Genomic DNA, 57,671 nt, shown 5'->3' on the forward strand with positions numbered 1-57,671 from the left:
AGAGATTAAAAACAAGCTCTTTCACGTGTTTATTGAGCCGCTATTCCATAAGTGATGAACATGGTATTGCATTAAAAACGCAAAAAAACAGCCAGCTACGCAAAGTAGGTGGCTGTTCTATGTCTGAAACATTGGTTGCTGCCTACTCATGAGTTGCTTCAGCATTAAGAATGAGTAAAAGTAGTAAAGAGATTAATTGCAGCTAAGATAATTATTTTAAAGAAAAAACTTTACTTTCCCTCTCTCGAAGTTTTTGTATTATCTTTACTTTAATGAAAACAGGGAGCAGATTGCCGCGGCAATCTGCTCCCTGTTTATTCTGCTATATAGTTCCCAGTTGAAATACACCCCTTTTTTATTCCACAATGCTGCCCGTTAGTGCAGCGAAGATGTGCCGTTCGGCATCCCTTTCGATGTTTTAACTATCGTGCCCGTCAATAGCTTTTGTTATCTTTCAAAACTAGTGATTGATTTGAATATTCACCATCAATTTATTTAATCCATCCATTGAGACATATAAGTACGGAACAGTTAAGTTGAAGAAAAAACATTGTATGCTTTCCATAATAGTACAAGATGTGATTCGCATAATGTTTTATAACAGATAATTTTATAATGGTGACGCCATTTTATTGCTTGTTTTTTTATTCCTAACTGTATGAGTAATTTACTATAAAAGGGGCTGGTTGTTTTGCGTAAAAATAAGAACATGCCTCTAATCATTTTATTGTGTATCTCCTTATTAATAGTTCTTATTGTGAACGCTATCCTTAATATAAAAATATACATTGTGTATATCACAGGTCTCGGTCCTTTATTAATTATAGGACTAATAATTTTAACTATTATGATTCTTTACCTCAAAGGTAATAAATAACGAAGATTTTATCTATCCTCCCCGTTAGTTGAGAAATGACACTCTCTCCACTGGCCAATTAATAAATCTCCGACCTGGAGCCGTCGGGAATGAGATCAAATTCTTGTCAAAATCTAGAATGAGATCAAGTTCTTGTCAAAATCAGGAATGGTATCAAGTTCTTGTCATTGGGTTTTGACAAGAACTTGATACCATAAAATAAAAAAGCCGCGATTTACGCGGCAATTAATGAGATAATGTTTTTGTCACCCGACACCACTGCATGTTGTTTAATAAAATCAGGGAACAGCTGCCGCGTGCGGCAAACTGCTCCCCGTTAGTTTTATGTTTGCTGACCTAATCACTGTTACTCCAAGTCAATATTCCTTCATCTTCATCAAATCTATTAATAAAAGCTTTATCAATCGTTTCAATATCAATAATTACATTGAGCCACGCTTCCATTGAGTCATCCAGTTTTTCTCTATCTATTGACAGAAATTTCCCTACTTTGTTAGTTCGAAAAAAATCGTCTAAAAAATTTGCATCTTCTATCGTTAACTTTGTTTTATTTAAGCAAAAATTAGACAGGTCTTTCAAAAGTTGCTTTGTGTCATCATCAAGTATTGTAAGTATTCCTTCTACTGAAGGTTGCAAACAAGAATAGCCGCCGACCTGGTTATAGTAAAAAACTCCAGACTTAGTTTTTATAATAAGTGCAAGCTGTTCCAAACCATATAAACAGACTTTACGATTTTTCTGCATGAGAGTAACCTCGTTTCATATCTTCATCTAGTTACCATTATACTACCATAATTAGCATACACTTTGATGCAAGCCTATCCGTTGTTTTAATGAAAACAGGTAGTAGTTGCGACGGCAATCTACTCCCTGTTTATTGTGCTAACGTTCTTCGTTAGTTCAAAGATCCAAGAAGTGCTTACATTTTATTGAATTTATCAATACTATTAAGAATTGATTTATCTAAGGAAGTAAAATGATTGCCCTCCATTAAAAATTCTTCTTGATCTGGTGCTGCACCGTAAAAGGAATTCTCCAGCCGAAATAACATCGTTAACTTCACCAAAAAAAAATTCAAAGTTTCCCGAATTTCCGTTCTCCATTCTTAACATTGGGGCTAAAACTATATATCCTGCGTCTTGAAATTTTTTTGCATCGATCCAATCATCTATTCCGAAAGCAAATCCTCCTGAACATATACAACAGCTGGGTGTTGCTTGCTATCCCCAGGCACATTAGATAACCAAGCTTTAAGGGTTAAATTTCCTGAATTATATTTAATTTCCGAAACCCCTTTAGGAGGTGGATCATTGGTACATCCTGAGGTGACGGCCCCTTCTTAATAAGTTTTGTCTGGAAATTTGACCTGCTTTTCTCTAAACCATTTAAATTATCATTGTTACCTTTATGTTCTGATGAGCATGAATCTACTTCACTATGCTGCCCGTTAGTTTAACGCTGCCGTGTGAGTCTAATACTTTTTTTCTCAGTCTACATCTTTATTTTCTTAGTCTATAACTTTATTTTCTTAGTCTATAACTTTATTTCTCAGTCTAAAACTTTATTTTCTTTCGACAGCTGACAGGATTCAACTGCTTTCTACAAGCGATAGATTCTATAATTACACTTGGGATGAGTCGAGTCCTACTACTATTATTGGGGTGACTAAATATGACCGACACCGCAACTTGGGGCAGACTACAGAACTTACTAAAAGATGAAGGTTATCTCCATCCAGAAGATGTACGTGTTATTCGAAATGAACAGGATATATCTCCATCATTAAAGACTGCGATCGATGCTGCCGGCATCCATTTGGAAACGGACACTTCTGGCAACCCAATCTTACTTGTACTTGAAGTGGAACAATTAGAGAACAACGTTCGACTCGCTAGAAAACCGTTTTGCAACTCTGTACAACATACAAGCGGGATGCACGTTTTAGTTTTTGGTCCTTCTAAAGGCCGCTGGAAGAAAAGCAACTTAATTGTCACGATTAACACAATAGGCTGCCAGTGGGTTGGTCCTATTTCAAAAACGCCGTATGATCTCATTAAAAAAGCTTTTGATGATTGGCAAAGCATCTCCTCCAATATTACGTTTACTCACGTTGCCCTTACTGCTGCAGCAGCTCAAATCGCTGACATTAAGGTGTACTTCACAAACAACGATGGAACTATTAATAATAAATTTGGCACTGTTGGAGGAACTGTTGCCAGTGGAGGATTTCCTGATTCGAGTGATGAGCGTGGCCTCCTTCGGTTTGATTCCACCGATTTGTGGTCTGATGTTTATCGACCATTGCTAAATCATAACAATCTATATAATGTAGCCCTTCATGAACTCGGTCATGTATTAGGACTTTCTCATTCTAAATCCCAATCATCGATTATGTATCCAACTATAGACACTACAGCTATCGGGATCGACCCCTTTTCAATTGAGTCTCTTCGTATGATGTATGGGTGGAAAAGGCAGCCTCCTTTGACCGATCGCGGTACAAGTGATGCCCCCGCCCTGGTTTCGTATTTCGAAAGCCGCATAGACGGCACTGGTTCGGAGTTCGTAAAAATGGTATGGAAAGGTATTGGAGATGACCACACCATTTACGAATCAGATTTGGTTGGTGGATGGTCTCCGCAGCGTGTTATTCCTGGTATAGGATCTTCACATAGTCCAGCAATCACAGAACATCTACCACTTGGAGATACAGCGAGTATCCCGGTGATGGCCTGGAGAGGAATTGGAAGTGATAATAGCATCTTTTGGTCTGTATTTTGGAATAATCAATGGACACCTCAGACTAGGTACGCTGTTGGAACGAGTACACGCCCTACTCTCGCTTCTGTGAACGGGAAGGTCTATATTGCTTGGAAAGGTTTAGGTACCGACTATCGAATTTTCTGGGCGAAATTAAACGCGTGGACTAATTTTGGTGAACAGCAAGAGATTGGGGGTAGAGGTACAACAGATTCACCTGCCCTTGTTGGAATGGACACAAAACTGTATATGTTCTGGAAGGGTCTCCCCGGTGATTCTCATATTTACTGGGCTATGAATGACTTAAATGGAAGCGGCTTGTGGAGTGAGCAAAAAGCGATCAAGTACTATACTCCCACAACCACTGGAGGTAGAAATGAATTCATAGGTACATCAGGAGGGATATCTGCGGTACGTTATGGAAAAAACATTCTCCTAGCTTGGAAAGGAATCGAAGATGATTTAGCTATTTATGTGTCAATCATGGATACATCATCAAATGAATTCGGTGGACAAATCCAGCTAGAGTTCGGTTTTGGAACCTCTACTTCCCCTTCGATTATAAATTCGCTAATCGCTTGGAGAGGCACTGGTGACGATAACAACATTTGGTGGGCTAGATTACAAAAATAATAAGAAAGATTTCTTTTCGTATAGGCATAAGAAAACTGCTCTTCTGAGATATGTGCGAAAATCCAACAATTTTGTTTTCCCTGTTTTCTTAGTAACGTACATTGCTTTGTCTGCTTTCTTAATTAATGTATCCGTTGTATCCCCTTCTTCAATTGACGCATATCCCATACTTGCCGTAACAATTGTTTCGGCCTTTATATCTTGCTTCCGTCAGCTTGAAGGGATTACCCTAACATAACCGAGAAACCGTCGTTAAACGACTTGTAAGTGCCGTTAACCAGATTCACCGCTGGGTAGACAATGTCTTCCTGAACTGAGACAAGTCTTTAAGATCTTAACTTGTAAGGGTTCATTGTTAACCCTAAGGCTTTTTCCGCTCCCGACTGACCCTTGTAAACTAAGTCCTGACGATGTCATTAAAGGATGGCAGAAATCAATGAAGCGGCATTCTGGTGTGGGTAGAGCTCATCTGCTCATCGATCTTGCCAAGCAACACATGCTTACAATTCCGATAAATGACAAGAATCTGTTCCGATTTCCCCCCACACAAAAAAAATGCGCGCGCCCCCAGCGGCACACGCATCATCGTCGACTACAATCTTCTTGAACTCCTTTGTATAATGCTTCAATAGTTATTAATTCTCCCTCATTAAAAGTTACATATTTGGAACTCTATCCTCTCCCATTATTTCAAAGATAACAGCTTGTTTTCTGAGAAAGGCAGCCGTCGTCACATGGCCGGCTGCCGCGATATTACCTCCCCCCTCTCTCAAATACCATTTAACTCGTCCACCTTCCACTCAAGTTTTCGCATGTATTCAATCATTTCTTGCAGTGTAGAATTTGTAAAAAATCCAGGTACCGCTAGTGCTGCTGTACATAAAAATAGCAAAATTCAGAAACTAGGCGATTCTACTGTTATAACAGCGTTTTCGTGGTTCTCTGGCGGTGTTATGAGGATGTCTTTCGAATTCGAGATAAAACGAAAAACCGCAATTATAAGACTTTTTAGCATGAACGCCATCTCCGTTAGTTTCCAGCGTAATACTAATAGTTCCGACATTTATAGTCACTACTGGAGGCGTGTTAAGTTCCGTAGATGCTCTACCCAGTTATCCTTGAACAATCTGGCAGCCTACTCACCCATCCTGACCATTGTCGTTAATATATGATCCTATTGTTCTACGAGCGGCTTAAACGGCTTAAATAGCGCGTTCAGGAAGCTTATAGGACCGGGAGTATTAGGTAAATCGAACATGGACAGCAGCAAGACAGCCAACAAAATTGCCGCAAAAGCGACTTTATCTTTCACCGGCTTTTGCTTCAACTTGGGCCATTCCAGCAATACGATGCAGAACGAAGCCGAGGCAACAGGAATGAAAACGGACCACTTCATTGTTTTTGGACCTCTTCCTTTGTAAGTCCCCCAGGCCAATTGACTAGTCCCGGTCTGTTAATATGTGCGTCAACCACCGCATTTACCTCGATATGAGCAAACATCTCATCCCATTCTTCCTTTACTTCTTCCCATTGTTTCGGGTATTTTCGATAAAAAACATTGGCGAAATCGAATATGTCCGTTTTGAATCTCTTCTGAACATCCTGCACCGAGGATTCTATCCGGTCTTTTACTTCCTCCTCGAAACGATGGTTTAACTCTTCCAAAATAGCCGGCTCCAGCGGATTCAGCTTTGACCCGTTTTGAACGATATCCCCGCTTGTTTTTACTTTCATTGTCATTTTCCATTTTCCGTTTTTTAATGAGGGGAGAAGTTTCACCTGCGCTTTTACAGGTGTAAGTGAGATCAGTGCGTCGGTATTTTGAAGTTTGAACGTAATCGTATATTTTTCAATTAGATTTTTTATCCACAGAAGTCCGCGGGTTTCTATTTCCGATATTTCACCGATCATCTTACTGTTCTTAAAGATAGCTGTTCCCTTGATGTAGGGGATCGTTTGCGTAGGCTCCTTTGGATCGACTGGAGGTAAAATATAGACAAGCGGAAGCGCTACCGCTTTGGACCTCGACTTTAACATGATGCTAAGCTGCTCGACAGTAACCGCATAGCTTATAGGCATTTTTGCCAGTTCACGAATAACCTCTGACGAACTTCTTTCCAACGGCGGAATCATCCGAAGGGCTTCGGAAGCTTTCCCTTTCGCTACAAATACATAAGCGCGTTCCCTGATTTGCGGTTGTCTCACTAGATAATCGGAATGTTCCTTAAGGCCCGCTTTTGCAAGCGAATCACTGAAAATAATGACTTTACATTGCCCCCAAAATAGCTTTCGCGGGAGAATCTGTTGAAGGTTGGCTAGTGTATTCGCGATATCGATTCCTTTCGCCATGCGTATAGTTGTGCGTCTGCCTCCTCCACCGCTTGTTAATATACCACCGGCTAGATTTTGCGGAATAATAAACTGGATCGTTATTCTAACCTGCTTATCCTCTTCTGAATCGATGGCCATAGCCGTGATAATGGCTAAGTCGTTAAGTTCTGTTCGATCCCAACATCCGGTAATCGGAAGTATAAGGATGAGGAGGAGAAGGCTGTTCATCAGTCGCTTACTCATTTGACAAGCCTCTCCTCTTGCCTTTACGAATGAGGGCAATGCTCAGCAGGAAAAGCGGTATCGCCAGAAACACTAAAAAAAGCTCGAAAGGTGCCACGAGTTTATTATGATTCGCTAATACAGGGAAATTCGGTATGTCCCAGTAACAGAACAAAAAAACTAAGATAGCTAAAGGTAAAACGGTAGGACGATAATCCGACGACTTACACATATGTGCATAGGAGATCACACCGACATAAAAAAAGACTGAAATTTTTACAAAATTGCCCAATACCCACATCGCAAGCAGTACTGACTCTAAATTTTCAAAAAAATCGGCTAGGCTAATATATCGCATTGCGATTAATATGGGGTAAATTTTATTAGGAAGATCAGGACCAAGCAAAAATAAGGTTATCAGGTTGACGTAAGTCATACTGATCACAACCACAATAAGTGAGATGATACTCCATTTCTTTACTTTCTCCACCTGGCTTGCACTAGGCAGAAAATAAGAAATAATAAAAAATTCGGCAAGCCAACCTTGTGGAGTTAATGAACCTTTTAATACAGGAACTGCCCCGTTGCTGAAAATCGGGTATATGTTTTTGATATCCAAATCGGGTGCAAGGAAAGCTAGAAAGAACAAAGGCAAAATAAATAGATACGTGCATATTACGGCGCATCTTGCGATCACTTCCACTCCACCCCTTACGGCAAATGTAGAAAGCAGCAAGATGGTCCCTATAATGATGGCTAATGGTGTGCTAAATAGAAAGTTGCCAGATACAAATTCAGCATATTGCCGCAGAATCATGCCTGTAGAGGACATGAAATAAAGAAAATAGCATAAGCCGATCAGTTTGCCAAGCCAAATACCAACAATTTGTTCGCTATATTGAGAAATCGTCATCTTTGGATAAAGCTTATGAAGCCCAACTGCCAAAAAGATCGAAACCATTCCAGGAATAATGGCGATGAAGCTGGTCATCCACAAATCATTCTTGGCATACTGTGCGGTTATCGTCGGTAAAGCCAGAAAGCCTGTAGCCAGAATAACTGGATGCATGATGAGCGCTATTTGGAAAGGGGAAATTTTTTCTGTCTTTAACATAAATAGCCTCCTCATCTATGGATTGATACTGCCATCATGCTCGGGACCCGGCTTTTGATCACTTGCACTGCGGAACTTGTTATACTCACCTGTAAATTGAGGTCGGCTATCCATTTTCCACCACGGTGCGCGTATTAAAACATCTTTAAGTTCCTTGGAATTGGATGACGAAATGACAGATAAATACGAAGCTCCGAAGGAACGAAGGCTGCTCAAATGAATCAACATGGCTATAAAGCCTAGCATTACACCAAGCAGGCCTAAAGTCCCTGCCAGAAAGATCATTGGAAATCGCAACAGCCGAATGGTAATGCCCAATACATACCTTGGAATAATAAAAGACGCAATACCGGTTACCGCTACGACGATGACCATGGGTGCTGAGACAAGCCCTGCCTGAACCGCGGCTTGACCGATGACAAGAGCACCGACAATGCTGACTGCTGAGCCCACTTGCTTGGGAAGCCGGGTACCTGCCTCACGCAGCGCTTCGAAAGTGACCTCCATGATAAGCGCCTCAACGAATGCTGGGAAAGGAACAGACTCCCTTGAGCTCGACATACTGTAGATCAAATTGCCGGGGATCATCTCCTGATGAAAGGTAAGCACAGCCACATATAAGGATGGAAGAAATAAAGAAATAAAAAAAAATGTATATCGCAGCCAGCGGATTGCCGTCCCGCTCCAAAACCGTTGATAGTAATCCTCCGCGGATTGCAGTAAGGATGGAAACGTTGTAGGTGCAATCAAAGCATTTGGCGTTCCCTCCGTTAAAATCGCAACACGCCCTTCGAGCAAGCCTGCACAGGTAACGTCCGGTCGTTCTGTTGAAAGCAGCTGTGGAAAAGGAGAATACGGATTGTCTTCAATCAATTCCTCGATATACCCGCTCTCCAAGATTCCGTCTATCTGAATGCGAGACAGCCGATTGGTGACTTCCTGAATAAGCGTTTCGTCAGTGAGGCTTTCAATATAGACGATCGCTACCTTTGTCTTGGTGTACTCTCCGATTTTTAGCATTTGAATCTTGAGCAGCGGACTTTTAATGATACGACGGATTTGCGATAAATTCGTTAACAGCGTTTCGGTAAAGCCTTCTCGTGAGCCGCGGATCATGATCTCAGAATTCGGTTCCTCGATACCACGCTGCTCCCATTTATTTAACCCTAGTGAAATTCCGACTGTTTCGTTATGGCAAAGCAAAATTGGAAGCCCGGTCGAAATAGCTTCTATGCACTGCTCGAACGTTTCGACGGAACTGGTCTGGGCTACGAAAATTTTTCTCTCCTTTATCTGCTTTACAGTAACAGTTTCCGTTTCACCGAGCTGCATGAGAGGGGCTATTACCATTTCTTCGATACCGCTTGAATTCGCCAATCCTTCGATGTAGATAAGTGCCATCTTTGAGTCGGCGCTAATGACAAAAGTTCGGAATACAACATCGGCACATTTCGAATAAATCGACTGAAATACTTGCAGGTTGTCGCTCAGATCTGGAAACAACGAGTGCTGCTGAGTCGGGAGAGATTCTCCCAGATGTTCCTCTCCAGCCCTTTTCTGCATGAGTCTCTTGAAATTTCTAATCATGGACTACTTTCCTTCCGAGGAAATCTCTCCCAATGTTGTCTAACCTCTAGGTTTCTTAATTTGATGCGTTTTTATGCAAAAATGAGGCTATCGCTTGAATATTTTTGTGACTTTACGATAACCTCTAAACGTGATCAATTTTTGAAGTAATCGAAATGAAAGACCAAAAAGCACAAGGCAATGGCCATCAAAGATATTACTTGGATGGCTCTTTCATTATTCTTGATCCCAATACGTGATTAATCGGTAGATCATGATTGCGGTTTCCTCACGGCTCAACGTTTTGGACGGGCGGAAAGTACCGTCCTCATAGCCGTCCAGGAAGCCGACGCCGACCTGACGAATCTGCTCGACGTAATCCCGAGCATCGGCGATGTGGGCAACCGCCTTGGGATTGCAAGACGTAAATTTCGGCTGCGGCCAGGTCGCAAAAGCTGACACTGAAATAAATCAAATCTCAAACTCATTTGAGGAAGCTCAATCGTTATTTAGTATGAATTTAACTCGGAACCCAGGTACGATCATCTATTACGATGAAAATTCTAATGAATGAACAAAACAAAAACGGGATTCCGCGAGACAAGCTCCTTCACTATCGTTATCCATCTGCGTAATAGCCAACTACATAACTTTATTGAATCTAACCTCATTAATTTGTTCTTTAGCTTTTGTCGCTGCTGTTATATATCTGAACATGTCAGTTTCTGTTGTTTTTCTCCAATCTTCATTTTGATTCATGTACGAGTAAATAATGCCTCTTGAGGAGGATATAACTGCACCAATACCATTATAATCAAAAAAATACACCTAAATCCTCAGCTTTCTCACCTTGTACCCCAAAGCCAGGAACTAGGAAAATTGAATGTGGTAGTATTTCGTATCTTCCTTGCCTCTTCCGGATAAGTAGCCCCAACAACTGCGCCAATAAATGAATAATTATTAATCCCTACTGTCTTACTCGCCAATTCTTCAATTTGTTCCGCCATTTTGAAGTAAAGCAATTTTCCATTCTCCAATTTTAAATCTTGTATTTCATATGACGAGGGGTTAGCACTAGTGTTCTACCGATCACGCTCTTATCGAGATCATACCAGGAAAACAGCTTCTTCATTTCTTTGATCGATAGTCCTTTTCTCCACGTCGATGAAAGAACAATCTTGGGGCCTGTCCGTTTGATCACTTCGCGTAAACTAGGAACAGCAACCGGGCAAAATTTCTTGAATCATGTGTAATCTACTGCGGACCATGAAATTTCGATGATTCATTACTCCGTCAATATCTAGAAATATTAGCTTCATAGCCTTCTCTCCCTCTAGCGCAATAAAAAAAGCCGCTTAGTTGAGCGACTTCTTGTTATCGATAACAGTTATATTCTTACTCCCGCATTTGGGGCAAAAGGACACTTCGCTTTGTGCAATGTTTTCTATGTAGCCTTCAACATCGCAATCGTGGCATGATACTGAGACTACACTATTTGAATTTTCCATCAACTTTTTTATTCCTCCATTTCTTTCTTAGTTGCATTATCTCACTAATTATTCAAAACCACCATCCACCCGGGCACGAAGGATCATTTCACTTTTTAAAAACAAGTAATAAAAAAGCACCACAGTGGGCGCATGATGTTTTAAACTTAAATGTATGCACTTATCTTTTATCTTAGGCTTATACAGCAGCTATATTCCGACACTTAGGAAATGAGCTACAACCATAAAATTCGCATTTTGCACTTTTCCGTAAAACCATCTTTCTTCCGCACCTAGAACAAATCTTTTCTGAAATTGGAATGGCTTGTTTTACTTCATTTTACTGAAGGTGCTGCACCCGGATTGAGCTTAAGAATCATCTCAATCAACTGATCACGATTAATCAGACGAATGCGATTTGATTTATCCAGTGCATATGCTCACCTGTATATTAGGAGAGTCTGGAGATCTTAGAGGCTACGCTCACGGGAATGCTTTACTCCGCCATGCTGGTCTTAAGCAAGCTTTGGTAAATGGAAAGGGCAATTCACGCTTAGTAAACTCTATCATGAAGTTATGTGGGAAGCTAGCTAGACTGTTAGTCGGAGTCGTTCGTAGTACCGAAGCCTACAACCCGATTAAAATCTTTGAACTAGTAGCCTAAAAATCAAACCTCACGCAAGTTGGCGTATTCGCAGGAGAACAAAGAAAGCGCAGAGTATCGGGATACGTTAAACAAAAGGGCTCAGACCCATTCCGTTAGAAAGACCGACCTCCACCCCTTGGATAGATATGACGAAGGAATGAAAGGGCTATTGACCTGTCGAGACATGGGAGTGAAAATCGCTAAGGGTACTGTGGAGAATACGTGCAGCATTTGGAATGTATTGGATGAATAAACCTCACCTCTGTTCCCGCATGCCTTTTTAACGAAACATTCTTATGTATCTCGGTTATCTTTCATTCACCGCCGATATCTAATCCATGAAATCCTGCGAATAGACGAGCTTGCGTGAGGAATTTAAATCATACCGAGGGAGTTTAATCAGTACGGCCAGATTACGAAGTTTTCGTTCATACACCAATCCGATTCAAGCCGTCTGTCGGGAATGGGATAAAGTTCTTGTCATTTGGTTTTGACAAGAACTTTGTCCATAAAACAAAAAAGCCGCGATTTACGCGACCTTAATGAGATAATGTTCTTGTCACCCGACATCTTGTCGGTTGACAAACTTCCAGGCTCGACATCTATGATTTCACCTGTATTTGTAATATAGCTCGGTGCTGAGAATTAATATACGGAATATTGGCACATGGGGGCCATGACTACCCGATTTTTCAATTGTAAACCACCTTAATTAATTTCATAAGGAGAAAATACAAAATAAGTGATTGGTCAAGTCAGAACCTCCATTTATTGATTGTTTACATAGGTCATATCATCAACTCTTCGCCTATCGGATATTCCCATAGTCCCAGTTTTCCCTTCACGGGAATATAGGGCTTCAGCAGACGGAAACCCGCTATTTCCCACGCAAAATAACCTGTACTGTAATCGCCTAACAGGAAGTCGTCCCCCGTCACGACCTTCCCGCAATCCAGAATGGCTGACGTATGATTAGCGTCGATGACTTGATAACAATTCGTAAGCTCGCAAGTTGCAAGGATAACCCCCGTAGGGAGGTTTTGTTCCTTATAGCCATTCTTGGCGAGTAAAGAACGAATGGGTTCATATTTGCAGGCCTGCTTATCGACTTTCTGGCTTGCATGAATGGCCAACGGTCCGCGATACCGGGTCTTCCAGGATCTTGTTTCATAGAGAGTCTCGCCTTGGACAAGCAGAGTCGCCCACGGTTGAATCATGGATAATACTTTCATTCCTATACGCTCCATTACTGTTCATAATGAAGTACTATTCCCCAAACATTCTCTAGACTTTCCAAATACGTTGCAAAACCGCACACCGTCCATGAAATTAACGTTTGCTCACTCGGGAATGTGTATGGGAATTGTTGATCAACGGAAGGCCCCACCGATGAAATAAGGCTCGCAATCCTTCATCCAGCGCTTCACCCCCGACAATAACAAAAGCAAAGCACATTAATTCTAATAGGCGTTCTTTGCCCTTCCAAATAATCAGGATCGTTGTTAACCCAATCAAAGGGAAGAATACATAATACGAACCTAAGAGCGCAAAACAATTCATCCAAGCACTCCAATTGGGATCGAACATTTCGTGAATGATAAAGTTAACGATCTCATCAAATAGAGTAAACTCATTTTCTAAAAATTCTTGAATCATACCAATCACGAGAGATAGACACACGGCAAAGACGGTAAAAGCACCTAGAACGACAAACTTTACTTTCCCCATGGAATGATAATGAAATATTACCTTCTGGAGATTTTTTGTGAGCAGATTAGTGAATTTAACCTTATTCTTCCGAAACCAATAAACCATCATTATTACGAAAGCAACGATTACCCCAATGTAAATCAAATTCCGGTTAATCGTATGATGATATTGCTCCCATTTTGGGCCTAAGACCTTACCAAGAGAGATAAAAACAACTACCCAAATGAACGCGCCGAAATAGGAGTATCCAGCATAAATCCGAAAGGGAAGACGAGTTACTCCAGCGAAGTACCCTATTTATATAGCAAAAATGGAATCAATCTTCCCCGTTCGTCAAAGCAGCAGTCACAAACAGGAACATACGTTGCTAGAAATCAGCTTCAACCGGGTGATCTTGTCTTTTTCTACTCAACAATTCATCATGTTGGTATCTACATGGGGAATGAAAAGGTTTTGCACACCTATGGCACCCCTGGTGTTACGATTTCAGATATGAACTCTGGCTGGTGGAGTAAGAATTACAAAACAGCCCGTCGTGTAATCCACATGGTCTGACTCGCTTAGTTAACTATACTGCTAAGTTCAGAAGACCTCTTTCAGTTCTCCAACTGAAGGAGGTCTTCTTCCTATGGCAGAACATCCCATGTTCTTGGTACATAAGATAGCTTCTACCTAATCCTCTATCAGCCTCTAATTGAAGTTGCATGGTTTTAGGTCCCATATATTCTTGTGCAACCCCAAGAAATGTTTTGTCGTTACCCAGTGATTCCAATACTGTAACTGAAAAAACGTTAATTAAGTGATTATCTTTACAACTAGATACTTCTTCGAAATAATCAAAAATACTCTCTAACAGTTTGATGTTTCTATTCTCGCTTAATACCATTAAAACTGCCGATTGCTCAAAGTCTCCACCTCATTAAGCGGACATAGGCACCAAATCGAATAAATTCCGATACATACTAGATATATTTGCGATGTAACTAGCTGTAATTCTATTTGTATTAACGCAAGCGTAATAGCCCTCATCTGACAATCAGATGGGGGCTATTTAAACTTGCGACTAAGGCAGTGTGACCAGTCAGTTGTAGGAGTCCAAAGTACTCCTATTTATTACCGAAGGAGATTGGTTTTCGCCAGTTCGATGACTTCGTTGCCTTGTCCGTTCAAAACGGCTTTCAGCATCCACATCGTAAATCCGCGAGCCTGCTCGAGGTTGATTTTCGGCGGCATCGCCAGCTCCTGACGATTGACGACAACGTCTAATACTACAGAACCGCTGTGTTCGATCATTCGGCGAACGGCGCTTTCCAAGTCATTCGGATCCTCGACGCGAATTCCTTCGATTCCCATGGCTTGAGCAAGTGCCGCAAAGTTAGGATTGTCGAGTTCCGTTCCGAATTCTAAAAAGCCAGCAGCTTTCATTTCCAATTCCACGAATCCAAGCGCACCATTATTAAAAACAACGATCTTTATCGGGAGCTTATGCTGACGAAGGGTCAATAGATCTCCGAGCAGCATAGTGAGTCCCCCGTCCCCAGACAGCGATATGACCTGGCGTCCCGGTTGCGCAACCTGCGCCCCAATCGCCTGGGGCATGGCGTTCGCCATTGTCCCGTGGTTAAACGAGCCAAGTAGCCTTCTTTTTCCATTCATGCTCAAGTATCGGGCAGCCCACACAGTCGGCGTCCCAACATCGCAAGTAAAAACGGCATCCTCATCTGCGAGATCGCTGATTACCTTCATGAGGAATTGTGGATGAATAGGAGCTCGTCCGGGAGCTGCAAGGTTGTCCAGTTCCTCGCGAACTTTGGCATAATGTGCTGCAAAGTGCTGCAGGTGATCGGGGGAGTGCGGTTCCATTAAAAAGGGTAACAGCGTGTCGACCGTCGTCTTTATGTCTCCGCATACCCCGTATGCGAGCGGCGTTCGCCGGCCTAGTCGGGAGGAATCCAAATCAACCTGAAGGATGGTCGCTTCTTGCGGATAAAATTGCCGGTATGGAAAATCGGTACCCAGCATGAGTAAGACATCGCATTCCATCATGGCGTGGTATCCTGATGAATATCCGATGAGGCCGGTTAATCCGACGGAATACGGGTTGTCATATTCCAGATATTCTTTTCCTCGCAGCGCTATGACCATCGGGGATTGCAGTTTCTCGCACAGCTTCATTAGCGAAGCATGAGCTCCCGAGCAGCCAGCACCGCACAGCAAGGTGATCCTCTTGCCTTTGTCTAAGTAATCGGCAAGCGTCTTCAATTCGTCTGTAGAAGGGCAGACAATTGGCCGGGTGGAATGGATGACGCGTTCTGGAACCGGGCTTTCGTCGTATTCGAAAGCGGCTACATCACCAGGAAGTACTAAGACAGACACTCCCGCCCTTGCCGTCGCGGTTTGCATCGCCATCGTAACAGCTCGAGGTATTTGCCTCGGTCCGGTTACGACTTCACAAAAGAAGCTGCATTCCTGAAACAACATGTCAGGACGTGTCTCTTGAAAAAAGCCGCTGCCAATTTCACTGCTCGGAATATGAGCGGCAATCGCAAGTACTGGCACCCGGTTTCGATGGCAATCATACAAACCGTTAATGAGATGTAAATTACCAGGTCCGCTGCTACCCGCACATACGGCGATTCCTCCGCTTAGGGTGGCATCCGCGCCAGCCGCGAACGCTGCAACCTCTTCGTGGCGGACATGGATCCATTCTATTTTTCCGGAACGACGGATCGCATCAAGCAAGGCATTAAGCGAATCGCCGATAATGCCGTAAATTCGCTTTACGCCGGCGTTTAGAAGGGATTCCACGATGGAATCAGCTATCGTTCTTTTCAAGGGAATCACTCCTTATTGTTTTTATTATTTTGCCATAATATGAGCAGTATATTCTTGATTTCACTACGATCGGGTTTGTTGGGCTTTAATCTTAAAACTGGTTCAGCCTTGCCATAAACGATAAAAAAGATGCATTGGTTATTGCCATCATGGTGAAAAACGGCTACTATTCCCCTATTCTAGTTATTGGGATGAGCAAGGACACAAACATATGGTTTGGTTTGAGGACGCACGTGCGAGGGCAGCGAAATGCCAACTGGTTATTGACCATCGACTACGCGGTATAGGGGCTTGGCAACTTGGTCTTAACTTTCCGCGATCGTCGTTTTTAATTATGCATTTCTTCATGCAAAGAAGAGTTATTTAGATGTCCAACTCCTTGCATTCAATGTAACATCGTAAAATTTCGAATTATATAGGTTTCTTACTACGTGTTCTGATCATAGTAAAAACAGCTAATAAAATCGGAAAGATGATACATGGGAACAGCGATGAAATAGTGAATATTTTTGCTCCATATGTGAAGTGATCAGCCGTTCGGATATAACTTCTACAAGTATGGGCAAAAAATAGCAGTCCAACTACAAATACAAGAGGTTTCTTTTTCTTTATATTTAAAATGTTTGCTAACACTAGTGTAAACACATATTGCGTAACAATGACAGAGAGTAATGTAAGAACCGTCCATAATCCGATATTCATGACTTCGATTCTCTCCAAGTATTCTCCGAATTTCACCAATTGTATGGTTGAAAAAAATGGAAACATTGACGTACTTATGTAGTTGAACCCTAATGAGCCAAGACATAAATAAGTAATAATTAGCATGTAAAGCCCTGACATAATAATAGCAATCATAGAACTTAAAAATATTTTTCGCGGCCGTTCGACTCTTGACATTAAAAAACCAAATGTAATGACTTGAGAGAAGTTAAATGTAAATATGGACATGCTCTGCGCGATGACTTCAGATAAATTACTTTGAAACGGAGGAAGGAATGGATTGGTTTGAATCTCTGGAAAAACAAATGGGCAAGTGAAAAGGAAACCGATTAAAAAAAATGGCAAGATAACCATGTTCATTCGTACTAAAGTGCCAAGTCCTATATAAACGCCATATGTAGAACAAATAACACAAGTAAAGATCAGTACATTTGCATTTGTATTTGGCAACATGATTGTTCTGTAGGACATAGTCATCGCCCTAAGCCCTCCAGAAGTGGATTCAAGATTATATAAAAGATAGATACAAAGTATAGATTTCCCGACCCATTTCCCCAATACTTTATTACAAATTTCCACTAAACTAATTTGCGGATACTGACGATGAACATAATAAATGAGGGATAGTACACCAATACCAATACAAATATTCAAAACATTAGCCATCCAGACGTCCTGCTTTAATACTTTTGCTTCGGACAGAAATAATCCTTCAAATCCTGAAATAAATCCGAATAATAGAAAGCTAAACTGAATATGAGATATCTTTTCTAAACCTGCCATTTACATCCCACCTGTTTGTTTATTCAATAGATCATGATAGATATAGTCGGATAGTGGTGTATACAAAATAGTGTACATACTTTCAACTGTTGGCCATTTTTCCCCAAAATATGGGGTAAAATAGCCCCCAATAAAACAACATAATACAAACATCCAAATAGCATCAGATACTGATGACTTTTTGAGTAAATGGATTAATAAAACAATTCCATAAATAAGAGAACCAATCATAAAAAAACTATTTACCATTAATGCGCCCCTCCAATGGACGTGGTCATACCCGCTTTGTCAATTATAACTGAGGCATGAATTTCAATAGGTACATTAGGATATATATTTTCCCACTCCTTTTGGATGGTTTTCCATCCAGTTGGCTGATGTTGGATCAAAATATCTGAAAATCCAAGTATATCTACTTTCAAATCCCTTTGAAAATGATCCAGGCTATTCTTTAATGCTTGTTCCATATGCTCAGTAGCAGCTTCCTCCATCTGTTTAATGACTTCCGAATTTGTAACGTCTATATTCTGATTCACACTTTCGACCGTTACATTAAATTTCATAATAACTTTCATAACTGGCATACCATTTCTAAATTCACTCTGAATCTCAGAATTGATAACATGAAATATAGAAGTAAAATCGAAGTCAGATTTCGACTTAATATTTTCAGGAAATTCTAGGTTTCTCCATATTTTCTTATTAGATAAGATGTTAACCACTACAATATCTTTTCCATCCAACCATCCAACCAACCTCTCCTTATAAATCACTGCTCCACCACTCAATACAAGTACATCTTTGATTTTAGTTTGAGATGGGTTTACAACTAAACTGGCTGTCACAAATCCCCGATGAGGATTAGCGTATAAGTTAACAAAGTCTTTTAAAATGATTGGAGAACTCTGGCCGAGAAGTTTATTATTTCGGATTTGACCCAGTAGATCATCTGAAATGATATCTCCGGACTCGGTTTTAAATTTTAATTTAGACGAGGCTTGACCTTTGGATATGATCAGGTAGGATGTAATTCGGAACTCACGTTTTCGTGTTAAGTAATCTACTACCTCGTATAAAGAGTACCGTGCCGCATCCTCACCAATGATGAAAAATTTATTATGCTGAAAAATAACATTTTTACCAGCATGAGCACGCATTTTTTTACCTGCTTCTAATAGCGTACTTCCTGTTTCACTTGTAATCCATTTGGTAAATGCTCCTGTTTTTTCTTGACTCGAGTTTGAAGGCAAAACGCAAAATGTTGTAAATGTATATTGTTTTGATTTTTGGTCATAATCGATAGCTACTGCCGTATCTAGTGCAATATCACTGATTTCTGAAGCATCACTCGAGCATCCTTCAGTTAGAATCACAATTATACATAATATTACATACCCAACAACACGTCTCATATTAATCCCACTCTTTTCCGGTCATATAATTGGTTGGACGTTTAGAAACCTCCCCTATTCGCACCTCTTGGCGAGATGATGCTTTTCTAAATTTAACCGGGAATAGTATAATTTCTTTAAAAACATTCTTCCATTTATCCGATCCAAGCGGATCTAGAAAAAGAACGCCACAAGATCTTAAGGAACATAAGTGGTAGATAATCAGAAACAAACCCACAGATACTCCAAACATACCTTGATTGGCCGCAAGAATCATTAACGGAAACCGTAATATGCGAAATGAAATACCTGTACTGAAGTAAGGAACTGTAAAGGAAGCTATACCCGTCATCGCAACAACAATGACCATCGGACGTGAAACAATCCCTGATTGTACAGCAGCTTCACCAATAATAAGAGCACCTACGATACTGACTGATTGCCCCACAACGCGTGGTAAACGTAAACTCGCTTCCCTTAGCACCTCAAAAGATACTTCCATAATGATCGCTTCAATGAATGTAGGAAATGGTATCCCTGCTTTTGAAGAGAGAAACGTCATCATGAGCGGCGTTGGAATCATTTCTAAATGAAACGTGGTTAAGGCTATATAGAGTGAAGGACCCATCAAAGAAATGAACAAAGTGATTAAGCGTATGACACGCATTAAATTAGCGAAGTAAAATCGTTCGTATAGGTCTTCTGAAGGATGAAGCATTTCAAAAAATGTACTAGGTGCAATTAATGCGTTTGGTGACCCATCCATCATGATTACGATTTTCCCTCGATTTACTGCTGTGACGACACGATCGGGTCTCTCCGTATCCAATATCTGAGGAAATGGTGAAAACGTACTATCTTGAATCAATTCTTCAATTTGTGTACTATCCACAAGCGTATTAATTTCTATTGCTTCAACTCGACGCATCAGCTCATTCAAAACTTCGCTATTAACAACATTCGCAAGATAGAGGATCATCACTTTCGTTTGGCTCTCTTGTCCTAGATGAACCAATTTGGCTTTCAGATTTGATGATTTCATCCGTCGAAAAACCATACCTAAATTTATTTGCAAATCATCAGAAAAGCCTTCTCGCGGACCGCGTACGTTAAGTTCAAGCTGTGGCTCACCTATTGCTCTAGTTTCGTATCCTGGCAAACTCATGGCATAACCTTCAGAATGTCCATCCATAAAAATAACGAAGTTGGCATCAGCAACATGACTGACGATTTCATTCATATCCGTAAGCACTTGTACATCGCCTAGCGAATATAGGGTATCAAGGATCGTTTTTTGTACTTGTCCTTGATCTTTATTCGCTGATAAATCCAAGTTAATTTTACGGATGATTTGTTCATTTAATCTTTTTTCATCCACGAGGATCGTTAAATATACGATGAATGCTCCACAGTTCACATCCGAATGGATAAGGTTTCTAACGATTAGTAATTCATTCTCGGAGTAAAATTGCTGAAGTTTCTCTAAGTTCATAGCCGCAGATGATGTTACCGGTACTTGGTTCAATTCTATTGTCCCTCCTCCCTTAGATCACATGAACATTGGATAATTATCCAAATATTAGTGTTTCCTGTAGTATTAGCAATAGTACTCCGAAGTATGTTCCATGTTCATTCATAACTCAAAGTTTATTTTTTAAAATGCCAATTAAAATAGGCGACCTCCTCTCGATTGTATTTCGAGAAGCGATCGCCTGTGCTACTGCTTGTATGTCAATTAGGAAAAGTGTTTACCTGCTGTAAGGGTTGTTCCCCAATCACCAATGATGTCGTTTCAACAAGGCACTAGTTCTTTAACCTCTTTACTTTGCATACTCATACAATTCTTCGTCCTTTAGATTTGGTGTAGGACCCAAAATATTTTCTAAAGCTGATTCCATCGGAAGACCCTTCTCTGCTTTGAACACCCAGTCATGATTAGCTAATGCGGCTTTTCCTAGTGAAATCAAATCTGAACCTGCCTCCAGCGCCCTTTCGGCATCCTCTGGCTGATCCAGTTGCCCATTAGCAATAACAGTCGTATTTCCATATTTTTTCGCTAATTCAGCTAATGTTGAACCGCTATCCCCGAAGGCCGGTGCATGGGCATTATATTCAGTGACGTGGATATAATCGGGCTTTTCTGCGCCAATGGCTTCGAAAATGATTCGGGCGTCTTCTTCACCGTTCGCCCACTTGTGCACATAGTAATTGGCTTTAGCCTGCGAAATTCGAACGCCGACAACAATACGTTGACCCACTTTTTCCTTGACGGCTCTAATAATATCGGTGACAAAACGCACACGGTTCTCAGTAGATCCGCCATATTCATCTTGACGTAGATTTGTGAAATCCGTCAAAAATTCGTCCAATAAATATCCGGCTGCCGCGTGAATCTCTACCCCGTCGAACCCTGCTTGTTCGGCTCTTAAAGCTGCTTCCGCAAAACTGGCTATGATAGCTTTGATTTCTGCTAGTGTAAGTTCCTTCGGCGTTAGATACTCGCCTTTACCTCCAAATGCTGGTGGTTGCTCACCTAAAGGCTTCACAGCCGAAGGAGCCACTGTCCCATCTTTATAAATGTTACCTATAGCGAGAGCACCAGCATGAGCAATTTGCAAAACAATTTTACCACCCTTAGCATGAACAGCTTCAGTTACTTGTTTCCAAGCTTCGAGATGCTCAACATTTGCGATTCCAGGTTGAAAACTATATCCTTGACTGTATTCTTCATCTGGGTATGTTGCTTCGGTAATCACAAGACCAAATCCACCCGCAGCATAGCTTTGATAATATCGCGCCATTCTATCGGTTGCATTTCCATTCTCTTCGGCAGAAATGCGAGTCATCGGGGCAACTACTGCTCGGTTTTTCAGGGTAAGATTTCGCAGTTTATATGTGGAAAGAAGTTTTTTAAGTGTTGTCATGATAAATATCTCCTTTTATGTTAAAAAGTTATTTTTCCTAAAAAATCACTAAGTCTCTAAGGTCTACGACTCGACAATGTTTTCGATTATGATAATCTGTTCCAAAGTTCAAAGATTTATACAAGAATAAATGAATGGACGACCGCTACTTTACCATTAAAACGATTCGTAATGGTTAATTTGCTGCCCTTTCACCAACAGGTTCAAACCAGCGAAGCATCTTACTTTTTATTTGCGTTTCTCACGTTATTTGCGTTTCTCACGAAACTCATTATGGAGCGTATGTTCCAAATTGAAATTACTTTTTAGTTTTATAGTAACCAAAAGTTATAATTTTGTCGTTTAAGGGAGATGGCTACTAATCTACATGTAAATTACCTGCAATTATGGTTCTTTCCAGAGGAACAAGGTCAAGAACCTTCATATCAAACCACTCAATAATCTGATGGAACATTCTAATCATAAGACTTCATCCCTTCTCACTATTTTTCTTAACTCATACATATAGTAGCTTATGTCTATTTATTGTTCTGTAAGATAGATTACTTTGGATTGGTTAAATAGAAGACAATAAAATCAGCTTAACTACAGAAAATTTTAGTGAACTTCTTATAATGTATATAATTCACTTTTGTAATATTAATACTACACCATTGCTTCCTTAGAATACATTTCAGGACATCATAGTATGCTGAAGTCTCTTCGACTCAATAGTTCATTTTAATATTTCTTGATTTCAATGATATGAGCATCACACTCATTATTTCTTTACTTGGACTTTTTGATTCATACGAAAGCTTATGAAATCTCTAGCTGTTGGAAAATTCTTTTCTGCTAGTTCAACAAAATAAATTTGACTTGTCGATCCATGGACAAAAACAACCAAAGACATTAACAATATACTAATCATTGCGGCAAAAACAGAAGAAGCTATTCTAATGGAATAGATAATACTTCATCTATAATCGATGTTAGATACTTATAATACGTATACACAATAAATGTTGCAGCAATACTCAAGGCAGGAACAATGTAACCTTTTCCGCTAGTACTGCGCGGCACAAAAATTAGCTGATTATTTGTTCCATCATCAATCACTCCTTAATTGGAAGACATCTTTAACTGCTATTTTGAGCCTCCGTTATCTGCTTACCATTAGTCCCAAGTGATATATGTTCGTTCTGAAATCGAACCGACTGACTTAAAGAAATTACTTTCTACTTGTAATCTACCTTACTGAACGATTGTTAAGAGAGAGTTACTATATAGAAGTGCGAAAGAAACAGAAGAAATTAATGGGGAAATATTAAAATCAGCGAAAAGTGAACTGATTAACATTTTTCATTCATTAATGAGGGAATGAAACTTACTAAGTTTTAAATTTTACATTTCCATTATAATCAGGTTGATTCTCCATTCACAAACATCATCTATAATATAGTTATTATAAGCTCAAGGAGGTGTTTATATCATGTATTACGAAGAAGATCGCGAACCGTATGACAATGATAAGGATGAAAAATAACCCGGTATCCACAAATAGTAAAATTTCGACTACAAATGACCTCGGTTCACTCTCAAAATCACGGACAAACAGCAAACCTTTACAACCCAAAAATCAGTTCTTAACCGCATACCACAATGCGTGTCAAGAACTGATTTTAATCTATACAGGACCTCCGCAGGAAAGTTTCAACGGAGGATTTCTGCTACTTGCAGGTCTGAGTCACTAAGTTTCATTCCTCGCTTCCCCCTGGGCGCCAATTTAAAATCTTGCCATATGATTATATCGTCTTCCCTCTGGATATAAACAGAAATGAATCTACACTCCTCATCTCCGCATCAGTACACCTTCAATCTAGATCGTAACACGATCATGCTGGAGAGGATACGCCATAAACCTATCATTTCCTTCAAAAATCCATTCACTTTGATAAACGCAACTTCCCCTTTCAACGAAACCAGACTGGTTTTCTTGCATGTTAAAAAACGGCGCTGCTGCACCCCGGGGTGCAGCAGCGCCGCAAGAGCAGCTATTCGAATTTCAAAACGACGTTGCCTTTTTTCCCAGGCGCAGCAACAGCTTCCACGGCATGCTTGATTTCGGATAGATCGAATTCCTTATAGCTTGAGAGCATGGGCTTCGAATTGCTTCCCACCTCGATGGCGGCTTTCACGTCTTGCATTCGCTCATCTGCCGTCGTATCTTCTTGCCAAGTCATGATCGTTGCCCCGACCAGTGTAAGCGACTTTACCGTTAAAGCGGTCATGTCTGACGGTCCACCCGCCAAGGAGCCATAGGAAACGATGCGGCCTTTGACAGCCAACAGGTCGAATAGTCCGGTTAGCATGTCGCCGCCGACCCCGTCAACCGCCAGCATGATGTCTTCTCCGGCTGCTTTGCGGACCTCAGCCTGCCAGCCATCCACGTCGGTTGCGATTATGTTTCCGCCAGGCAGCTCCCTTTCCAAATGTTCGCCAGAATGGGTGGAGCGTACAAGGCGAATGGGGTCGATTCCCTGCTGAAGCGCAAAGTAAGTGATCATTTTGGCCACAGAAGATGATGCGCTGGTCTGAATCAGCCGCCTCGGGCGCGGCTCTAGTTCACGCAAGCCCGCTCGAAGCACATGCCGGGCTGTGATGGTATTGATGAGCAGTTGGGTCGCGATTTCGTCTGACATCTCATCGGGCAATGCCACCAGAGCCTGGGCGGGCACAGCTACATAGCTCTGCCATGCTCCCGGGTAGAAGAACGCCACGCGCATGCCCATCGTCAAACCGGTTCCATCCAGTGCACCCGGCGCGGCATCCTCGATGACTCCTGCCGCCTCGAGGCCAGGCAACCGACCTTCGGGCAACTTTTCAGAAGAATCGGAGTACTTTGTGGCAATCAGCTGGAGATCACCTGGATGAATCACGCTCCTTGTGATCCTGACCAGCACCTCACTTTCGGCAAGTTGTTGGTCAAAAGTCGCGGACTCCACCTCAAGAACCTCTTGAGGATCGCCGAAGCGATACTGGATGATGCGTTTTCCTATGCGTGCCATTTCTCATTCTCCTTGACTACAGGGATAGGAAAGCAACGAATCATCTATTTCCATCCCTATATTTTCATTTTTTATCTTTAGTTAATCTCGAGTCAGATATCAATCTTCAACTTTAGAAAGTGGATACTTGATTTCTAAAAATTCCTTATATGTCATTGGTTTTCGGCCAACCAGACGTTCAAGTTCTCCCGATATCTCCGAAAATTCTCCGCTTTAGCGATGAGAAGTAGAGATTGCAGATGTTATAGCGTATCAACCCTTAGATGTTGCTTCAAACGATGAATTTCTCCAAGAGATTCAAATTCAACCCAGCAAGAGGACCGCCTATTTGCTGAAGACTACCGCCATGGCTTAAGGAGCCGAGATCAATGCATGCAAAACCAATTCCCTCCCAGATTTCTAGGAAAACTTGTTTTGTCGGGCTGTCGTCTCCTGATACGAAAAGGACCGTCTTCGGCTTCTTTTCCGTATAATCCTGAATCCATTGCATCGGAACCGTGTTGAAAGCTTTAATTACACGAGCGCCAGGAGCATATTGCGCTACGATTTCACTGGAATTCACTTCTGACAAGTCACCAAGGGAATCCATATTGTCAAAACGGTTGGTAGCATCAATAATAACGCGGCCTGTCCAATCAGGAACCATCGACAAAGCTGCAGGAACTTGCGACCACCCTACGCTCAAAATGACGTAGTCCTGCTCAGCTGCTTCTGACGGCGTTCCAGATTTCGCGCCAGCACCGAGCGAACTTACCAGCTCCCACAACGTTTCGGGACCACGGCTATTACTCAGCATGACTTCGTGGCCGTGCAGCAACAGATGCTTCGCCAGCGTTTGAGCAACGACTCCTGCTCCTATAAAGCCAAATTTCATTACGCACCCCCAGGTATTATCTAATTTATTTTTATCTAGTCGTAACTGAAACAAGTGCCCCTCATTCACTAAAGAACATGAAGCTAGTTCAAAAACACGACCCGTTGGCCGTGTTTTTGTTATTGGGGTAACCCAGCGGTCATCACTTGAACAGTGTGAAGGTCCGTGGCTTTGCGTCACTGCCTTTATCCTTATTTATATTAGTCTCGTTATTATTCTTCAATAAAGATATTCTTTACTTCGCATACCCATACAATTCTTGGTCCTTTAGATTAGGTGTAGGGCCCAAAATATTTTCTAAAGCTGATTCCATCGGAAGACCTTTCTCTGCTTTGAACACCCAGTCATGATTAGCTAGTGCGGCTTTTCCTAGTGAAATCAAATCCGAACCTGCCTCCAGCGCCCTTTCGGCATCCTCTGGCTGATCCAGTTGCCCATTAGCAATAACAGTCGTATTTCCATATTTTTTTGCTAATTCAGCTAGTGTTGAACCGCTATCCCCGAAGGCCGGTGCATGGGCATTATATTCAACAGTGTGGATATAATCGGGCTTTTCTTCGCCAATGGCTCCGAAAATGATTCGGGCGTCTTCTTCACCGTTCGCCCACTTGTGCGTAAAGTGATTGGATTTAGCCTGCGATATTCGAACGCCGACAACAAAACGTTGACTAACTTTCTCCTTGACGGCTCTAATAACTTCGGTTACAAAACGCACACGGTTCTCAGTTGATCCGCCATATTCATCTTGACGTAGATTTGTGAAATCCGTCAAAAATTCGTCCAATAAATAACCGCTTGCCGCGTGAATCTCTACCCCGTCGAACCCTGCTTGTTCGGCTCTTAAAGCTGCTTCCGCCATACTAGCTATGATAGCTTTGATTTCTTCTAGTGTAAGTTCCTTCGGCGTTGCATACTCGCCTTCAGCTCCAAATGCTGGTGATAGCTCACCTATTGGCTTCACAGCCGAAGGAGCCACTGTCCCTTTTGGATAATGAGAGAGAGCACCAGTATGGGCAATTTGCATTATAATTTTACCACCCTTAGCATGAACAGCTTCAGTTACTTGTTTCCATGCTTCGACATGCCCAACATTTGCGATTCCTGGTTGAAAACTAAATCCTTGACTGTATTCTTCATCTGTGTATGTTCCTTCGGTAATCACGAGACCAAATCCACCCGCAGCATAACTTTCATAATATCGCGCCATTCTATCGGTTGCATTTCCATTCATTTCGGCAGAAATGCGAGTCATCGGGGCAACTACTGCTCGGTTTTTCAAGGTAAGATTTCCTAGATTATATGTGGAAAGAAGTTTTTTAAGTGTTGTCATGATAAGTATCTCCTTTAATGTCAAAAAATTATTTTTCCAAAAAATCACTAAATCTCTAAGGTCTACGGCTCGACAATGTTTTCGATTATGAATAATCTGTTCCTAAGTTCAAGGATTTCTACAAGAATAAATGAATTGACGACCACTACTTTACTATTAAAACTATTCGTATTTGTTAATTTGCTGCCCCATTCACCAACAGGTTCAAGCCAGCAACAATTCTGTCCTCAATTAAACTTGTAAGCTTTTCCTCTTATTCATACGATAAGATTAGGAACACCTCCTTTATTTTTAGAAGCATCTTACTTTTTATTTTCGCTTCTCACAAAACTCATTATGGAGCATAAGTTCCAAATTGAACAGTACTTACTTTGAAGTTATATAGTAACCTAAAAGTTATAATTATGTCTTTCAAGGGGCATAGCTGCTATTCTACATGTAAATCACTTGCAATTATGGTTCGATCCAGAGGAACAAGACCTAGAACCTTCATATCAAACCAACTAGTAATCGGATGGAAACTCAATAATCGCGGCAAAAACAGAAGAAGTTCTTAAATACAATGAAGCAAGAATTACAGTTTGGAAAAAAATGTATCGCAGCTTGCTGATTCCATTTCTTGACGCTATTTTTCCGTTATCTGGTTACCATGTGTCCCTAGCGAATATGTTGTTCTGCACGTGTCATGGATGTTTGTTCCCAATATGTCTGCCCGTTAACGTAACGAGGCTGCCTATTTGCGGCAGCCTCTACTTTTTGTTTATTAAGCTCTCGTTCTTTGTTAGGTGAGCGAAAGACTGCCGATCGTGCTGGCAGCCTCCAAATGCTGTGTTTTAAACAAACGTTTCTCGTTAGCTGAATGATGTGATGCTTTTTTCTCTGCGCGCATCTTTTTACTTTATAGCTTAATAGGCAAATCTGAATTATCTCTCATAAACAGGTGTACATCCAACGGAGCACTAATCTCTTGAATCTATATTTTTACATTGAATAATTACATGGGATATATTCAATTCTTGATTCAGCAATTATCGTTAGCAATCGGTTTTGCTCATTATACTGTACGATTTTGTTCTTAGTGTATAACCAAATTTTTATTGTTTGATCATTAAGTCCCTGAAACAATGATAGATTCAGTTCTCTGTTCCATTTCAAAATCTTTTGGATATCAACTTCTGGTGACAAGTGGATTGCAATCTCCCAATAATCACCATTTGTTGTAACCGTATAAGCCAATTTATCTTTTCCTGTATGTATAAACGTTCCACCAACCATATGCTTCAATACAAGTTCTTCTCGCATACCAATCCCCGCTTTATCTGTTAGAATAGGTCAATTAGCATCAGAACTTTATATTCATCTGCACTAATGCTTAATTCTGACATCACTTCTATTCGCACAGAAAAGAAGATTATCATTCTCTAACTTTCTGGTAGATCGAAAGATATTAAGGAGCTTCCTCAATTTTATCTACACCTTCTAACGTTCAGTATGATATCTTTCATATTTTCGATATCATACCTACAAATTTCATATAAAAACGCATCGTGCTGCAGTGAGAACCTAATCGATATCAAGTCGATATAACGAGGAAATTCTATCAGGATAATCATATTGAATTGGCAATTCCTCTTTGTTAATTAGAATAAATCCATTTTTCTCGTAAAAGCGATGAGATCTTTTTGCAATGAATGGTGTATCAAGTACAATTATTTTAATTTTCTGCTTTTTAGCGTACTCAACAAGTACATTAAACAACCCTTGCCCAATAGAAAACTCTTTACCACGATATTCCTCATATACAAAAAACTTTTTTAAAACTGCAATCTCATCTGATAAATTCATCAATCCAATTGAACCAATGACCTTGCCCTCTTTTTTATCTAAAGCAACCCAAAAGTTTCCCCTATTATGTAGGTAGTACGTTTCAATATCCAGCAAATCGGGTTGTTCCTCGATTTTAATATTTAAATTATTTTCATAATTTTGAACATGTAATACTAAATTGATAATTTCTTCTTTATAACTCCTATCATATAAAGTAATCAATACGATCCCTCCTGCCATAAATCTAATCAAACAGTTAAATGGTTGTTTTCTTCTCGTTGTTAACCTACTATTAGTTTGAATACTTTAAGCTTGCATTATATTATGAATCAAAAGAAACAATATAAAAAGTAGACACTTTTTTGTTACATAGTAACCAAATAGTTACAATTAAACTCGGGAGATGTTAAATCATACATGAAGACATATTATTGCGACTTAGAGATTACCTTGGAGGTAATCGGGGGCAAATGGAAGGGGCTCGTTTTATACCATTTGATAAAAGGTCCCAAGCGAACTAGCGAGTTAAAAAGACTTATTCAAAACATTTCTCAAAAAATGCTCATTCAAACACTTAGAGAATTAGAGATTGACGGACTCATTCGTAGGAACATGTATAAACAAGTACCTCCTAAAGTTGAATATTCAACTACTGAACTTGGTCAATCGCTTGAGCCTATGTTGAGAGCGCTTTGTTCCTGGGGTGGAGAATATGCAGAAAAAGCACTCACTAAAGATGAGTATCAAATTCTAGATATTGAGTAAATGTAAAATCAAAGTTTCAAATATAACCGTTTGAATGTAAATTCCGATTTATTCTATAGTTATTCATAGTAGTTGAATTAACTTTTAACCTATGTCCTCAAAAACCTGGTTTTAAGTTATTAAAGTATGGTTACCACTATTTAATAATAAGATCACTAACCTCAGCCTTAAGCCTCACTCATCCCGAGTGTCCCCTCATCATCCGACATGTCTGGGAAGATAGTAAAGAATGGATGAGGCTAAATCGCCTAAGTATTTGTAATGGCTGCGTCGCCAAACCAAATAGCGAAGTTTCGCGGATGACAAAGAGCTCAAACGTACTTCATTATTGCCGGTTTCGGGGACGCGAAAAAGTCTAAGAACAAGCGTTGATGATGGCGGCCATTGCCAAGAACATAAAAAAAATTGCCAACCACCTGGCCAGAAAGGCCGGATAATAGGCAATCTTTTTTTGTTTCACTTGGAATGGTCATTAATAACCGTATTTAGTAACTAAGATAGGGTTTGTCAACAATCCCGCTTTTTAAAGCGGATTTCTCTTAATTAATGTTCGCTGATAAAAATATTAACCTAACTTAATACCAATAGACGCATTATCTTCAGGCGTTCCAAGCCAATAGCCATATGCTATAGCTACTTCAACAAAATGCTGTAAAGCTTCTGGTGAAGGCGGGCCTGGTGGAACAGTGTCAGCCGGGCGACCAATTTCATTGAAAAATTCTCCCATATTCACTGTCGATACGACTAGTAATGTTACTGTCTCGCTAGAGGAATTTCTCCAAGCGTGCTTTACATGTCCTGGAATATCAACTGTTTCACCAGCCCTAACCGTTTTCCAACTGTCTTCCGTGAACGCTTCAAGTTCCCCTGAGAGAACTACAAACGTCTCACGATCTTCATGACTATGAACAGGCACGATAACACCTGCTGGAACTTCAGCCTTCATAAGGGAATAATCCTTATTTTCCGTTAAATCAGTAACCAGTTGAATACGTGGACCCATCACATCTAATACTTTTGACATCTATTATGCCTCCTAATTTATAATTTTTTTCATTGATTGCTGTAGCAGCGGCTATTGACAAGCTCTTCTTATCTGCTCCCCTAGTATAGAGCTAAACGTTCCTTTTATTCTGTAATCTATCTTACAGGAAACTCGGTTCTGTCTTACTCGAGTCTAGCAAAAAGGTCTACTCGGGTAGATCAAGTAAAGTCTATTGCAGTTAAAATGTAGTCCATTTAATTCAAGTTGTTACGCCATGTTTAAATTATGTAATTTTTAATCGTTCTTCCGCCATCTCCAGCTGAACCATGATTGATTTTCTACCAGTAATAATAACACCTTCATTAGAGAATTCTTGTAAAACAAGCGACACTGATTCTCTAGTAGCACCAATCATGTTTGCCAATTCCTGATGGGTTAGGGGAATTTCTATTCTTTGATACCCGTTTTCTTCTACGCCAAATTTTTTAGATAGTTTAGTTAGAAAAAAAAGAACTTTACCACGAAGATCACTTAACGCCAGACGCTCCAATACTTCGTCCCTGTCACGTAATCGATTACTGAGCTCCTCTAACAGTTTTAAAGCGAGTTCAGGACGCATGCTCAAAAATTGGTCGAATTTATCTTGATTTATGGAGCAAATAATTGTATCCACCATGGCTTCCATATAATTACCGTTTGTTCCAAATGAGTATGATCTGCTTTCTCCATACATACCACCTGTCCCTAGTATACCTACAGTATATTGCTTTCCATCAGAATTTGTTTTAAACAATCGAAGTCTTCCTTCAACAACAATAGACAAACCCTTACTATTAACTTCTGGTGTTTGAATTAGAGTACCTTTAGAAATAGACGAAAAATTTGTTCGGGGTGCCATTTGATCAATTTGCTCTAAATCTTCCTTTGGAAGAGATTCAAATAATTTGAACTCGGATAAACTCCATGGTTTTTTAGTGTCCAGCATTAAGCATCTCCTTATTCTAATCTAAAACATGTTTAATGGAACTATGCACAATGACGTTCAAACGTACAATGCGATTTCATTCATCCCAATGGAGAAGACCACTAAACTAAAGTATCCCCTGTTTTTCATGAAAGCATTAGAACATTTTTGCTAAGTGTGACCTATAATGAAATTCCAATTTACATTCAAACGGTTGATGAAAAAATGATACGGCTATGATCTACACGCTCAATCAACCAGAACTGGAACAAGAAGTCCCAAAAAAGAGGATCCCTTCAGTCATCCTTATGACCTTGGGGCATCCTCTAATTGACGTGTCGTCTCTTTTAGGAGATTGAAGCTTTGTAAATGGACCGAATGGATCGAGTCAACATCTCGTTAAACTGCTCATCCGACTGTTGATCAGATAAACCTTCAGCCAGTGCACGGGAGAAGCTAGCAATCAAGCCGCGACTCCGGGCCAGGCGTTCGTTGGCTTCTTCCCGGTCATATCCACCAGACAGTGCGACGACCCGAGCGACGTGTGGCTCGGCCATCAGATCACGGTAGAAATCGTCCTCGGTTGGGATTGAGAGCTTCAGCATAACAGTCACATCGGGTGCAAGAGCGGACAGCTGTTTGAGGATTTCATCCTTCAACATCCGTTCCGATTCCCCTTTGTCCACGCTGTTAATATCGACTTCTGGCTCGATGATGGGTACAAGTCCTGCGGACCAAATTTGCTTACCAAGCTCGAACTGCTGCTCCACTACCTTGCCAATCCCTTGCGGATTCGCCGCGTGAATGACCGAACGCATCTTAGTTCCGAAAATGTTGCGCTCGACCGCTCGGCGGAGTAATCCGTCCAAATCGGGAATCGGTTTTAGTACTTGTACGCCGTCCTCTGAATCTGCCAGCCCCTTATCGATCTTCAAAAAAGGCACGATGCCTTTCTTCTCCCATAAGTAATCGGCTGTGAACAGCCCATCGATCTTCCGGTCCATAGTGTTCTCGAACAGAATGGCTCCTATGATGAATTCCGCATCAAACGAAGGACTTTGGATAATGCGTGTCCTCATTTCATGCACCAGCGTAAACATCTCCTCTTCGCCAGAATAACGGGTCGCCTCGATGCCATATTGCTGAAGTGCCTTCGGCGTGCTACCTCCACTTTGGTCCAACGCTGCTATGAACCCTTGACCCGTGCGAATTCGTTCCATCTGTTTCCTGTTCATGTACGAAGTTCCTCCCTGAAATGTTGTTTTTTTGTATTGTACCTCATGACAGTCAATATTATAAAAAAAGTGAATTTTTCTAATTCTTAAACATCAACTGAAACAATCTCCCCAGATTGAGCGTTTACAAAAACCACGTAAATATAACTCTTATAGCCGTGAGATAGTCCCGCCTTTACTTTCCGCTTCGCTTCGATGATTTCGTCATCGGAAAGGTTATCCATTTCTGAATCTGAATAGATAATGAATTTTCCTATTAGATTGACTGTAGCACATTACACAAAAAAGAAAAGCCCCAGCTTTCGCCGAGACCTTCCTTTTACACGTCGTATTCTAGCTGCTTTTTCGCTTGTACGATAAACTCCAGTGGATTATTGATTTCAGCCGAATTGAACTCAACTGCACCCATTTTCAAAACAAGTTCCACCTTGTATTTCTCCGCGTATTCGCCGCGATTACGTTCTTCAACACTCTTTCTCAAGCGATCAATGACGATAGACGCCCCTGGCCGATCCGTAATTAGCAGCATGCCCCACATCGGATTTTCTTTATTCAGCAAATAAAGCGAATCGTTCGTGCGAATATTCGTTTGACTCATTCTGGAAAGATCGAGGACCGCTTCCATCAGCTGTTCTTCGCCAATCATCCGTTTAATTTCATCCCAATACTTCACGCTGATCACCATCAAGGTTAAGGGAATATGATACCGGACGGAAAGTGCCATAAATACGGTTGCATCGGATTGAAAAGAAAGCGCATTTTTTAAGCTTGTCTTCAAGTCGACGGTTGCCAAGGATTGATTCACTTTGATTAGCTGTTCGTTCTCCGACTGCAATTGCCGATTCCCGAGCGTCATGAGCCAAGTTGCAAGTGTAAAGATCGGAGTCAAAATGAGCCAAAAATAATTCTGCGTCCCGATTAAGCCGCCAGCTACAATCGTTTGGTACAGGGTGTACGTCCCATAGCCGAAAATGAACAGAATGTTTAGAATCAAGCCTGTCGTAACATTCGTAAAGTACGTAATAACGGCAATGAGAAAAGCCACATTGAGAAAAATAATATTTTGCAGGTACAGATTCGGATTGCCCGCGGTGAAAATGATGCTTACAAAGCACGCTAGCAAAAACAACAGAAAGCCGCCGTCCGAGATCATACTGCTTCGTAATCGATTCATCGCAGACCCCTCCGCTTCTTCTTCGCATATTTACGAATCATTAAAATCAGCGAGAGGATAATAAGCAAGGCGACAAGTCCTGCCGCTGCCATAAAGCCGAGAACATCTTTACGCGCCAGTACTTCATCAAGCGCAGTGGATGGGGCTGAGGCAGCTTCTTTCTTAAAGCGATACGCCTGCACGTTGCCATCTGCATCCGTGATAGCGCCATCCCCAAACACTTGCCATAGCGAGCCTTCCGAGCCGATGAGCTTGGAGGCCAAGTAAGCATATTCCGGACGACTGCCCGTTACTGCCATAAGGCCAAAACCGCTTTGATAGGGAGAATCAATCAATTGTAAAGAACCGATTCGCATACCATAGCCAGATTCAATGCTGAGTTTTTCGTTAGAGACAAAACCTTGTCCCCCAGCTCCATAACGGAAATAAAGCTTATCATTATTCGCCGCAATCACAGCGTTGTCTTCATAGCTGCCTATCGCAATAATTTGACGGCCTTTGAGCTGCTCAGATTGGAGGTTGCCTGCAACAAATTGCACCTTGCCTGTATTCGTCTGCGCATAGCGGCCAAGTAGGTTGAAAACGTTTGTTAACGATTGATACAAGTACACGTCCCTTGTTGTCGGCAATACAACCGTAACTTGGTTATAGCTGCCATCACGTAGAAACGGATACGGATAGTTGTTGAACAACAGCTCCGTTCTGTCTTTTGTATTCAATTGAAGCAGCGAATCCTTCTCGACAAAGGCCCATGGCATCTGATCTTCGTTAGCCAGACAACTATTATTTTTAAGCTCAAGGTCGAATGCTGCTTTTACTGTAAAATTTCCTGAGATATTCAGGGATTTCGGAATCGTAAGCTCCATATGATCGCCGTCGGCGAGCTCTGTGGAAAGTCTTTTACTCCCGATCGGCGTATCGTTCACGAGAATCGTGACCAACGAACGCTCAAAATCAACATTCCGCGCATATCGAAAGTTGAATCGCAGCTTGCTGCCGTCTGCAATGGAACGATTGCCCGGCAGGGAAATAAAATACGCTTTTTCCCGGTGACGGTCACCGACAAGCTTATCTCCGGACTCCGTCAGCGGCAAGGTACGGCTAACATTGACAGCCGGCGTGTCCACTTCCGTGGAAGCCAGTACTTCTTTCTGGGGCGCATTAATTTGCGTAAGCAGCGTTTGGTTCGCTGCCAGCCGACCGGCCTTAATGAGAAGCGTGGCATCGTTCGACGTAATGATCAGCGTTTTGACCCCATTCAGATCTAGAAGCTGAAGAACGGCTTTTTGTGCCACATCTCCCTCTTTGATCACAGCCTTCACTTCCGCAGGCAAATGCTCATAGAGACTGACAAGAATGAGCGCTTGCTTAGTTTTCGTCATATCACTGCTATAAGTCGTAAGCGGAATCGGTTTATCCGTCACTTGATTTACTCTAGCTAAGCCAGATAGCGCATAGGTCGCCGCCTCCAACTCAGGAGACGTGTTTTCCGGTGCTACAGCTATCGCAATTTGACCATTGGTAACCGAATCTTGCCCAATAAAATGCCGTTGAAAATCCTGTATGCTGTCCTGAATCGGGTCACTGGTATAATTCACGGCGATTCTTGAGGATTTTGCGATTTGCAGCCAATTATCGCGATTATCGGTGGGCAGGCAAGCATTCTGCGCGACTGGCGCATTCGTCTCAAGGTGACCCTGCACCATGAGCGTGTTGACGCCTTTGATTATCATTGAAGCCGGCACGGTCAAATTCAGCCGCTGCTGCGCCTTCTCTCCCAGCTGCGGTCGAAAAGAATGAAACGGCGTTCCATTCATATAGAGCGTGACGGAGGAGCGTTCATTTTGTAGGAGCTGTGACAGCTGGTAGTCCAGATGAATGTCAACGCTGGTCACATTCCAATAGTTCTCTACACGAAAAAACTGCTGTGTATATGTAATGCCGCCGGTTAAAGACGTATCGGACAAATGCGTTTGCATTTGCCCGGCGGCAGTTGACAGGTTCTCTGCTTGAACTGTCGGTAGAAATAACCCCAGAAATAGAAAAATACTTAAAGCTACTCTCACAACACTACGATTCCACATCGTCGTCAACTCCGATCCTAGCTGCCCTAGAAGCGTTCGGTTTTATACCATTTTGCTTCTCGCTTAAAAATGACGTCTTTCAGATAGGTATACATGCCGTAAGCCGCCACAACCATCCACATTTGGCAGTAAGACACGTACATCAAAACAATAATCCACACGTTAGAGAGCCGCATTTCTCCTTTTTCCGTGACGAGCGTAACGAAAGTGCCCACGATAAAGAGTGTGATCGCCAGTACCCACAAAAATGAGCTAAAGCTTGCAATGGTCGTGCTAACATAGCCCAATGCGTGTAGAATCAGCAACAAATCCGACATGACAAGCGAGGTCAGCAATAAAAAATAAATGGATAGAAAATAGCAAATATCAAAGCGAATACGGCGCGCATCCGGATGGAACAGCAGCGGGATATTTTTTACTATGACGTAAATGTTCCCTTTCGCCCATCTTGTCCGCTGCTTGAACCATACTTTGACCGTCTGAGGCTCCTGCTCCCAGGTAACGGATTTAGGCTGGAACTTAATTTTGTAACCCATCAAATAAATGCGGAATGAAATTTCCGTGTCCTCCGCAATCGCCTTCACGTCCCAACCGCCGATTCGCTCAACGATTTCGCGGCGCATCAGAAAGTTTGTACCCGGGATCGTACATAACTTAAACAGCTTCCAACGCCCTGCTTGAGCCATCCATTGGAACGAAAGCGTCTCAATATTGATAAAACGCGTCAATAGATTCGCATTTCGATTTCGAGTGCGAAATTTGCCGATTACCGCGCCAAGTCCTGGATCCTGCGTGATTTCGGCGACGAGATAAAGCAGCGCTTTCTTTTCCGGCGTATTATCCGCATCGTAGATGGCGATCAGCTCGCCACGGCTTAGCTTGAATCCCAGATTCAAGGCGTTGGATTTGCCTTTACCTCCCGTGACAGCATCCGTGTTCAACACGATCAATTGACGCTCGGGATACTTCCCTTGAAGCTTAGCAAGCAGTTCTCGGCTATTGTCCGAGGAATTGTCATTAATCACAATTATTTCGTAGCGATCATGCGGATAATCTAAAGCAAGAAGTGATTCAACGGTTTGCGTAATCACTTTGCCTTCATTATGAGCCGGCACCATGATGGAAATGAAAGGAGGTTCCCCTTTAATCGGAGGAACCGGTTGATTCTCAATCTGCATGTAATACAGATAGCCTGCCACAATCAGAATGATATTAATCAGCAGGAGTGACCAGATACATATCACAGCAATCAGCATTAGTATGTCAGCAAGTGTCATCATTGTCTCCACGATTGCATGTATTTTCGTTTGTACATTCGGTGTCCAATGATAAGGAAAAGACCGAATAAGAAAAGCGTTGTTCCGATTAAAACAATTAGTATTTTATTTTGCACGGAGAAAAGTCCGCTTAAACTTTTTTCTTCTTGCTGCACATAGACATGCGCCGCATCAACATCTTGAATCTGATTATTAAGATGAACCTCCTGACCATTCATTAACAAATGCCCGTTCTGTGAGCTAAATTTACTAGCTGACGTTTGAACTGAGTGCCCCCCATTTTTATAATCATCAAATGTTGTCCAGCTAGATGTTAACGTCGTAAGCAGAGTCTCCAGCTTCGAGGCATCGTTAGGAAAACTGTACGCTATGGCCGTATTCATTGGCAGCGGATTCAGGCTATTACCTTCATCCATATAGCGCAAAAGCTCATTGGCATCAATCGTATATGCTGTTGAGTAGAACGCCACGGCGGTATCGGAAGGATCCCGGAATTGAACGGCTTGGTTAGGAAGAATTAGACCTGAATCAAAAAAAGAAAGTCCATCTATCGCATAATGTTTATCATAAGTCCAATACATCTCAGCACTGACGCCAAGCGGTACGATCCCTAATCTTGCTAAATGATCAAGAAAAGAGCCCAATTCGTTCCGAAGCTTATTCACATCCGGAGAATCTGTAGAGTCAACAATCGGCGTTTGAACAATAATGCTGCCATTGCGGGCTTGCAAATGCTTAAGTGTCTCCATATAACGCTGCATCGCCGGGTAGTCCCAATTACTGAATACCGGCTGTATACTGGCTACAAAAGGAATGCCTGCTTCATACAGCCGATCCGCCATCGCATTCACGAGTTCCAGATTTGAAAATGGAAAAATATCGCTAATTAATACATAATGCTGCGGAGCCGTGGAAACTTCCAGCCAATCTTTCAACACATAGGAAGCTGCCAGTTCTGACAGGTTGCCTTTTGACAAGTACGGGATATACCCATAGTTGCCGCTTGTAATACTGTACGGTGCTTCGGCCGGATGCTTGGAGGATTTCACTGTCCCATACGATTTTCCTTCAAACGAGGTCACCCATGCCATGTTGCTAACAGCAATGGAAGTTTGGTTCAGATCACTAATCTTCAAGTTGATCGTATCATCCACCGTATGCTGTTCTTGAAGGTGCAGTGCTTGTTGAATCGTATTTGGAAGGCCGCTTCCAATTTGCATGTACTTACCGGAGTAAGCTTTCAAGTCTTGTAAAAAAGCATCAGGAAGATTCAATTCATCCGATTTATTTCGTACGAGGATCACTTTATTAAAGCTGTGCAGCTTCCCCTCTTTATATTGCTCTAAGCTCAGCATTGTAACTGGTGTAGAGAAGCCCGCTAAAAGGCGCTGCAGAGCTTCAACATTTCCTGCCAGCGGTGTCCTAAGCGCTTTGCTGTCATAGAGAAGCAGTACAGGATCCTTTGCGTTTGTGCTTTCTGCGGCTGAAGTCAGTCTTGGCACGCTTAACGTACATAATAAAACGAGAAGTGTGACGAAGAGGTATACTTTTCGCATGTCGCTCCCTCCTTATGCCTTACATCGCAGCCCCAACTTGTTTACTCTCCGATTCTGTGCTCCATAATTGTTTAGCAATCAAATCCCTTACTGTAAGCAAAGAAACAAGATCAAAGGTTAGTGTAAAAAGAAATTCATGCTTCGCTAAATCCGCATCGCCCGCTCCAATAATGGAAACGAAAATCCCCGATAACCCCATTGAAATCAATAAAATCACAATAGGCAGCTTCGTTGCTTTACGCCACTGTTGCGAGCGAATCGCATGAACAAACGATGGGACATAAAGCCCTATAATGAGTAAAGTCCAAAGTAAAATAAAGCCAAACGTTTTCGGCGCCAGCGCCTGCTTAAGCAAACTATAGCCAGAAAAGAATACCGTGTGCGCACCAAAAGGCTTCCCAACGGACTGTTCATAGTTCCCCATCGCCATGGGGCGGATACTAAAGCCGTCTCTCGCCGCGATATTAAGCATCTGCCCCGCTTGTCCGGGATGTGCGGCATAGTAGCGAAGAATGGAAACAAAGCCGTATTTACTAAAAAACTGTTCTTCAAACTGTGCAGAATCCACATCAAACGATTTATAAGGCTCGTAGTACTCACTGCGGTTCAAAATCGCATATTGCTTATCAATGCCAAAGCTTTCCAACGTTTTTTCCGGATCTGTGGAGCCCATCAATACGCCACGAGTCATCGCATGAAACTTGTTAATATTGACGAATTCTTTTGGGATCAGCACATAGGTGCCCACTCCAACACCAATCAGAGCTGCGAGGAGTCCTGCCGTTATGGCGCGATACGATCGGCTTTTTCGAATATAAATAAAAAATACCCCGAATATGGCTGTTAAAATCCCAACTGGGGCGTTTTGCTGCTTACTTGCCGTTAAAATCATGGTGCTGACCACAAATATGCCAAGCATCACGTAATCGTTATATCTTCTCCGGTATAACAGGAGTCCGCTTGCTACCATGAACATCGTCATAATCAGCATTACACTCTCACCGTATAAGGAATTAAAATAAGCTGTGTAGCCGGTGTCGCCAAACACAAAAACAACGATTCCCGCAATCACATAGCCGCGAAGCTTGGAAAGCTTCCAAGTCAATGCTTCAACGAGCAAATATATCGCAGCCGTATAAAGTCCGAGATACAAAGCCGCTTGATAGCGAATATCAAATGTAGTTGTGCCTGGGTGGAATAACTTATTTAGGCCAATAGCCGCTTTTACAAAAGACGATTGAGTCGAGAAAATAGTTGCCTGATTTTCGTTGAAATATTGAAAAATTCCGTACGTTTTGACGAAAAATCCAAGATATTGACTATCATATGTCGGATCGTTGATGTAAAGCCCATTGCTATACAAAACTCGAAAAAAGTCTCCATTATCCGCAATACCGATATAAGGATAAACAAACAGGGCGAGCACTGTAATGACCAATACGCCGGCCGCCGCGGCAGCAGCTGGTGTCATCACGCGTAGCAGTCCTCTCAAAAAGCGATTCGTCACGACAAGCACTCACTCCTTTATTAATAAACATAAGCAAGCAAAGCCATGGCATTGTCGAACGAATAGGCTTGCTGCGCGAGCTCATCCCCGAAGCCTCCGTTCAGCTGGCTTCCTTGGGTATGATTTTGAAACGCGTTCATTTTCGTAATACTCTCGTTATATAGCTGTTGATCCTTAGTAACGGAACCGATCATGGCCGTGATGGCATAAATCGCCGTCGAATGGACATCGTTTAACGGCTTCCCGTTTCGATCATAAGCGCCCACCAACGTGCCCACGGTAACCTGAGCTTTTATCCATTGTAAACTGGCTGGCTTGGCTTCTCCAATTTCAGCTAGGTTCAGGATCGTCAGTAGCGACTCCACCGAATTAATCTGCTCGGATTGATAGGCTTTCAACTTAAAATCATACCGAGTTTGATAAAAAGGGAACGAATCCGACAAATAGCCCCCATGCATTATCTCAAGCATGTCCGTTTCAAGCGCACGCTTCTTCCGGTCCGAAACAGGAAGCAGCTCCATAGAAGCAACATCTATGTAGCACAACGTAATAAATGAATTCGTCATTGCGTAAGTCTCGTCATAGAAATCATGCAGACGGCTCTGAGAAACGTTATAGGTATATAATTTATCTCCGTAGTACGCCAAGTCCTTCTTATAAGCGTCTGTCTGAAAAGCTTTCCCCGCTTCGTCCAGCGCGCGAAGGATTCGAAAGTCGTCCACTGTAGCGTTATCGGTGAATTTTTTATTCAGCTTAGGGCTGTACCGGTAGCTAAGACCGGTTGGCGCATCAAACGTGCGTTTGGCAAGCTGCCACTGGGCTTCGAACTTATCCTTTTGCCCGGTTAAGGCATAATAACGCATGAGCAGTCCGGCTGACTCGCTAAGTACTTCATGACCGGTTGCGACTTCGCTGTTCTGATCGGTCTCTTGCAAGTTGGTATACGTACCATGAGGTCCGGTTAATGTTTCTGTTATAAAGTGCTGAAGCGCATTACGCTGCTCCGTGACGGGCACAAGCTGGCCATAACCAGAGATGGGCTTGCGGGCAAACTTTTCTTTTCCAAATACAGGCAAAGCTTCACAAGCCGAAAGTGTCATGACGAAGGCGAGGGAAATCAACAAAAGGTTTCGCTTCATGCTCATTAGCTAAAGAACTCCTATCGCAATCTTTTCCTGACTGCATGGCGGGATGGTATAATCGTAGGATACCATAGTTAGCCCTAGTGTAACACACGCTGCATTTCACTCAAAAGGTAATTAAAGGACGGATGGCATGAGATTGGAACAGATGGCTGCCGCACTCGCACCGCTGCATTTAGCAAGCTGCCTCATTGAACAACGAGGTGAACGAATCTTTGAACATTATCGCGACGAACTAAAAGAAACCGAAATAACGCGCATTAATTCTTGCACAAAAAGTGTTCTATCGGCGCTGATCTGTATCGCCATGGATCAAGGGTTGCTGCCCGAGCCCGAAACGCCGGTTTCAGCATTCTTCCCCCAGCTTCTTCAAGACGCTGATCCGCAGAAGCGGGAAATGAAAATCCGACACCTGCTCACGATGTCCTCCGGCATGGACTGGACCGAATTTGGCGGTCAGAATTCTTTCCCACAGATGACCAGAACGTCCAATTGGGTCGACTTCGTCCTGGCACAACCGCTGTCGGAAGCACCTGGCACCCGCATGGAATACAACTCCGGCAATTCCCAGCTGCTTGCTGCGATTTTAGCGCAAGTTACAGGCATGCCCGTTGCCCAGTATGCGGAGCAACAGCTTTTCGGTCCGCTTGGCATCGCGGACTACGCCTGGGAGACCGACCCGCAAGGTATTCATACCGGCGGATTCGGTCTCCAGCTCCGACCGGCCGATATGCTGAAATTCGGCCGTCTCTTCTTGCAGGAGGGCTTGTGGGAGCACAAGCCCCTCATCTCAAAGGCGCTGGTCGCCAGCTCCAGCGCTCCCGCCATCCCGGCTGCACCGGTACCGCCGCGCCGCGGCTTCTACGGCTGGCATTGGTGGGTCGATACGTATGAGGCTGACGCGAACGCAGCCTCTCCCTCTTCGCCACCAATGGACTACTACAACGCCTACGGCTTCGGTGGGCAGGCGATTTACATCATTCCACGACTGGATACCGTCGTCGTGTTAACGCATGATGAGCGGAAGAAGAGCAAGATTCCGCTCCTTGTGTTCCGCAATCATATTGCGCCGATGCTTGCCGCGCAAGCGTGCTTGAAATGAAAAAGCAGTCCACAGCTGATTCCCTCAGCTTGGACTGCTTTTTTGTTTAGCGTTCATATCCTCATAATTCTTGAGGAATGGCACGATTTGCCTTCGAGTTAGCGAAAGCAGCAAACAATCTGTCAGCGCAATTTCACCGTAAGATTTACTGAACTGAACACCTATGCCTGGGTAGAAGGTACGAAGATATTTATTAATTTGTTTAATTGGTGGAACTGGTTCTGTTCCATAAGTACGACTAATATTTCATTACCGGTATCAGCGTAAAAGAATCTTTTACTGCTACCGCTCTCAGCAAGTAATTCAGAAAAGATTATGAAGATTTCGAGGCTCAGCCAATCGTCCTGCACAGAAAGCGAATAACGATAGCTTGTACCATTAGCTTTAAAGGCAATCCACACCTTACCTTCTTGAATATCCACGTAATCCTTGATATCGGTTACGCTCAATTCTGGCTCAAGCATAACCGCAATCCGTTCTAATCTTTGAACATAGTCCCCATGGTCCTCAATGCATTCGCGATCAAAGCACCAAGCGTCGTTAGTTGGATACCCATCACTGATAAACTCTCCGTCGCTGTCTATTTCACTTCCCATTCTCATAAGAAGATGAATGTAAGGGCGTTCCTCATAATACTTTATCTTGAAAGTTAATATATCCCTGATTTCTATATTCCCTTTGAGTGTAATACCTACTCTACCTAAGTTTTCTAGCTGCTCCTCAATCGAAATACTGACATGTGGAGACTTGGATAATTTGAAGTAGCGCTTAAAAAGACTAAACATGTCTATAAATAATTCCTCCTCAGTTCACATCGCTTTTTATTCTCCAAATTATTTCCATTATCCTCCCTTTAACGTAACAAAGCTGCCGAATAAAGCGGCAGCTTTGGGAATGGTGAATTATGTTGAGCTTGGAGGCTATTTTGTCTTTAAACGCGATCATCTAATCATCTATTCCCTGCTCCCGGCTATCTTCAACAATCAATTCAAGAGCATCTAATCGCACTTGCTAGAAAGATATTACTGTACGTATTGCATATATGTGATTACGATTCCAAGATCGGCAAACATATGGCTTATAATCGGAATGAGCACCGATCCCGTACGATGGCGAATCCATCCCCATAGTACACCTGCTGCAAAAATAGGAATCGCAGCAACAACGTTAAGTGGCCAACTGAATACCGGTATTATGACGACCAGATGATAAGAGGTAAACCAAAAAGAAGCAAGAAGCATATTTTCCGCAGAACCAAGCTTTTGTCCGATCCTGTGATATAAGTATCCGCGCCAATAGATTTCTTCTAAAATCGGATTGAGCAGTACCAATATGAGTAGCAATAGAACGGACTGGTCACCTGAGAAATCCCACTTTTTTAACAAACTTCTCAATCGCTCGATATCGAATAACATGTCATGCAAATAATTAGCGCCAATCAGGAGAGTAATTAGTAAAGAGATTCCCAAGCTCAGTCCAACTATCATTTGACGAGCGGATGCAGTAAGTCCCCAATCGCCGATCGTACGGGCCAGACTATTTTTTCGACATACAAGGTAATCCATAGAAGGTATAATTCCTAACCAACTGTAAAAGAGCGCAAACGTAAGTATTACACTATGTCCAACATGAAGTCCAAGTGCCACTAATACAGATGGGGCTAGTCCTAGCACATAGCGGTTCATATTCATCTCCCTATCCGAGAATTTTGCCAAGAATCAGATAGTGATATCATAACGGGAAGAGTTTCCTAAATATAGTACTAACATAATATAGTACCTGTCCGAAGAAAATAAAGTTATAGACTGGATTTGTTGATCCTATGCAGATTTCTGATTACTACACCATTAGCTTACTCTTTTTGCTAACGACGATGTTTAAATGTCGCTCGATATTTTTTAAGAAGGAAAGCCATTTTTTAAATTAAATAACTTTCTCCTTAGTTGTGATATTGTTCTATTTAGCCGTGTAGGCAACTTAGGATTTCTTGTTCATTTTATGTGAAGACAGGATTAGAGGAATTGTTTACGAAAGACAGACCTAGTTATAACTTATTACGAACCTAATGGGAAATAATATTAAATAAAAGAGAAGTTAAATTGAAGAAACCACTCCATTGTTAGGAGTGGTTTTGTCCTTTATACACAGATGTATACCTTGTGGTGCAACTTTACTTTGTGCTTAGATACATTGCGGTGAACCGCATCTTATTTTCAAATATTTTGGCTGCGCTGCCCGTTACTTTAATGGAAGCATCCCAACGACTAATCGAATAATTTTCTTGATATTGGAAAATCTAATTTCGATGAAAGGAGGTACATGGATGGTTGAGTACACTAATATTCAAGACAACTCCGAAGAAATAATGAAGTGTATTGTTAACTGCGATACCGAGCAAAATGAGAAACAAGATAATAACCTTTTGAACAGTATTCCGAGCGAAGAAGAATATATTGATGAACCGTAACTAGCTAAGCTTTAATGACGGACTTTTCACCTACAATTAGAAATCAACTAGAAGCACTGGACAATTACCTAATTAATTAGCAAAGGATTGATATTCCCATGGATATAAAGAAAAACGATTCTGATTACAAACCTGATATAACTAATTACGATTATGTTTGGGGTAGCGATCAGGATGAGTATACTAAAGATGCTGCCAAATCAGAGTCAAATGAAGAAGAGGACAAGTAAATCCCTCTGGAATTGAAAAAAAGCCCGAGAGTCAATCTCACAGGCCTTAAATGAAACAAGGGACAGTTGCCGGCCGCGGTAATCTGTCCTTTGTTTTGCACTCTCGTTCACCGTTAGCACAATGGACCCGTGCCGATCTAATAACAGTAAATGTATTATGAGACGTACCTACTTACGTCTCATTTTCAATGCTATCTTCAATTACAATTTCTTTAATGATAGCTTCTATAGTATCCAGTTTAGTAATAAATTCATTCTGAATCCAATTTTCACCTTGTTTTGATGTGAAAAAGTTGTTGGAACTGGATGCGAAAGCTATTCAGTTTCGCCCCTACTAGTTCAACCAGGGTTAGGCTGATTGCGACATTGATTCCATAACACATGCGATAGTGTGGAAGACAAGAGGCTTAGGGGTTACCGTTTGAAATGTAATAGGAGTGATCAAATGAATCCATTAATTGGTTTGATCTTGTGGAAGGAATTTTTTTGGAAATTATATGTAATGAAAGAAACTAATTGGAAATAATTACGTCTAACATTTATGATATAAAAATCCCAAAAAGTGGAGGTTTTATGAAAAAGAGACGAAACACTTGCTTTGTATTGGCCAGCCTATTTACATTACTTCTGGCAAGCAATGTAGTATTGGCGGCGAATGCCGAAACATCTGAAGTCAGGCTCGATCAGGTTCAGATTCAGGTTCAAGAGTATGCGACGCAATATATCGAAAAGGAGTACCCTTTTGCGAAAGATCAACTCATGTTTGTTGACTATCAAGAGAATACGTTTGTAAAACCGAATTTTTACAATATTCGTTATATCCGAGCCATTGATGGTATTCGGTATCCAGGTAACTATATCAATCTTGATATCGATAAAACTGGGAAGGTTGTAGACAAACAAATTTTGTGGGACAAAAACGTTCAACTTCCAGAAAGCGAGCCTGTAATTTCAGTAGAAGAGGCACGCGCGAAGTTCACCGAGCAGTTGGTTCCGACGTTCTCCCAAGTATTCCCCGAACAATTAAACAAAGGCGAAAAGAAAATAGGCATTTATGAAACTGTATTATCGGATAATTGGCAAGTCGATGCAGTTACCGGAAAAGTCCACGGCGGCATGAATCAACCGGCTTTAGAACAAAATACGAAGATGTCATCAACCAACAAAGAGATCGTACAACCAGTCGACAGCGCAGAGAAAGCATTGAAGAGAGCGAGCGAGCTAGCTGTGATTCCAACAAATGCACTAAATCCACTTATTTATCAGGTAGTCGAAGGACTCAATAGCAATTTAAGCGGACCCTTTTGGAAAGTAATCTGGAGAAAACCAATAGGAACGGAATACTGCTCGTCTTCTGTGGAAATACAACTGAGCACCGGCGAGTTAACTTCTTTTTCTAATAGTTGTCCACTAGAGGGCAAACACCTTATCGTCGAGGATGAGGCTAAGCAAATATCAGGTGATTATCTTAAAAAAGTGCTACCGCAAGTGGCTTCAGCACTCACGCTGTATTCAATCAAAGAATCTTCTTTAACGCTGCCGACACGAATGGGTGATAAAGCTTACTTGTTGATTTATACTGCAAATTTATCTGGGATTTATTACGGACACGTCTCCATTATGATCGACATTCAATCCGGCGAAGTTATCTCAGTTAACAACTCCTTGAAAGGCACATTACCTGCAGACATCCCACAGTTCGATGAACCAAAACTAAAATCAATGCTTCTGAAAGCGTACGATGTAATCCCAACCTACTATACACCTCCGTTGAACCTGATTAACAAAAAGGAGGATGAGATCATTCAGACTAATCTAGTTACGATTACGGAAGATCCGGTAAAGCCTGTTCTGGTTTATTCCCTTGTACGTAAAGCCAGCTACAATAATTATTTTTTGGATGCAAAAGATGCTGTATGGAGGGACTTTTCAACGGGAAAATTATTTACTGTAAATCAAATCGAATCGAGGAAATAATTGTGTAGAGGCTATCCCATTTGCTTGCTCACAAAAGCGCGGCTTCTTAAGCCGCGTCTTTTGCATTTATTCATTTCATACCGAACAATAAAACAATTTTTACCCAGAGATAATTAGCGAGGTAATCGGTACTACGAAAATACTATATATTTTTATATTCAGATTAATGTCCAATTGAAGAATTTAATGAAAATAAACTAAAAATCACCATAAGTTAGTGGAAAACCTATATTCAAGAGGGATTACTCCCTTTTTTAAAGAATGAGTCTGTCATTAAACCACTTTTTCTTCAGAGGATTTGACTCTATTTGTGATCTGAGGAATCCGGTACGTCCGGACCATCAACGATATCCCCCGAAGAAAAAGAAGTCGGGCTGCTAAGTCATCTTTTATTCGGGTCTAATTTAATTGTGATCTGAATAAAACAATGGAACTTTACAAAACCTTTATTTGATAACCTTACACTTTGACGGTTTAGGAGGGATTGTTATTAAACCATTGGTCATAATAGCAGCATTACTACTAGTTTCAGGTTGTTCGAGTCATAATTCGACAAACAATCAAATGAATGCTAAACAAACGAAGCTTGAAACTCATGCTCCTAATGCTGCTTCATCGTCAACCTTAACTCAAGCCTCATCCATTTCTACTGCGGGTGCAGGGAACTCACCGATTACGATTAAACAAGCACCCAATGAAGCTTCGAATTGGCTGGATTGGTTCCAAAGCAATTATTCACCGGTAGAAAGCCCAGCGAATCAAGCCGTAAATCCACAACAGTCCGCCAATCCGCAAGAGTCCGTAAATCCTTCCCAATCTGCGCAGCAAGTCTTGGATCTTGTGAATCAAGAAAGAACGAAAGCAGGCTTGAATTCCCTTAGTTTGAACAGTAGTCTATCGAAAGTAGCAATGGCTAAGGCTCAGGATATGTACAACAATAATTATTTTGATCATCAGTCTCCGACTTATGGATCCCCGTTTGATATGATGACTGCATTCGGGGTCACATATAACTCTGCAGGGGAAAACATCGCCAAAGGCCAGACAAGCCCGACGGAAGTGATGAACCAATGGATGAACAGTCCTGGTCATCGTGCCAACATCCTAAATAGCAGCTACACCCAAATCGGAATAGCTTACTATAACGGCGAGTGGGTACAGGAATTTACTGGCTAGTAGATCAAGGACTTCAAAAAAGAGTGCAGAACGCGCCGCGGATTGTTATCATGTTCTTGTCATCCGACACAGTTATGAAATTACATGAAGTGCCTCATTATATTGGTTAGCTATTCCCTTATTTCTTACTCGAAAGGAAAAAGGAAACAGCTAACCATCCGATCTTATAACTTCGCGCACTTACTGCAGGAAATAAAATTCCACCGAGTAAACACGTTCAAATAGTTCCATACGTCATCGAGCGGAATATCAGGACCGCCTGGCGATCTACTTTGTATTTTAATTCAGCGAAGTAATCGAATCGACTTCGAGCTTAACGGTTGCGTAGTACTTCAAATTGCCGGAGAAGACACATTCGAATGAAAAAGGTATCCCTTTACTAGGATTATCAGCATCGGTAATCAATTCAAGCGGTACCGTTCCCATCACTTGACTCTTTTGATCCGTGAAAGTGATTCGTCCTTTCACTTGATGCGACCCCTTCGTATCAAGCTCAAACTGCCCATTGATAATACTAAATTCTCCGTCTTGTCTCACACTTACATTTCCAAGCCGAAATTTGGGATGCTCAGGATCGACGATGTCCATTGCTGCAGAAGCATCAAGTTCAGGGGCTTTTTTATCGTTTATCCTAACGATCTGTACCGTTGCGTAAGCATACCACTGATCCAAGCTGCCATCCACCAATAAATCAACAGAGTGCTTCTCAGCACCGTTTAGCTCAACGCGACCTGTTCTAGAGGCCGCGACTCGCTCTCCATTTTTATTATACCAATTGAACTTAAAATCGATAGTCATAGCTTCATTGACTTCACGCCACTTCGGGCCAAGATTTACGTTTACAGTCATATGTGTCAGCTTAGGATCTTTTTCATCTATGTGCTGATAACCAAAGTTGACATCCAAAATGTGGCGCGCATCTACCGCATCCGCCTCGTACAATTTAAACCAGACAGGCCCTAGCCAGGAATCGATTTGATGCCAATTGTTCCATACTTCTTTAACTTTTACAGTTTGTGGTGATAGACTGGAGCCTGTTTCCAAACCATATGGATGTCGCATCAGTGGTGTGAGATTTAACAATTCCACGTCCTCCTGAACTTCTCTTATCCCTTCTAAAAAAGGATTTATAGGACGAATCCATTTGTCCCCAGATCTCGTTTCTATTAAATAAAGATTATCCCATTTCGCTTTCGTGGTCACAATTTGAGGCGCCAATTGCCCGCCACTTGGCTCTGTCAGCAGAGGATCATTATAGAGCGATTCGATCCCACTGAGATCGAGTTTCTTCACGAACGGCTGCGGGTTTCCCAGTAGAGCACGATTAGGAGCAATCCATCGATCACCAAGCCATGTGGAGACTAAATAAATTGGTCTTTTGTAGCCCTCGCCATGTCCCCATCGAACCTCCCTTGTTTTTAAAATTTTCAACGTCTGTGGCCCCAGCAACCCTACCTCTTTCAGCTGATCACCGTAAACAGAAGTATTCTCCAGTAAAGTAATCGTATCCTCACCTGGATGAGGAAGCTCTAAACTAGCCTCCGCTCGACACCGGTCGTCCAACATAACGAAGCCGCAAACTAATAGCATCACAGCAATCCATCGATTTCTCATGATCTTTGCCTCCATCTCGACATTCATTCTAAGTCGTTAGACTATGAAAATCGAAAAAAGTTGTCATTCTTTCCCAATAAACAGAAAAAACCATGTTCAATGCCGGCAGCCTTCTCATACTCTTACGAATTAATGCAGTTGTTTTACGTTTTGTTCAGATAAAATAAAAAACCGCAGTTTCTGCGGATGTTTATCGGTCTATATTCTTGACAATCGATATTGAGATAGTTTTTGATTCAGCGAGATATTCTTCTGAGAGTAGCTTTTATCAAATGAAAAAACATCTCTTGATCTCGTACAATTGTTTACAGTCGTATTATTCAATTTTATCTTATATCTATTTTAGAAGTTAATCGCAAATAAGCGGACTTTTTCATCTGTACCCTCATATCGAATCATGCTTTCAAAATGCAAACCTAGTTTTTCTAGTAGTTTGGCCGACGTATGATTATCTTCAGAGGTAATAGCCACAATGCGTTTTAACTCTAAAACGGACTGCGCATAACTCATCACTGCGGAAGCAGCCTCATAGGCGTATCCCTTCCCCCAAAATTTAGGAAGAAAAGCAAATCCAACATCTACATCTTCTAAAAAATCTCTTTTTACTAAACCACAGATGCCGATCGGAATACCTTCATCTTTCAACTCTGTCAAATAAAACCCGAAACCCAAACGGGCATACATATTTAGAGCACCGTTTAAAATATACTCACGCGCTTCATCGATGGTTCTCACGCCTCTATCGCCTATTGTACTGGATCCAAGAAGGATCGTTTAATAGCTCAAGGATAAAAACCGCATCTTCAATTGATTGTTGCCGAAGAATCAGCCGTTCTGTTTCTAGTACTTTCAAGGTAGCTTCCCCCAGACGATTAGATAGGATATGTATAATTATAACAAAAAAAGATCGACCTCGTACCCCAAGAAATTTTTCTCAATAGAGTGATTGCCCAACCCTTCTGCCTTTTACTGTTCAGAACAAGAAACCCTCAACCACAAGGGTTAAGGGCCTTAGCTACATAAAAGGTTGCGTTTACGCGGCAAGAAATGGGACTATATTCTTGTCAGCCGACAAGTTGACTGATGACAAGAACTTGCATCGCGTCGCCCAATTCTTCCATAGTTACTTATACGTTATTTCCCAAAAGTTCTTCAAACGCTCCAACTGCGATAAATGATGCCTGTAATGCATCTCTATAAGCAAAAACCACTCATTGGCGTTTAGTGCGCCGAATCCAGGATGAAGAATTTTTCTGCTCTCGGGTACTTTACTCAAAGTGGGTTCAGTATTTTTCATCCGCTCTACGATACTGAGAAATCCTTCCTTCAGCTGCTCCTTACTCTCCGGCTGTTTCGGGGTATATTGCGGTGAAGCAGGTACCTGAATCCGCACAGGAGGAAAACTTCCCAGTTCAAAGGCTCCCTTGCCCCTTTCCGTTTTTTCCTCCATAGTGCCTACTGTTGCTTCGCTTCCAGCCAAACATTGATCAACATTGTGCAAATGCATGAATTGTGCCGATTGAATTAGATGCATATACATTTGACCAATCGACCATTCCTCTTCGTTCGGCTTTTTTATCAGCTGCTCCATATCGAGGCTTTCCAGTTCCATTAAATAACGTCCTATTATTGTCTCAAATGCCTGTAATGCTTCCGCTGTACTTCTCATGAATCAAACAACTCCTCATTATTTATTCTTGGATATAATCCAAATATAACAAAACGCTACTGACAATAGCGTGTCAGTAGCGTTTTAAGATTTTTTCGGCCTCTTCCCGAATCCGATGTCGGAGAGACTCCGGTTCCAACACCTCGACATCCCCGCCCCAGCCGAGGATATAAGACAGCAGCTCCTCCGGCTGTCGGACAAGAAAGTTGACAATAAGACCGTCCTTTCGCTCCTCAGTCGATTCCATATAATAATGACAAGTCTCAGCGATTTTGTCCGCAATTTCAGGATGAGCCAGAACCAACACCCGTATGTTACGGTCGTCTGACGGACGGTAGTTGTTAAGATTAAATCCATTTGGAGTGAGAAAGCGATCCTCCAATACGGTTAGTTCTGTCATTCGTGACAATCGGAAATGCCGAATTTCTTGCCGCAAGTCACAACGTGCAATCAAAAACCAATTTCCCTGAATAAGCGCCAATCCATATGGAGCGACCTCACGCGTACTCTTCCGATTGCCGTCTGTTTCCGGCATTTTTTTCAGATACGTCATAAGTAATTTGCGGCGCTCCATAATTGCCCGCCTCACTTGTCCGAGATAGTCCTTTTCCCTCAAGTTAGTTACAGGCTCGCGGGCCTGAAGAAGCCGCATTGTTTCCCGGACGCGCTTCGACTCATCGTGTACTGTTTCTGGCAGAATAGCTTCAATTTTGCGTCGTGCCGCCTGAGCTGCACTTGCATAATCGCCATCCAACCTCTGTTCGATAAAGTCAGTACCCATAAGCATGGTTACTGCCTCTTCAGCAGAAAACCCGACTGGTGGAAGAAAATATCCTTCCATTAGGGAGTAACCCTGCCCGGGAGCCCCAAGGATCGGAACACCCATTTCACTTAGAGCTTGTATGTCCCGATATATCGTCCGCACGCTAGTCTCAAATATAGATGCCAAATCTTCTGCTCTCAATACTTTGCTCCGTTGTAGCTCAAGCATTATAGCGAGCTGCCGATCGGTCTTGTTCATTACTGTTCCCCCCGTGTCCGTCCTGTCACTCCATCTACTCATTCTACCACAGCAAACTACTCGTTAGCATGAAATTGACAGCCGATCGAAAACTCCTCCTAAGAATTTTTTTATGAAAATATAAAAAAAGCCAGCGAGATCTCGCTGGCTATATAACCCTTACTAACCATATATCCTACTACATTCAGCAGAAGTTTGGTTGATCCTGGAATTAGGAATTCTTTCTCTTCATTACGAAAAGTTATATCTAGCCAGCCTCGATATTCTAATTGAAAAGACATATTCATCGTACGGTGCCCCATTCTTTTATAATATATGGTTTTAATATGATTATTTAAAAGATGTTCTAAGGTCCACCAATAGAAAGAATCAACTTATACAAATCATCTTGCGTTGCAAAATAAGGGTATTCTATACCTTTGGCTTGAAATTCAAGGTTTCTCCCTCTCTGACCTAATGCTGTAATACCTATTAATCTTCCTGACTTCAAACTAATACTTATTCCTGCGTTTGGTGTTGTACCTGCTAAAGTACTATTTGCTTTAAACGAATGCATGGCGTTGTACCATTCAATGATTTGTCTCGTTTCTTCATAAGTTGCTTCACGCGCATTTAATTTTCCTAACTCGTGAAACTCAATCTTTTCAACATCTTCTATAGCAACTGGGAATGGATGGTTCAAGGGTAACGAATAAAATATCCCTAAAGTGATAATAGTTAAAAACACTATGACAATCAAAGTTAGTTTGTACATTTACAGTAGCTCCCTTAACTCTACAATCAATATTAACTACACATCGAAAGTATCTCCATTATATGAATGATGAAATCAAAAAAGAGCTGCTTCAATGCAACTCCTCCTGAGCATAGAGCCCTTTATTATTGCGTAACATCCATTCGAATAACGTTTTAACATTCTCGAAAATATCCGGATTAACTTTGTATGATATCTCTCTTCTAGTACTTTCATTGACAACTAAATGTTCATAAAACCCAACACAGATAGCCTTATATAAATAGTTACTTCTTCGATATTGATAATAACACCACTCAGCGAAATTATAGATCTTAACAAGATCCTCGTTTTGGCCAGAGTAAGTAAAGAACTGGTCGTTTTTTCCGCTAATCATTTAAGTTTTATGAATCAAGCTGCTCCAATCGATCTGCGCGGAGCCAACTCATCTCTTCGATACCCAGAATGGTTTTGAAGTCATCCACCATGGCGTGTCGGCGCTTGAGTTGTGCGATGGTCTCCGCATCGAAAAGGTGTCGAAGCTGCTCCATCTCCTCGGTGCTGAGCTCGAAAAGCTTAAAAGCTTCCACGTCCAGCTGCCTCAGCATTGCCTGGACCCGGTCAATCCCGCTTCGTTGCTGCTCCATTTCCATAATCATGGACGCTCTAAAGGACTCTGAATCAGGGCTAATATATAGTAGTTCTACCTCATCCTGATCCGGAAATTTGTCCCGGACATAATTCATGAGGTCGACCTCCTCTTGCTCATACGAAAAGTCGAACGTAGAAACGGCTTCCCCCTGATGAAGAAGGGTGAAGCCCCAGCCATGATCCTCAAAATTGTAGAAGTACAGCACCGGCAGATGCTGCGATATCCCCGTAACATCTGTCGGAACGATCTCGCTGACACCTGTCCCTGAGGTGAAAAACACGGCCCACTGCTCATTCAGTTCTTCGACAAGCAGGGGATTATGTTTTTGGACTGTGTCGCGATATGAATTTCGTATCAAGCTTCCTGCGGTGAATTCACTCATAATTTGTTCCTCCTAAATTTCAATACTAAAACAATTTAAACATTCTTCAGGTCTATACCTGATGCTTTTCCTCACTGATTTCAGAACTGTTTGCGTTCGGATTTCTTTTTCTGGTCGTGATTAAATTCTTTATCCACTTCCAACTCCCCGCCAAGGCAATAACGATAAATACCCCAAACTTTTTCAGTAACAGTAAACCGCCAGCAAGTAGTCCAACTTTTTTAGCTACAGCAAGACCAGCTCCCCCCAATATCAAGTCGGATAAACCGAATTTAGATACTTTGTCTGTGCTGCTGTTAAAGTCTTCATATTTCTGACCATTAACCATCGAAATTTTAGGAAGGATTTGAGAAGCCAAGACTTGTTTATCATGTTCACGGCTCAAAGGATCCGAAATGAGGATAGCCGAGATATAACCTGTGCGTGTCAAAAGCCTGACATCGTAGTTTATAAGTGGTTGTTTTTTAGCGTCTTCCGCGCCCATCGACCATGTTAAATCATGTGTTTTCTCATCATAAAATGGTTTTACATCCCAGCCTGTTACATGAAGTTGGTGGTCTAATGGAAGCTTTTCATTCGCCTTTTCCGTACTATCACTATAACTTTTCAATATGGCAGCATCATCAATAGTTTTCTTTTCATCATCCTTGATATGCCCAGATTCATCATACTCAAAAATTACCGTCCATTGCTCCTTAGGGTTTGTCGGATACACACTGCCAATCTCACGTCCTGAAGGGATATCCTTGTAGTCCGTCATCATTTTTTTTGTATCTTCACCATTTAGAAAAACAAAATCCTGGCCAAGATCCAAGCTTGCTATTTTTCCTAGCTCTACATTTTTTCCACCTGAAACCCAATTATAAGTATGTTTGGATTGTTCTTCTTCTGCAAAAACACTCGTTTGAGTGCTAAGCAAGAGTATTACTAGGATGCTGAGTACACGTATTTTCAAAATTACGCCTCCAATTTATAAATGTGTTAACTTGATCATACAAAATAATCCAAAATGTGAAAAATTAAATTTTCATAAAGGAGATAAAGGAGATAGGTGGAAATAGATTCCGTTAACGTACCAAAGGCTGCCAATCATGCCGGCAGCCTCTAGTACAAGTATGTTAATTTCATTTTCTCGAGCCATTCGCTCTTTACCTTTGTTAATTCAACGTTCCCCGCTTGTTATACCAATTTAACGCTTTACTTTCCAGCTCATTAACAAACGCATCTTTACCATCCATATATGCTTCAATGTCCCTGGGGAACTGTTTGGCGAGGCTTTCTTTTAAAGCCCCAAAACAATTTACTTCATCGGGATGCGTTCGGAGATAATCCCTAACCGCCAAATGGCGAATAATGTTTTGCTAGTTATCCTATAACGTTCACTCAAATGACCCTCCTGAGGGTGAATTTATCATTGTGATCGGTTTGCAACTTACTTTTTTGCACGTAGTTCTTCATTAATTTGCCCAATAATCTCTTGGATACTTGTTGATCCAAGGTCTCCTTCGCCCCGTTTCCTAACGGACACACTTTCGGAATTCTTCTCATTCTCACCGAGAACGAGCATATACGGTACTTTTTCTAGTTGGGCTTCACGAATTTTATACCCGAGTTTTTCATTTCTCACATCTACTTCAATCCGAATACCTGTCTCTTCCAGTGCTTTCTTCACTTGCAAGGCATAGTCGATATAGTTCTCCGAAACCGGCAGTAACTTCACCTGGACGGGCGCAAGCCATAGCGGGAAAGCTCCGGCAAAATGTTCGGTTAACATGCCGATAAATCGCTCAATAGATCCATAAATAGCACGATGTATAACGACTGGCCGGTGCTTCTGGTTGTCCTCTCCGATGTAAGAAAGATCGAATTTCTCGGGCATCTGGAAATCCAGTTGGATGGTCCCACACTGCCAGCTCCTTTTAAGCGCATCTAAAATGTGAAAATCGATCTTGGGTCCATAGAATGCCCCATCGCCTTCATTGACATGATAATCGATACCAAGTTTATCCAGGACATTTTGCAAAGATTGTTCAGCCTGCTGCCATAGCTCTTCTGAACCCATCGAATCTTCGGGCCGGGTAGATAGCTCGACCTTGTACTTAAAGCCGAGTACTTGATAAACATGATCAATCAAGGCAATGACACGGCTAATTTCATCCTCAATTTGTTCAGGCAAAACGAACAGATGTGCGTCGTCCTGACAGAAGGTACGGACCCGCATCATTCCGTTAAGCGCTCCGGAAAGTTCATGGCGGTGAACTTGGCCGAATTCGCAAAGACGTATAGGCAATTCCCGATAGGAACGTAAGCTGTTTTTAAAAATAAGCATGTGTCCCGGGCAGTTCATCGGTTTAAGTGCAAACTTTGTTTCATCAACATTCGTGAAGTACATGTTATCTTTGTAATGATCCCAGTGTCCCGATTGCTCCCAAACACGATTATTCATCATAAGCGGTGTACGTACTTCAGCATAGTCGCGCTGTCTCTGTAATTCACGCGCAAAGTTCTCAAGCTCATTACGAATGCTCATCCCTTTTGGAAGAAAGAACGGCATTCCAGGTGCTTCTTCAGAGAACATAAACAATTCAAGCTCTTTACCAAGCTTTCGGTGGTCACGCTTTTTGGCTTCTTCAATAACATGCAAATGCTCTTCAAGCTGTGACTTCTTGGGAAATGAAGTCCCATAAATGCGCTGCAGCACCTTATTATTAGAATCTCCACGCCAGTAGGCTCCCGCCACATTCATCAGCTTAAACGCCTTTATCCGACCAGTAGAGGGAAGGTGCGGCCCCCGACATAGATCAAAAAACTCACCCTGATCATAAATGGTAATGACGGCATCATCTGGCAGGTCGCGAATGAGTTCTAATTTTAATGGT

49 protein-coding genes and 5 pseudogenes (1 of these 54 running past the window's edge) are annotated in these 57,671 nt (G+C 41.8%); 11 read left to right on the top strand and 43 right to left on the bottom strand.

The annotated features are described in order from the left end of the window. Positions 1–1,213: 1,213 nt before the first annotated feature. Positions 1,214–1,621, bottom strand: a complete 408-nt coding sequence (locus RQP52_RS06975) for a DUF6210 family protein (RefSeq protein WP_315950425.1) — start codon at positions 1,619–1,621, stop codon at positions 1,214–1,216. Positions 1,622–2,548: 927 nt separating this feature from the next. On the opposite strand from RQP52_RS06975, the gene RQP52_RS06980 reads away from it, so the two are divergent. Continuing rightward, entirely contained in the window at positions 2,549–4,270 is a 1,722-nt protein-coding gene (locus RQP52_RS06980) for a matrixin family metalloprotease (RefSeq protein ID WP_315950427.1), read from the top strand. Here RQP52_RS06980 and RQP52_RS36425 read toward each other — a convergent pair. Beyond that, a complete protein-coding gene (locus RQP52_RS36425; RefSeq protein ID WP_379174883.1) occupies positions 4,259–4,468 on the bottom strand; it encodes a diguanylate cyclase domain-containing protein in 210 nt (69 codons plus the stop codon). The two genes, RQP52_RS06980 and RQP52_RS36425, sit on opposite strands and share 12 nt — an antisense overlap. 38 nt (positions 4,469–4,506) lie before the next feature. On the opposite strand from RQP52_RS36425, the pseudogene RQP52_RS36620 reads away from it, so the two are divergent. Beyond that, positions 4,507–4,763 (top strand): annotated as a pseudogene (locus RQP52_RS36620) (IS110 family transposase); the annotation flags it as partial. Between the two features lie 681 nt (positions 4,764–5,444). Here the strand turns inward: RQP52_RS36620 and RQP52_RS06985 are convergent. The 7 genes and pseudogenes from RQP52_RS06985 to RQP52_RS36435 form a co-directional block, all read right to left on the bottom strand. Beyond that, the gene (locus RQP52_RS06985; protein WP_315950429.1) at positions 5,445–5,666 is read right to left on the bottom strand and encodes a hypothetical protein; all 222 of its coding nucleotides are present in this window, start codon (positions 5,664–5,666) and stop codon (positions 5,445–5,447) included. Beyond that, complete coding sequence (locus tag RQP52_RS06990; protein ID WP_315950431.1) at positions 5,663–6,844, bottom strand: Ger(x)C family spore germination protein; 1,182 nt, start codon at positions 6,842–6,844, stop codon at positions 5,663–5,665. Before RQP52_RS06990 ends, RQP52_RS06985 begins: the two co-directional genes overlap by 4 nt. Next, on the bottom strand, positions 6,837–7,937 hold the full coding sequence (locus RQP52_RS06995; protein WP_315950433.1) for a GerAB/ArcD/ProY family transporter: 1,101 nt from the start codon (positions 7,935–7,937) through the stop codon (positions 6,837–6,839). Before RQP52_RS06995 ends, RQP52_RS06990 begins: the two co-directional genes overlap by 8 nt. Positions 7,938–7,952: 15 nt before the next feature. Then, on the bottom strand, positions 7,953–9,500 hold the full coding sequence (locus RQP52_RS07000) for a spore germination protein (RefSeq protein WP_315950435.1): 1,548 nt from the start codon (positions 9,498–9,500) through the stop codon (positions 7,953–7,955). Positions 9,501–9,740: 240 nt separating this feature from the next. Next, a complete protein-coding gene (locus tag RQP52_RS07005; protein ID WP_315950436.1) occupies positions 9,741–9,965 on the bottom strand; it encodes an S-layer homology domain-containing protein in 225 nt (74 codons plus the stop codon). 577 nt (positions 9,966–10,542) lie between these two features. After that, positions 10,543–10,728, bottom strand: a pseudogene (locus tag RQP52_RS36430) (HAD domain-containing protein); the annotation flags it as partial. A 461-nt stretch (positions 10,729–11,189) separates the two neighbouring features. Continuing rightward, a complete protein-coding gene (locus tag RQP52_RS36435; protein ID WP_379174885.1) occupies positions 11,190–11,270 on the bottom strand; it encodes a topoisomerase DNA-binding C4 zinc finger domain-containing protein in 81 nt (26 codons plus the stop codon). 159 nt (positions 11,271–11,429) lie between these two features. On the opposite strand from RQP52_RS36435, the pseudogene RQP52_RS36625 reads away from it, so the two are divergent. Further along, positions 11,430–11,654 (top strand): annotated as a pseudogene (locus tag RQP52_RS36625) (IS110 family transposase); the annotation flags it as partial. Positions 11,655–12,424: 770 nt separating this feature from the next. Here RQP52_RS36625 and RQP52_RS07010 read toward each other — a convergent pair. After that, the gene (locus RQP52_RS07010) at positions 12,425–12,868 is read right to left on the bottom strand and encodes an ASCH domain-containing protein (RefSeq protein ID WP_315950437.1); all 444 of its coding nucleotides are present in this window, start codon (positions 12,866–12,868) and stop codon (positions 12,425–12,427) included. 97 nt (positions 12,869–12,965) lie between these two features. Further along, positions 12,966–13,364 (bottom strand): phosphatase PAP2 family protein, encoded by a 399-nt coding sequence (locus tag RQP52_RS07015; RefSeq protein ID WP_315950438.1) that lies wholly within the window; start codon positions 13,362–13,364, stop codon positions 12,966–12,968. Between the two features lie 261 nt (positions 13,365–13,625). On the opposite strand from RQP52_RS07015, the pseudogene RQP52_RS07020 reads away from it, so the two are divergent. Further along, positions 13,626–13,901, top strand: a pseudogene (locus RQP52_RS07020) (C40 family peptidase); the annotation flags it as partial. A gap of 13 nt (positions 13,902–13,914) precedes the next feature. On the opposite strand, the gene RQP52_RS07025 reads toward RQP52_RS07020, so the two are convergent. From RQP52_RS07025 to RQP52_RS07080, 12 genes are all read right to left on the bottom strand, one after another. Next, positions 13,915–14,232 (bottom strand): DUF7674 family protein, encoded by a 318-nt coding sequence (locus RQP52_RS07025; RefSeq protein WP_315950439.1) that lies wholly within the window; start codon positions 14,230–14,232, stop codon positions 13,915–13,917. 227 nt (positions 14,233–14,459) lie between these two features. Next, entirely contained in the window at positions 14,460–16,181 is a 1,722-nt protein-coding gene (poxB, locus tag RQP52_RS07030; protein WP_315950440.1) for a ubiquinone-dependent pyruvate dehydrogenase, read from the bottom strand. Positions 16,182–16,592: 411 nt separating this feature from the next. Then, positions 16,593–17,687: a GerAB/ArcD/ProY family transporter gene (locus tag RQP52_RS07035; protein ID WP_315950441.1), complete on the bottom strand. Its 1,095-nt coding sequence runs from the start codon at positions 17,685–17,687 to the stop codon at positions 16,593–16,595. Beyond that, complete coding sequence (locus tag RQP52_RS07040) at positions 17,688–17,936, bottom strand: hypothetical protein (RefSeq protein WP_315950443.1); 249 nt, start codon at positions 17,934–17,936, stop codon at positions 17,688–17,690. Then, positions 17,936–19,099: a Ger(x)C family spore germination protein gene (locus RQP52_RS07045; protein WP_315950444.1), complete on the bottom strand. Its 1,164-nt coding sequence runs from the start codon at positions 19,097–19,099 to the stop codon at positions 17,936–17,938. Before RQP52_RS07045 ends, RQP52_RS07040 begins: the two co-directional genes overlap by 1 nt. Before the next feature lies 1 nt (position 19,100). Further along, positions 19,101–20,603: a spore germination protein gene (locus RQP52_RS07050; protein ID WP_315950445.1), complete on the bottom strand. Its 1,503-nt coding sequence runs from the start codon at positions 20,601–20,603 to the stop codon at positions 19,101–19,103. A gap of 295 nt (positions 20,604–20,898) precedes the next feature. Continuing rightward, positions 20,899–22,002, bottom strand: a complete 1,104-nt coding sequence (locus RQP52_RS07055; RefSeq protein WP_315950446.1) for an NADH:flavin oxidoreductase — start codon at positions 22,000–22,002, stop codon at positions 20,899–20,901. A gap of 2,033 nt (positions 22,003–24,035) precedes the next feature. After that, positions 24,036–25,049, bottom strand: a complete 1,014-nt coding sequence (locus tag RQP52_RS07060) for an alcohol dehydrogenase catalytic domain-containing protein (protein ID WP_379175253.1) — start codon at positions 25,047–25,049, stop codon at positions 24,036–24,038. A gap of 271 nt (positions 25,050–25,320) precedes the next feature. Then, complete coding sequence (locus RQP52_RS07065) at positions 25,321–25,923, bottom strand: NADPH-dependent F420 reductase (protein ID WP_315950449.1); 603 nt, start codon at positions 25,921–25,923, stop codon at positions 25,321–25,323. 235 nt (positions 25,924–26,158) lie between these two features. Beyond that, complete coding sequence (locus tag RQP52_RS07070) at positions 26,159–27,253, bottom strand: NADH:flavin oxidoreductase (RefSeq protein WP_315950451.1); 1,095 nt, start codon at positions 27,251–27,253, stop codon at positions 26,159–26,161. A gap of 981 nt (positions 27,254–28,234) precedes the next feature. Continuing rightward, positions 28,235–28,555 (bottom strand): hypothetical protein, encoded by a 321-nt coding sequence (locus RQP52_RS07075; protein ID WP_315950453.1) that lies wholly within the window; start codon positions 28,553–28,555, stop codon positions 28,235–28,237. A gap of 261 nt (positions 28,556–28,816) precedes the next feature. After that, entirely contained in the window at positions 28,817–29,302 is a 486-nt protein-coding gene (locus RQP52_RS07080) for a GNAT family N-acetyltransferase (protein WP_315950455.1), read from the bottom strand. 195 nt (positions 29,303–29,497) lie between these two features. Here RQP52_RS07080 and RQP52_RS07085 point away from each other — a divergent pair, with 195 nt between their 5' ends. Beyond that, positions 29,498–29,845, top strand: coding sequence for a winged helix-turn-helix transcriptional regulator (locus RQP52_RS07085; protein ID WP_315950457.1), 348 nt, complete (start codon positions 29,498–29,500; stop codon positions 29,843–29,845). A 565-nt stretch (positions 29,846–30,410) separates the two neighbouring features. On the opposite strand, the gene RQP52_RS07095 is transcribed toward RQP52_RS07085, so the two are convergent. The 9 genes from RQP52_RS07095 to RQP52_RS07135 form a co-directional block, all read right to left on the bottom strand. Beyond that, positions 30,411–30,869, bottom strand: a complete 459-nt coding sequence (locus RQP52_RS07095) for a cupin domain-containing protein (RefSeq protein ID WP_315950459.1) — start codon at positions 30,867–30,869, stop codon at positions 30,411–30,413. Positions 30,870–31,113: 244 nt separating this feature from the next. Continuing rightward, positions 31,114–31,815 carry a Crp/Fnr family transcriptional regulator gene (locus tag RQP52_RS07100; RefSeq protein ID WP_315950461.1) on the bottom strand — a complete coding sequence of 234 codons (702 nt, stop codon included), beginning with the start codon at positions 31,813–31,815 and terminating at the stop codon, positions 31,114–31,116. 326 nt (positions 31,816–32,141) lie between these two features. Then, the gene (locus RQP52_RS07105; RefSeq protein WP_315950463.1) at positions 32,142–33,029 is read right to left on the bottom strand and encodes a fructose bisphosphate aldolase; all 888 of its coding nucleotides are present in this window, start codon (positions 33,027–33,029) and stop codon (positions 32,142–32,144) included. Between the two features lie 319 nt (positions 33,030–33,348). Then, the gene (locus RQP52_RS07110; protein WP_315950464.1) at positions 33,349–34,203 is read right to left on the bottom strand and encodes a GGDEF domain-containing protein; all 855 of its coding nucleotides are present in this window, start codon (positions 34,201–34,203) and stop codon (positions 33,349–33,351) included. Beyond that, positions 34,200–36,287 (bottom strand): cellulose biosynthesis cyclic di-GMP-binding regulatory protein BcsB, encoded by a 2,088-nt coding sequence (locus tag RQP52_RS07115; RefSeq protein WP_315950465.1) that lies wholly within the window; start codon positions 36,285–36,287, stop codon positions 34,200–34,202. Before RQP52_RS07115 ends, RQP52_RS07110 begins: the two co-directional genes overlap by 4 nt. 26 nt (positions 36,288–36,313) lie before the next feature. Further along, entirely contained in the window at positions 36,314–37,564 is a 1,251-nt protein-coding gene (locus tag RQP52_RS07120; protein ID WP_315950467.1) for a glycosyltransferase family 2 protein, read from the bottom strand. Continuing rightward, positions 37,564–39,120, bottom strand: a complete 1,557-nt coding sequence (locus tag RQP52_RS07125) for a hypothetical protein (protein WP_315950468.1) — start codon at positions 39,118–39,120, stop codon at positions 37,564–37,566. Before RQP52_RS07125 ends, RQP52_RS07120 begins: the two co-directional genes overlap by 1 nt. 19 nt (positions 39,121–39,139) lie before the next feature. Continuing rightward, positions 39,140–40,627 (bottom strand): glycan biosynthesis hexose transferase WsfD, encoded by a 1,488-nt coding sequence (gene wsfD, locus RQP52_RS07130; protein WP_315950469.1) that lies wholly within the window; start codon positions 40,625–40,627, stop codon positions 39,140–39,142. Between the two features lie 20 nt (positions 40,628–40,647). Then, positions 40,648–41,772, bottom strand: coding sequence for a hypothetical protein (locus RQP52_RS07135; protein ID WP_315950471.1), 1,125 nt, complete (start codon positions 41,770–41,772; stop codon positions 40,648–40,650). 130 nt (positions 41,773–41,902) lie between these two features. On the opposite strand from RQP52_RS07135, the gene RQP52_RS07140 reads away from it, so the two are divergent. Then, positions 41,903–42,871, top strand: a complete 969-nt coding sequence (locus RQP52_RS07140) for a serine hydrolase domain-containing protein (protein WP_315950473.1) — start codon at positions 41,903–41,905, stop codon at positions 42,869–42,871. A 161-nt stretch (positions 42,872–43,032) separates the two neighbouring features. On the opposite strand, the gene RQP52_RS07145 is transcribed toward RQP52_RS07140, so the two are convergent. Continuing rightward, positions 43,033–43,656 carry a hypothetical protein gene (locus tag RQP52_RS07145; RefSeq protein WP_315950475.1) on the bottom strand — a complete coding sequence of 208 codons (624 nt, stop codon included), beginning with the start codon at positions 43,654–43,656 and terminating at the stop codon, positions 43,033–43,035. On the opposite strand from RQP52_RS07145, the gene RQP52_RS07150 reads away from it, so the two are divergent. Beyond that, on the top strand, positions 43,655–43,873 hold the full coding sequence (locus tag RQP52_RS07150) for a hypothetical protein (RefSeq protein ID WP_315950477.1): 219 nt from the start codon (positions 43,655–43,657) through the stop codon (positions 43,871–43,873). The two genes, RQP52_RS07145 and RQP52_RS07150, sit on opposite strands and share 2 nt — an antisense overlap. A 20-nt stretch (positions 43,874–43,893) precedes the next feature. Here RQP52_RS07150 and RQP52_RS07155 read toward each other — a convergent pair whose 3' ends face one another. Then, positions 43,894–44,556 carry a CPBP family intramembrane glutamic endopeptidase gene (locus tag RQP52_RS07155; protein ID WP_315950478.1) on the bottom strand — a complete coding sequence of 221 codons (663 nt, stop codon included), beginning with the start codon at positions 44,554–44,556 and terminating at the stop codon, positions 43,894–43,896. Between the two features lie 638 nt (positions 44,557–45,194). Here RQP52_RS07155 and RQP52_RS07160 point away from each other — a divergent pair. The 4 genes from RQP52_RS07160 (at position 45,195) to RQP52_RS07175 (ending at position 48,721) form a co-directional block, all read left to right on the top strand. Continuing rightward, the gene (locus tag RQP52_RS07160; RefSeq protein ID WP_315950480.1) at positions 45,195–45,338 is read left to right on the top strand and encodes a hypothetical protein; all 144 of its coding nucleotides are present in this window, start codon (positions 45,195–45,197) and stop codon (positions 45,336–45,338) included. Positions 45,339–45,436: 98 nt separating this feature from the next. Next, positions 45,437–45,568, top strand: coding sequence for a hypothetical protein (locus tag RQP52_RS07165; RefSeq protein WP_279615879.1), 132 nt, complete (start codon positions 45,437–45,439; stop codon positions 45,566–45,568). Between the two features lie 573 nt (positions 45,569–46,141). Then, positions 46,142–47,545 carry a YcdB/YcdC domain-containing protein gene (locus RQP52_RS07170; RefSeq protein WP_315950483.1) on the top strand — a complete coding sequence of 468 codons (1,404 nt, stop codon included), beginning with the start codon at positions 46,142–46,144 and terminating at the stop codon, positions 47,543–47,545. A 564-nt stretch (positions 47,546–48,109) separates the two neighbouring features. Then, positions 48,110–48,721: a CAP domain-containing protein gene (locus RQP52_RS07175; protein ID WP_315950484.1), complete on the top strand. Its 612-nt coding sequence runs from the start codon at positions 48,110–48,112 to the stop codon at positions 48,719–48,721. A gap of 279 nt (positions 48,722–49,000) precedes the next feature. On the opposite strand, the gene RQP52_RS07180 is transcribed toward RQP52_RS07175, so the two are convergent. From RQP52_RS07180 to thrS, 9 genes and pseudogenes are all read right to left on the bottom strand, one after another. After that, the gene (locus RQP52_RS07180) at positions 49,001–50,335 is read right to left on the bottom strand and encodes a hypothetical protein (RefSeq protein ID WP_315950485.1); all 1,335 of its coding nucleotides are present in this window, start codon (positions 50,333–50,335) and stop codon (positions 49,001–49,003) included. A gap of 342 nt (positions 50,336–50,677) precedes the next feature. After that, positions 50,678–51,188: pseudogene (locus RQP52_RS07185) on the bottom strand (GNAT family N-acetyltransferase). Positions 51,189–51,458: 270 nt separating this feature from the next. After that, positions 51,459–52,004, bottom strand: a complete 546-nt coding sequence (locus RQP52_RS07190; protein WP_315950487.1) for a DinB family protein — start codon at positions 52,002–52,004, stop codon at positions 51,459–51,461. Positions 52,005–52,077: 73 nt separating this feature from the next. Beyond that, a complete protein-coding gene (locus RQP52_RS07195) occupies positions 52,078–53,025 on the bottom strand; it encodes a helix-turn-helix transcriptional regulator (RefSeq protein WP_315950488.1) in 948 nt (315 codons plus the stop codon). Between the two features lie 346 nt (positions 53,026–53,371). Further along, positions 53,372–53,779, bottom strand: coding sequence for a hypothetical protein (locus RQP52_RS07200; protein WP_315950489.1), 408 nt, complete (start codon positions 53,777–53,779; stop codon positions 53,372–53,374). Positions 53,780–54,162: 383 nt separating this feature from the next. Beyond that, positions 54,163–54,792, bottom strand: a complete 630-nt coding sequence (locus tag RQP52_RS07205; RefSeq protein ID WP_315950491.1) for a hypothetical protein — start codon at positions 54,790–54,792, stop codon at positions 54,163–54,165. 52 nt (positions 54,793–54,844) lie between these two features. Next, positions 54,845–55,747 carry a DUF2167 domain-containing protein gene (locus RQP52_RS07210; RefSeq protein WP_315950492.1) on the bottom strand — a complete coding sequence of 301 codons (903 nt, stop codon included), beginning with the start codon at positions 55,745–55,747 and terminating at the stop codon, positions 54,845–54,847. 202 nt (positions 55,748–55,949) lie between these two features. Beyond that, positions 55,950–56,147 (bottom strand): GrpB family protein, encoded by a 198-nt coding sequence (locus RQP52_RS07215; protein ID WP_379174436.1) that lies wholly within the window; start codon positions 56,145–56,147, stop codon positions 55,950–55,952. Between the two features lie 77 nt (positions 56,148–56,224). Next, positions 56,225–57,671 carry the 3' portion of a threonine--tRNA ligase gene (thrS, locus tag RQP52_RS07220; RefSeq protein ID WP_315950494.1) on the bottom strand. Its footprint extends 467 nt past the window's final position, so 1,447 of the gene's 1,914 nt are visible here — the last part of the coding sequence; the start codon falls outside the window, past its right edge — the gene reads right to left on this strand; its stop codon occupies positions 56,225–56,227.

Origin of the sequence: Paenibacillus violae, from assembly GCF_032461945.1 — a bacterium.
GTDB lineage: Bacteria > Bacillota > Bacilli > Paenibacillales > NBRC-103111 > Paenibacillus_E > Paenibacillus_E violae.

Excerpts from the sequence above, each read along its gene's own strand:
- RQP52_RS06975 (WP_315950425.1), bottom strand. The coding sequence starts at position 1,621 with ATGCAGAAAAATCGTAAAGTCTGTTTATATGGTTTGGAACAGCTTGCA.
- RQP52_RS06980 (WP_315950427.1), top strand. The coding sequence starts at position 2,549 with ATGACCGACACCGCAACTTGGGGCAGACTACAGAACTTACTAAAAGAT.
- RQP52_RS06985 (WP_315950429.1), bottom strand. The coding sequence starts at position 5,666 with ATGAAGTGGTCCGTTTTCATTCCTGTTGCCTCGGCTTCGTTCTGCATC.
- RQP52_RS06990 (WP_315950431.1), bottom strand. The coding sequence starts at position 6,844 with ATGAGTAAGCGACTGATGAACAGCCTTCTCCTCCTCATCCTTATACTT.
- RQP52_RS06995 (WP_315950433.1), bottom strand. The coding sequence starts at position 7,937 with ATGTTAAAGACAGAAAAAATTTCCCCTTTCCAAATAGCGCTCATCATG.
- RQP52_RS07000 (WP_315950435.1), bottom strand. The coding sequence starts at position 9,500 with ATGCAGAAAAGGGCTGGAGAGGAACATCTGGGAGAATCTCTCCCGACT.
- RQP52_RS36435 (WP_379174885.1), bottom strand. The coding sequence starts at position 11,270 with ATGGTTTTACGGAAAAGTGCAAAATGCGAATTTTATGGTTGTAGCTCA.
- RQP52_RS07010 (WP_315950437.1), bottom strand. The coding sequence starts at position 12,868 with ATGAAAGTATTATCCATGATTCAACCGTGGGCGACTCTGCTTGTCCAA.
- RQP52_RS07015 (WP_315950438.1), bottom strand. The coding sequence starts at position 13,364 with ATGGGGAAAGTAAAGTTTGTCGTTCTAGGTGCTTTTACCGTCTTTGCC.
- RQP52_RS07025 (WP_315950439.1), bottom strand. The coding sequence starts at position 14,232 with ATGGTATTAAGCGAGAATAGAAACATCAAACTGTTAGAGAGTATTTTT.
- RQP52_RS07035 (WP_315950441.1), bottom strand. The coding sequence starts at position 17,687 with ATGGCAGGTTTAGAAAAGATATCTCATATTCAGTTTAGCTTTCTATTA.
- RQP52_RS07040 (WP_315950443.1), bottom strand. The coding sequence starts at position 17,936 with ATGGTAAATAGTTTTTTTATGATTGGTTCTCTTATTTATGGAATTGTT.
- RQP52_RS07045 (WP_315950444.1), bottom strand. The coding sequence starts at position 19,099 with ATGAGACGTGTTGTTGGGTATGTAATATTATGTATAATTGTGATTCTA.
- RQP52_RS07055 (WP_315950446.1), bottom strand. The coding sequence starts at position 22,002 with ATGACAACACTTAAAAAACTTCTTTCCACATATAAACTGCGAAATCTT.
- RQP52_RS07060 (WP_379175253.1), bottom strand. The coding sequence starts at position 25,049 with ATGGCACGCATAGGAAAACGCATCATCCAGTATCGCTTCGGCGATCCT.
- RQP52_RS07065 (WP_315950449.1), bottom strand. The coding sequence starts at position 25,923 with ATGAAATTTGGCTTTATAGGAGCAGGAGTCGTTGCTCAAACGCTGGCG.
- RQP52_RS07070 (WP_315950451.1), bottom strand. The coding sequence starts at position 27,253 with ATGACAACACTTAAAAAACTTCTTTCCACATATAATCTAGGAAATCTT.
- RQP52_RS07075 (WP_315950453.1), bottom strand. The coding sequence starts at position 28,555 with ATGCGAGAAGAACTTGTATTGAAGCATATGGTTGGTGGAACGTTTATA.
- RQP52_RS07085 (WP_315950457.1), top strand. The coding sequence starts at position 29,498 with ATGAAGACATATTATTGCGACTTAGAGATTACCTTGGAGGTAATCGGG.
- RQP52_RS07095 (WP_315950459.1), bottom strand. The coding sequence starts at position 30,869 with ATGTCAAAAGTATTAGATGTGATGGGTCCACGTATTCAACTGGTTACT.
- RQP52_RS07100 (WP_315950461.1), bottom strand. The coding sequence starts at position 31,815 with ATGCTGGACACTAAAAAACCATGGAGTTTATCCGAGTTCAAATTATTT.
- RQP52_RS07105 (WP_315950463.1), bottom strand. The coding sequence starts at position 33,029 with ATGAACAGGAAACAGATGGAACGAATTCGCACGGGTCAAGGGTTCATA.
- RQP52_RS07110 (WP_315950464.1), bottom strand. The coding sequence starts at position 34,203 with ATGAATCGATTACGAAGCAGTATGATCTCGGACGGCGGCTTTCTGTTG.
- RQP52_RS07115 (WP_315950465.1), bottom strand. The coding sequence starts at position 36,287 with ATGTGGAATCGTAGTGTTGTGAGAGTAGCTTTAAGTATTTTTCTATTT.
- RQP52_RS07120 (WP_315950467.1), bottom strand. The coding sequence starts at position 37,564 with ATGACACTTGCTGACATACTAATGCTGATTGCTGTGATATGTATCTGG.
- RQP52_RS07125 (WP_315950468.1), bottom strand. The coding sequence starts at position 39,120 with ATGCGAAAAGTATACCTCTTCGTCACACTTCTCGTTTTATTATGTACG.
- RQP52_RS07135 (WP_315950471.1), bottom strand. The coding sequence starts at position 41,772 with ATGAGCATGAAGCGAAACCTTTTGTTGATTTCCCTCGCCTTCGTCATG.
- RQP52_RS07140 (WP_315950473.1), top strand. The coding sequence starts at position 41,903 with ATGAGATTGGAACAGATGGCTGCCGCACTCGCACCGCTGCATTTAGCA.
- RQP52_RS07150 (WP_315950477.1), top strand. The coding sequence starts at position 43,655 with ATGTCTATAAATAATTCCTCCTCAGTTCACATCGCTTTTTATTCTCCA.
- RQP52_RS07145 (WP_315950475.1), bottom strand. The coding sequence starts at position 43,656 with ATGTTTAGTCTTTTTAAGCGCTACTTCAAATTATCCAAGTCTCCACAT.
- RQP52_RS07155 (WP_315950478.1), bottom strand. The coding sequence starts at position 44,556 with ATGAACCGCTATGTGCTAGGACTAGCCCCATCTGTATTAGTGGCACTT.
- RQP52_RS07160 (WP_315950480.1), top strand. The coding sequence starts at position 45,195 with ATGGTTGAGTACACTAATATTCAAGACAACTCCGAAGAAATAATGAAG.
- RQP52_RS07165 (WP_279615879.1), top strand. The coding sequence starts at position 45,437 with ATGGATATAAAGAAAAACGATTCTGATTACAAACCTGATATAACTAAT.
- RQP52_RS07170 (WP_315950483.1), top strand. The coding sequence starts at position 46,142 with ATGAAAAAGAGACGAAACACTTGCTTTGTATTGGCCAGCCTATTTACA.
- RQP52_RS07175 (WP_315950484.1), top strand. The coding sequence starts at position 48,110 with ATGAATGCTAAACAAACGAAGCTTGAAACTCATGCTCCTAATGCTGCT.
- RQP52_RS07180 (WP_315950485.1), bottom strand. The coding sequence starts at position 50,335 with ATGAGAAATCGATGGATTGCTGTGATGCTATTAGTTTGCGGCTTCGTT.
- RQP52_RS07190 (WP_315950487.1), bottom strand. The coding sequence starts at position 52,004 with ATGAGAAGTACAGCGGAAGCATTACAGGCATTTGAGACAATAATAGGA.
- RQP52_RS07195 (WP_315950488.1), bottom strand. The coding sequence starts at position 53,025 with ATGAACAAGACCGATCGGCAGCTCGCTATAATGCTTGAGCTACAACGG.
- RQP52_RS07200 (WP_315950489.1), bottom strand. The coding sequence starts at position 53,779 with ATGTACAAACTAACTTTGATTGTCATAGTGTTTTTAACTATTATCACT.
- RQP52_RS07205 (WP_315950491.1), bottom strand. The coding sequence starts at position 54,792 with ATGAGTGAATTCACCGCAGGAAGCTTGATACGAAATTCATATCGCGAC.